Below are 42,579 nucleotides of genomic sequence, written 5' to 3'. Positions count from 1 at the left end.
GCTCTCCCCCGTGGGGGTGGTGTAATTATTAAGGGTGTTTTTTTATCATTTTAAATTCGCTTTTAAATTGTGGGGGGGGGGGGGTGGGGGGGGTGGGGGGGGGGGGGGGGGGGGCCCCCCCCCCGCGACTGCATGCCCTGGAAGAAGAGCTCCTGCTGCGTCAGCAGGACACGCCATTGGTTCTTTCCCAGGTGGACGAGTCGGTGATCGCGGCCATCGTTTCAGATTGGACCGGGATACCCGTGGGTCGAATGGTGCAGGACGAAGTTGCCGCGGTCTTCAGGCTCGAAGCCACGCTCGGAGAGCGTGTGGTCGGCCAGGACCGCGCGCTTGCCGCGATTGCGGAGCGCATCCGTGTGTCGCGGGCGCGTCTGACAGATCCGAACAAGCCGGTTGGCGTCTTCCTGCTGGCCGGTCCTTCGGGCGTCGGCAAAACCGAAACCGCGTTGGCGCTTGCGGAAGCCATGTATGGCGGCGAGCAGAACCTCATCACCATCAACATGAGCGAGTTCCAGGAGCCGCACACCGTCTCGACGCTGAAGGGCTCGCCGCCAGGCTACGTGGGCTACGGAGAAGGCGGTGTTCTGACCGAGGCCGTGCGCCGCAAGCCCTACAGCGTGATCCTGCTCGACGAGGTGGAAAAAGCGCATCCGGACGTCCACGAAATCTTCTACCAGGTCTTCGACAAGGGCTGGATGGAGGATGGCGAAGGCCGCCGCATCGACTTTCGCAACACGACCATCCTGTTGACGAGCAACGCCGGTGCGGAACTCATCGAGAGCCTGTGCGAAGACCCTGCATCGTTGCCCGAGGTCGAAACTCTGCGCGAAGCGCTGCAGCCTGTTCTTCGCCAGATTTTCCCGGCCGCATTCCTGGGGCGCCTGTCCGTTGTGCCTTACCTGCCATTGGGCGTGGAGGCCCTGGGCCGCATCGTCTCGCTGCATCTGGACCATGTGGTCCACCGGATGAGAAAGCAGCATGGCATCGAACTGCACTGCGCCCCGGGTTTGGTGGCCGACATCGTCGATCGATGCGGCACGCATGAAACCGGCGCACGCCGCCTGACGGGCTTCATCGAGCAGAACCTGCTCCCGGTCCTGTCGCGGCAGTGGCTCGCCGCCTTGCAGGAAAAGCGAACGATCGCCCGGATCTCCGTCGACGCAGGACCGCTCGGCAAAGCAGGGCCGCACTTGCAGGAAGGAGATGTCGTCACCTGCCATACCGAATACGTCTGAAGCGTCGAAGCGCAGTGTTTCCAGGGCTCTATTTCTTAGTTTTCATCAGGGAGTTTTCGTGACAAACAACAACAGCAGTCAGAAATTCATCGCCCGCAACAGGGCGCCACGCGTGCAGATCGAATACGACGTGGAGATCTACGGCTCGGAGAAGAAGATCGAGCTGCCTTTCGTCATGGGGGTCCTTGCCGACCTTTCCGGCAAACCCACCCAGGCATTGCCGCCGGTGGCCGACCGCAAGTTTCTCGACATCGACATCGACAACTTCGACGAGCGCATGAAGGCAATCCAGCCGCGCGTGGCCTTCGCCGTACCCAACACGCTGTCGGGCCAGGGCCAGCTCATGGTCGACATCACCTTCGAGAGCATCGATGACTTCTCGCCGGCCGCCGTGGCTCGCAAGGTCGAGCCGTTGAGCCGGCTGCTCGAGGCGCGCACCCAGCTTGCCAATCTCCAGACATACATGGACGGAAAGGCCGGTGCCGAAGGCCTGCTCAACAAGCTGCTGCAAGACCCCGCGCTCATGAAATCACTGGCGCAGGCGCCCAAGCCCCGGACGGCAACAGATCACAACGATGCACCGACTGCCGACTCGGCGGTGTGAATCCGAACCAAGGTACTTCAAATGAACACCACAAGCGAATCCGTGCTCGATGCACCCGTGACGGCGCAGTACGCCAATCCCTCCGACTTTGCGTCCCTGCTGGACAGGGAGTTCAAGCCCAAGACCGAGGAGGCCCGCGGCGCTGTCGAAGCGGCCGTTCGCACTTTGGCCGAGCAGGCGCTCGTCAATGCCGCGACCATGACCGACGATGCCTACAGCAGCATCGAGGCCATCATTGCGGAGATCGATCGAAAGCTTTCGGAGCAGATCAACCTCGTGCTGCACAAGGAAGAGTTCCAGAAGGTCGAGTCAGCCTGGCGCGGCATGCACCATCTGGTCTACAACACCGAGACGGACGAGAAGCTCAAGATCCGCTTCATGGATGTGTCGAAGGACGAAGTGCGTCGCACGCTTCGTCGCCACAAGGGCATTGCCTGGGACCAAAGTCCGATCTTCAAGCGCATCTACGAGGAAGAGTACGGACAGCTCGGCGGCGAGCCCTACGGTTGCCTGGTGGCGGACTACTACTTCGACCACACGCCGCCCGATGTCGAACTGCTCGGCGCCATTGCCAAGATCTCGGCCGCGTCGCATGCGCCGTTCATCGCGGGATCGGCACCTTCGCTGCTCGGCATGGAGTCGTGGCAAGAGCTTGCGAATCCCCGCGACCTGGCGAAGATCACCTCGAACCTCGAACATGCACCCTGGAATTCGTTGCGCAACACCGAGGATTCGCGCTACGTCGGCCTCGCAATGCCGCGTTTTCTCTCCCGCTTGCCTTATGGCGCAAAGATCAACCCGGTCGACGAGTTTGACTTCGAAGAGGAAACCGAGGGCGCTGATCACCGGAACTACGTCTGGAGCAATGCGGCCTATGCCATGGCCGTCAACATCAACCGCAGTTTCAAGCTCTACGGCTGGTGCACGATGATCCGCGGCGTGGAGTCGGGTGGCACGGTGGAAAACCTGCCATGCCACACCTTCCCGACCGACGACGGTGGCTTCGACATGAAGTGCCCGACCGAGATCGCCATCTCGGACCGCCGCGAAGCCGAGCTCGCCAAGGCAGGCCTGATCCCGCTGGTGCACCGCAAGAACACCGATCACGCCGCCTTCATCGGTGCGCAGTCCATGCAGAAGCCGCAGGAGTACATGGACCCGGACGCGACGGCCAATGCCAACCTGTCGGCCCGCCTGCCGTACCTGTTCGCGAGCACCCGTTTCGCGCACTACCTCAAGTGCATCGTTCGCGACAAGATCGGTTCCTTCAAGGAGCGCGAGGACATGCAGCGCTGGCTCAACGAATGGATCATGCATTACGTCGATGCCGATCCCGCGAACTCGTCGCAGGAAACCAAGGCGCGCAGGCCGCTCGCGGCGGCTGAAGTCGTGGTGGAAGACATCGAGGGCAATCCCGGCTACTACAGCGCGAAGTTCTTCCTGCGTCCGCATTTCCAGCTCGAGGGTCTGACCGTTTCACTGCGCCTCGTCGCGAAGCTGCCGTCTCTCAAGGAGGCGGCCTGACCGGCCCGCTTCCAACCGTTCCAAGTCGTTCGATGAAGTGGCGCGAAGACGCCACCCGCGAAGTCGCTCGAAGCGCCGACGGGGCGCTGGAGAGCATCAGTCAGCTATTGAAAAAACAAAGTTCAGGGAGTTTTTATGACGCAAGACATTTTTTTGAAGATCAATGGGATCGAAGGTGAATCCCAGGATTCCGATCACAAGAACGAGATCGAGGTCCTGGCCTTCAACTGGAAGGCCTTCCAGGAATCCACCATGCATGCAGGCTCGGGCGGCGGCGCCGGCAAAGCCACGGTCGAGGACCTGGAGTTCGAGCACTACGTCGATCGATCGAGTCCCAACCTGATGAAGTATTGCCTGACAGGCAAGCACGTCCAGGAGGCGAAGCTCACCGTCCGCAAGGCCGGCGGCAATCCGCTCGAGTACCTCAAGTTCACGTTCTCCGACGTGATCATCACCGCCGTCCAGCCCTTTGGTTCGAACGCCGATGAGTTGCGCGTCAGGGAACGCGTTCGCCTGTCTTTCTCGAAGATCAAGCAGGAGTACTCGGTGCAGAACGCCCAGGGTGGCAGCGGCGGTGCCGTCACGGCCGGCTACGACATCAAGGGCAACAAGGAGTCCTGACGGCAACGGCAGGGCCTGAGTCCGCTCAGGGCTTCTCGACCCCGGACAGCGTGGCGCACGACAGTGCGTTGCGCTGCCGATGGCTGTCCCCGTCTCCGGATCTCATCACGTCCTTTCCAGCATGTCATTCAATGTGCCTTGTCCCCGGCGAACCGCCTCGCGGCAATGGCTTTTCGTGGTGCTCTCGTCGCTCGTCCTGGCGTTCGCGCTGCTCGCGGCGCAGCCCTCGCATGCCCAGTTCTCCTATCCGCGAGAGCAGACAAAGCTCGACATCACGATCACGGCTGAGGCCGGCGTCAATCCCGACGACAAGGGGAGGGCGGCGCCCATCCTGGTGCGCATCTACGAACTCAAGTCGGAAGGCGTCTTCGAAGCAGCCGACTACTTTTCGCTCTCCAGCAATGACAAGGCCCTGATTGGCAGCGAACTGCTCGTTCGAGACGAATTCATCCTGCGGCCAGGCGATGTCAAGACCATCCGCCGCAAGTCGCACCCCGACCTCGCTGCCATCGGTGTCGTCGCCGGTTATCGCGATCTCGCGCAAGCCGATTGGCGAGCGGTGCAAAAGATCGATCCCGCACCGGAAGTCGCCTGGTACCGCTCGGTCCTGCCGGCGAACAAGCTCAGGCTGCAGATCGACCTTCAAGCCAAGGGCATCCAGCTCACCCCCCTCAAATAGGCCTGCGACTTGAACGCACAACGATCGATCCCATGAGTTGGTACAACAAAGTCGCCTGGAGCGAAGGGCTCTTCCTGCGCCCGCAGCTGTTCCAGCAGCAGGAGCGCTATCTCGAACACCTCGCGCACAAGCGCACAGCCTCGCTCAGCCCGTTCTACTGGGGCTTCAATCACTACAGCATCGACGCCGAGTCCCTGTCCCTTGGCAAGCTCGTGCTTGCCAGTGCCGCGGGCATTTTTTCGGACGGCACGCCTTTCGATGCCCCCGGCCAGACGCTGCCGCCCGCACCGCTCACCATCCAGCCGGAGCATCTGGAGCAGGTCATCCATCTGGCCGTGCCCATTCGCACGCCCAACGGCGAGGAAACGACCTTCGACGACGGGGCTGCGGCTGCGGCCTCGCTCGCACGCTTCTCGGTTTTCGACACCGAACTGCGTGACGCGAATTCCATCGGGCAAGGTCCCAAGACGGTGCAGCTTTCGCGCCTTCGCTTGCGCCTGCTTCCGCAAAGAGAGCTGACGGATGCCTGGATCGGTCTTCCGCTCGCCAAGGTGACGGTGCTGCGCTCCGACGGAAGCATCGCCACCGATCCGTATCTGATCCCGCCCGTCGCCGGCTACGGCGCGAGCCCGCTGCTGGCGGACTGGGTGACGAACCTGCACGGCCTGTGTCGTCTTCGCGCGCAAACACTCGCGGCCCGGCTCAGCGGCAATGATGGCAAATCGAGCGAATCGGCCGAAGTGTCCGACTTCCTGCTGCTGCAGATACTCAATCGCTACGAGCCCTTGTTCGAACACTGGCTGCGCGTGCGGGAGACCTCGCCGGAAGTGCTCTACACCGCCTTGTGTTCCCTCAGCGGCGAGCTTGCAACGTTTGTGCGCGCGAGCACGCGGCGCCCCATCGAGCATCCGGCCTACCGGCACATCGATCCCTGCCTGTCTTTCAGAGGACTGATCGCCGATGTGCAGGCGTTGCTCAACGATGTGCTGGTTCGCAGCGCGCAGAGCATTCCCCTCGCCAATCGCGCCAACGGCGTGCGCGTGGCAAGTGTCGAGCCGTCGGAACTGCAAGGCTTCTCCAGCCTCGTGTTCGCCGTGGCCGCTCATACGCCGCCCGATCAGTTGGCCAGCGAGTTTCCGGCGCGCTGCAAGGTCGGGCCGAGCGATCGGCTCGGCGAACTCATCCGCTCTCATTTGCCTGGCATTCCGCTGCAAACGCTGCCGGTGCCGCCGCGCCAGATTCCCTTCAACGCAGGCTTTGTCTATTTCCAGATCGACTCGCGCGGGCCGCTGTGGGAACACATGGTCAAGCATGGCGGACTGGCATTGCACGTGGCGGGCGAGTTCCCCGGTCTGCGTCTTGAACTCTGGGGTGTGCGAGAGAAATGAAGCCCTTCCTCGACGATCCCATGCGCAACAATGAAGAGCTCCACGACGACTCGAGAGGGCTCGATCCGTCTGCCGGCTCTTCACCCGACGATTCCCGGCCGGGCGATCCCGAGAAGGGTGTGCATCTCGCCCCGGAGCCATCGATGCAAGTGCGCCTGGTCGCAGTCACTGCCGCCAGGAATCCCCTGCTCGAGGCGGCGCAGCCGCTGCTGCGCGCACTCGCGGACATGCCGGCGACGCTTGGCAGCGAAGGGGTGACGACCCTGCATCAGTTGCTGGAGCGTGAGGTCGCGAGCTTTCAATCGCTCTGCGGCAGCGCGCAGATCAGGCACGAGCATGTGGTCGCGGCAAGCTATTCGCTGTGTACCGCACTCGACGAGGCGGCCAACAGCACGGAGTGGGGCGGTGGCAAGAATGGCGAGGCCGGCATCTGGGCCGGACAGCAGCTGGCCGCGAAATTCCACGGTGACACGAAGGGCGGCGACAAGTTCTTCCTGCTGGTCGGGCGCCTGGCCGCCAACCCGCAGGAGCACATCGATCTGCTCGAGCTGATGTACCAGGTCCTGGGGCTGGGCTTCGAAGGACGCTTCGGCACGGCGACCAACGGGCGCCGGCAGCTGGAGACGGTTCGCCATCGGCTCTTCACGCTGCTTGGTACGGCGCGCGGTGAAGTTCCGCGCGATCTCTCCCCGCACTGGAAGGGCGTGGGCGCGGGTACGTTCGGCCTGTTGCGCAGCATTCCGGTGTGGGTGACGGTGTCGCTGCTGACACTGGTCTTGTGCGGACTCTTCGCCTGGTACAAGTACCAGCTGTTGCAGACCAGCGCCGACGTGGAGCAACGCATCGCCGCCATCGGCCGGATGCGCCCGCCGCCCGCGCCGCCAGCGCCTGTGGTCAAACCGCTGCGCCTGAAAGAGCTGCTGGCTCCCGAGATCACACGCGGCACCGTGAGCGTGGAAGAGGACGAGCACCGCAGCGCAGTCACGTTCAGGGGCGACGACATGTTCGTCCCGGGTCAGGCGCGCCTGAACGCAAAGATCCTTCCGGTCCTGGACAAGGTGGCGGACGAGATCAACCAGGTCTCGGGTTCCGTCCAGATCACCGGCCACTCCGATAACCGCCCGATCAAGACCCGCGAGTTTCCCAACAACCAGGTATTGAGCGAGAAGCGGGCCGATGCAGTCTCCGCCGTGCTCCTGGGCAAGGGCGTGGTGGCGTCGCGCATTCGTACCGAAGGGCGCGGCGACACGATGCCGCTGGCCGACGGTGCAACCGCCGCCGGGCGCGCCAGGAATCGCCGTGTCGACATCGTCGTCATCCAGGGCGACGGCGGTAGTGCCGCGTCGCCAGCCGCAACGCCGGCGGCGCGCTAGAGGCAGAGCGGGAGTCACTCATGCAATACCTCAAACAGTTCCTGGCATTTCTTTTTTCCCGGCAGATGCTGGCCTTCGTCGTCATGGTGCTGCTGGCAATGGCGATCTGGTTCGTCGGTCCTCTGCTTGCCGTGGATGGACTGCGTCCGCTGGCTTCGGTTGGCGTGCGCGTGGCTTTCATCGTGCTGCTGCTGGTGCTTGGCATCCTCTGGCTCGTTTCGGGGCCGTACAGTCTTGTCGGGGTGGCCGCGCTGTGCCTGCTGCTCTGGCAGGCGGGCCCCTTGCTGGACATAGGTGCGGCCAAGCCGCTCGCGTCGGCCGGCGTGCGCGTGGCGATCATTGGCGCGATCCTGCTGCTGTATGCGCTGTACTGGCTCTATCGTTTCTGGCAGGCCTTGCGCAACAACGAGGACCTGCTCGCAAAGGTGCTGAGCTTCGGAAAGGATGCGGGCAAGGACGAGACGGCCAAGGAAGAGATCAAGACGGTCACCGCCGCAGTCCGTCGCGCCTTGGCGCAACTCAAAGGCCTGCGCGGTCGCGGTGGATTGCGTCGCCTGTTCGAAGGCAATCGCTATCTGTACGAGTTGCCCTGGTACATGGTCATCGGCAGCGCCGGTGCAGGAAAAACCACGGCGCTGCTCAATGCCGGGCTGCAGTTTCCCCTGGCGCGCCAGATGGGCAATGCTTCGAAGCGCGTGGTGTTCAAGTCGGAAGGGGGCACGTTGCATTGCGATTGGTGGTTTGCCAACGAGGCCGTGTTCATCGACACGGCAGGCCGCTACACCACTCAGGAGCGCAATCCCACGACCGATCCGGTCGAGTGGCTCGCTTTCCTCGGTCTGCTGCGCAAGCACCGCACGCGTGCGCCGCTCAACGGCGTGATCGTCGCGCTCGATGCAGCCGAGCTGCTGACCATGACCGAGATGGAGCGTGCAGAGCATGCGAGCCTGGTGCACGACCGCCTGACCGAACTGCGCCAGGAGTTGGGCATTCGCTTTCCCGTGTATGTGGTCGTCACGAAGATGGATCTGCTGCGGGGTTTCAGCGAATACTTTCAAGCGCTCACCAGCGAAGGGCGCATGCAGGCCTGGGGCTTCGCGTTGCCATTTCGCGGCCTGAAGAACGTGCGGCCCGGCGTGCAGGTCAGAGACACCCTGCGCACGCAGGTGGATGCGGAGCTTGCGCTGCTCAACGACCGGCTGGCCGATGGCCTTCGAGCGAGGCTGAACGAGGAGTTCGACGTCGAGCGCCGCAAGCGCCTGTTCGCACTGCCCAAGGAACTGGCCGCATTGGCTGTGCCGCTGGTGCCGATGCTGGACCAGATCTTTCTGGTCTCGCGTTTCGACAGGACCCAGTTGCACGACACGCTGCGCGGCGTGTATTTCACGAGCGGTGCGCAAGCCCATATGGAGGTGCCCGCCGACCCCGGGACGCTGGTCCAGCGCTTGCAGCGCAGCCTCGGCCTGTCGTCATCTTCGAATATGCAGGCCGCGGGCACGTCGTCCGAACAAGGTCAGCAAGGGTTCTTCCTCCAGGAGCTGCTGACCAAGGTCGTCATCCCGGAAGCTCACCTGGTGAGGCCCAATCTGCGCTGGGAATTTCGGTTCCGGCTCTTGCGCCTGCTGGGGCATGCCTTGGCGCTGGTGATCTTCATGTGGCTGGCCGGTGCGCTGGCAGTGAGCTTCGGAAACAACCGCCGATACCTGGACACCGTTGGCCAGCGTACCGACGTGCTCGCGGGACAGGTGAGCGCGCTGTTCGGCAATTTCAAGCCGTCCGGCGTGCCGGATGTGCTGAATGGCGCACGCGAGTTGCCCGGCTACACGGGGTTGGACGTCGACAGCCCGCCGGGCAGCTTTCGCTATGGCCTGTACAGCGTGCCACCGGTGCTTGCAGCGACTGCCGACACCTATGCCCAGCTGCAGGACCACACTTTGCTGCCGACCATCCTGCAGCGCATGGAGGCCGTGCTGACGCAGAGCATGAAGGACGGCGACGCGAAGGCCGCCTATGAAACCCTGCGCGTCTACAAGCTCCTGCACGACAAGCACCGGTACATGAATGGAGGCGCCCAGGACGTCGGCAACTGGGTTCTCAAGGACTGGGAACGCACCGACAGTGCCGCAGCCTTTGGCGGACGTGCTTCGATGACAGGCCATGCCACGACACTCTTTTCCGGTGAGCGTCCGGTGCAGTCGGCGTCGCTGCCCAACGAGGTGCTCGTGCGTGCCGTGCAGGACTTCCTGAACAGCAACACCTCGACGCAACGCGTCTACGAACGCGCCAAGGCGGCAATGCTGCGTGAGGCCCCCCAGGAGTTCACATTGATCCGGGCAGTCGGGCCGCAAGCCGGCACCGTGTTCTCCCGTGCCAGCGGCCTGCCGCTCGAGAAAGGGGTGCCGGGCCTCTTCACCTACGACGGATACCACGATGTGTTCAGCAAGCGCCTGCCGGAATTCGTCGGGCAGGCCATTGACGACGACGCATGGGTGATGGGGCGCAATGCCTCGGCCGTGCTCGACGCCGCTGCCCGCAAGTTGCAGAACGATCCGTTCCTTGATGACATCCGTCGCCAGTATCTGAGCGAATATGCCCAGCACTGGGAAGCCTTTCTCGAATCGATTCGCACGGTCGGGGGCGGCGACACCACCGGCACCAGCCTGGGGTTCGACCTGAGCGTGCTGCGCCAGTTTGCCGCGCCCGACTCGCCGCTGGCGCGGCTGGCGCGTGCGGCGGCGCGCGAAACCACGCTGTCGCGTCCGCTGGTCGTGCGTGCCCAGGAGGAAAAGGGGTTCCTGGACAAGGCCTCCGATGAACTGAGCAAGCAGACCAGCGCCATAGGCAGGAATCTGGGCATTCGCGCGGAGGAACGACTCGAAAAGGAAATCGTCGACAACCGCTTTGCCGCGTTGCGCGAAGTGGTGACGGGCCAGCCGGACATCGGCGCCGGAAACGCCGGAGCCGCCGGCGCCAAGCCGGGGCTCGAAACGATCTCGGGCCTTGTCAACGAGTTCTACACGCTGCTGGTCGTCGCCGATACGGCGCTGACGGCGGGCAGCCTGCCGCCCGGAGGCTCCGAAGTCGGTGCGCGGCTGAAGCTGGAGGCCGGGAAACTCCCGGCACCGTTTCGCGAGGTGCTGACCGCGTTGGCCACGAGCGGCGGTGACAAGGTGGCGCTCGGCTCCACAGGCATCCTGCGCAATCAGGCCCAGCAGCAACTCGACCGCATCATGGGCCTGATGGCGATGCAGGTCAGCGAACCGTGCAAGCGTGGCGTGGAGGGGCGCTATCCGCTGGCTGCGGTAGCGCAGGACGCATCCATCGAAGACTTCACGCAGGTCTTCGCCGTGAGCGGCGCCGCGGACGAGTTCTTCAACAAGTACCTGGCTTCCTATGTCGATACCAGCGTGCGCCCATGGCGCTACAAGGACCCGAACATGGTCCAGGCCTCCGCCGGCGCGGAGGGGGTTGCCGGTGCAGTGGCGCCAATACCCGCGACCACCGGGCCGACATTGCTTGGCGAACTGCTCAAGCTACTGGCGCAGAGCGGGCCGAACCTCGATGCCTTCTACCGCGCCCAGCAGATCCGCGATCTTTTCTTCCGCGATGCGGGCGGCAAGAAGCTGGCCTGGAAGATGGACCTGCGGGTGCTCGAACTGGAACCCAGCATCACCGACCTGATCATCGACATCGACGGGCAGGGCCAGCGCTACATCCATGGCCCGGTGCAGGCGTTCACCGTTCACTGGCCGGGACCGCGTGGCGGTGCAATGGCGGAGATCACGGCCAATCCGCGAATCTCGGGCCCTACCTCGACCTTTCTGGCCAGCGGTCCATGGGCGTTGTTCCGATTGCTCGAAAAGGGGCGCATCGTGAACACAGCGACGCCGGGTCGACTGAGCGTCGAATATTCATTCGACGGTCGCAAGGCGTTGATCGACATCAATTCCGGCAGTCAGCCCAACCCGCTCAGCAGCGATGTGCTCAAGGGCTTCCGCTGCCCAGGTCGAGCGGCCTGAAGTTCTGATCCCATGCTCTCAAGACTGATCGCTCCCTGGCGCACATCTCCGCCCGCTATCTGGGGCAGGCTGCCGGGTTACACGGACATCGTATGCAGCGGCGTGCGGCATGGTGAAGGCCAGGCATGGACGCAATGGTTCGCGGCGCACGGCCTTGACGCGGACATCGAGGCCACCGCGAGGGCCACTTCGGTGCCGGTCGCTTTCGCGCTGCCGCCCGGCACCTTGCCGTTTGCGCGGCGACGGTTTGTGCTTGGCGTGATTGCGCTGTCTGTCGACAGGGACGGGCGGCCTCGTCCCCTGGTGATCTATCAGCAACAGTTGCCACGCCAAGCCATGCGGCATTTCGAGGCGCAGCTTCGTCAGCCGCTCGATTGGCAGTTCTGGCTTGCGCGCGCCGTCGCCCGCCAGGCATGCATGGGCCTTGCCGATATTCAGGCCCTGAAGGCGACGTTGCATGCTTTGCGGGCGGAGAGCCGCGAGTTGGAAAAGAACTTCTCCGTACAGCGCGTTCGCTGGATGCAAGCCCTGCTCGATCAGCGAACGGGCCCGGCCCCTCGCAACGATCCTGCGGCCGAACTGCATGGCGTCCGCTATCTTCCTTGGGCCGATTGGCCGCATCGCCTGCAGGGCGTACGTGCCGAAAGTGCGTTCTGGCAACAGGATGTCAACGGCCGGTTCATCGGTGCGGCCAACAAGCTGATAAGACTGTGGAGCGTCTCGCCGTGAACACCGGCGGTCCTCGCATGGGGAGTACCCACATGGCTTCTTTGGTTCTTCGCCTCACCCACAGCGGCGGCGAGGCGCGAGATGAAACCATGTGGATTCCGCCGGCCGGTGCAGGCATGGCCGACATCCTCCAGCCGGGTGCCGGGCACCGCAGCGTTGGCGCAGGAGGCGTCGCCAATCTGTGCCGCATTGCCTGGTGCGGGGAATCGGAGGGATGGCAATTGCGCAATGGCAGCTACACGCTGATGTGCGCGCGCAACGGCAGGCGAGTCCGGGCAGGCGCGGTGGTGCCTGTCGCCGTGGGGGATACGCTCGAACTGGGGCTGCTGCGCTTCGTGCTGGAGCAGGGGGCGCAAGAGGCCCGAAAGGCGCCCGAACGTATGCCTGTGGCCCTCGAAGCACAAACGGTCCAGTTGGGCGTGCCTGAAGACCGGAACATCGGCTCCGCATCGCCACAAGCCGTCGATCTGCGCGCCCTGGATGACCAGGGCAGCGACGAAGGCCGGCGAATCGATCCTCTTGCTGATCCTTTCGGGGTGCTCGATATCGCGGGTGCAAGGTCTCGCCCCGCCGCGGACACCTTGGCCGCGTTGCTTGACGAAAGACCGCGGCTCGAAGCGCGGACCGCGCCTTCCGCCGGGCCGTCACTCGATGCCGGGCCTGCAGATGTTCTGCTGGACGCGTTGCACGAGGAATTCGTGCGCGTGGTCCAGGATCCCGGCCAGCTCGCCGGCCGCACTCCCTGGGAGGGCTTCGTGGCTTTCGGTACGGAGGCGGCCCCCACGTTGGAAGAGTTGAGCAGGCAGGCCGAGGCGTATCCGTTGCTGCGAGACATTCTTCTGCCGCGCGAAGGCATCGACCAGGTCATCGAGGCGTTCGAACCGTTCGCGAGATCGGGCCTTCTCGATGTGGAGCCCTCGCAGGAGCTGCTGGGCATGTTCGCGCCAGAGCTTGCCCGCGAGACCAGGGTCCCGTTGCCCAGCCTCACGCGGCGCGAGCATCACGAGCTCTCGCCGGACAGCCATGTCCGGATCGGATCGACCGGTGCAGGCGCTCGCCGTGGCGACAGCGATCGCGAAGGCGCTCTGTGAGGCAATCTCCTGCGAGACCTGCGCTGCAGGAAATGTTCGCGCGTTTGCGCGATGCCCCCTGGAAGTTCGGCTTCTTTGCCGTATTGAGGCGCATCGGTGCGGCTTGTTCGGCGCAGCCCCCGATCGGGCTCGCCAGCCGTCCGCAGCAGGAGTCCTTTCGATTGGGACAGGTGGCGGCATTGATATTCGCGCCGCGCGAAATCGCCGGCGCCGCGCTGCCGGGCGAGCAACAACCGGCCTTTCCGGGAGCGGTGCTGCCACGCTCGGGAAACAACCCGAACCTTCCCATGGTGCGCGTGTACGGCCTGGGCCTGCTGGGTCCCAACGGACCACTTCCGTTGCATTACACGGAGCTGATCCGCGACCGCGTCGAGAACCACAACGACAGCACATTGGCGGATTTCCTGGACCTTTTCCACCACCGCTACCTGACGCACATGTACCGCGCGTGGGCGCAGAGCCAGGCTGCGGCGGGGCTGGACCGCGCCGAGGACGAAGCCTTCAGTCGCTACGTGGCTCGCCTCACGGGGCATGACCCGTTGGAGATCCGCGACTCGGCACTGCCCACGCATGCCCGCCTCGCCGCCTCGACGCACCTGACCCGCGAGGCCCGCAACCCCGACGGATTGGCTGCCACGCTCGCCCGCTTCTTTGCCGTACCCGTGCAGCTCCAGGAGTTCGTGCTGCACTGGATTCGCATCGACGACGAAGACGAGTGCCGCCTCGGCCAGGCTCGCGCTTCCAGTGTCATGGCGGTGGGGGCGATTGCGGGGGAGGTCGTGGCCGATCGGCAGAACAAGTTCCGGCTGGTGATCGGGCCATTGACGCTCGACCAGTACCTGCGCTTCACCCCCCACGGGCGAGACCTTCCGTTGCTCGTCGAATGGGTGCGGGGCTTCATCGGCCACGAGTTTGTCTGGGAGGTCGAGCTGCGTCTGCGCAACGACAGCACGCCGCCCGCCCGCCTCGACGATTCGGAAAAGCTCGGATGGTCCACATGGCTGGGAGGTTCGCAGGGCCAAGCCGCGCAAGTTGTCGGCTTCACCGTGGGAATGGTGTTCGAGCCCGAGCAATACATCGGCTCGCGCCATCGCGGCGATACCCAGTCCACTCGGGTCACCCAGGCCGTTCACTGACTCTTCTGACTCTTTCTTTCTCGCGATATCCATGACCTACGTTGCCAGACCTCTCGTACCGGCCGTCGAACTCGAACCCTTGAACGCCAGGGACCCTTGCGGTCCCAGCCTTGAATACGACGCGGAGTACGCCGTGCTGCTCTCGCGCATGTCACCGCGCGGCGATGCGCAATATGGGCAGTTCGTCGGAACGCCGGAAGCGCCGAACTGGGCCGAGATCGAGCGCGATTGCCGCCGCCTGCTGCTGCGGACCCGGGACATCAGCCTGTTCGTCTGGTTGTGCCGGGCGCGCGCAAGGGTGGCGCAGGCCGCGGGGCTCGCGCAGTCGTTGACCGTGCTCTCGGAAGTTCTGGAGCGCTGGCCCGATGAGGTGCATCCGCAGCTCGTTGTCGAGGGGGAGCGTGATCCGGCGGTGCGCGCTAACGCCCTGGCGGCGTTGGCGGATCCCGATGGATTGCTGGGCGATGTGCGGGAGATCGTTGTCGCGGCCAATGCCGCGAGGCACTTGACGGTGCGTGAAATCGAGCGTTCCTGGTCGGTGCCGCGCCTGGCGGACGCGCTGAGTCCTGAATCTGTTGCCCAGCAGCTTGCCCAACTGCGTCTTGCTGCGAAGGGCGATGCCGACGCTCCGGTGAACCTGTTGTCGCAGGCACTGCGGGCAACCCGGCAGATCGCTGGCTGGGCGGCACGCCAGCTGGGTGGGGACGCGCCTTCACTTCAAGCGCTGATCGACCTCCTGAAGCCTTTCGACGAAATCGACGCGATCCACCGCGCCGAGCCTGTCCCATCTCGAGAAGGCGCCGCGCACCCGGGCGTTTCCGGTCTCGCTCCGCGCGACGACGTGCTTCGGGCCATTCGCAACGCACGCGAGTGGTTCGAAAACCACGAACCCAGCAGCCCGGTGGCGGTGTTGCTCAAACAGGCCGAGCGCATGGTCGGCCAGCGTTTTGCGCTGGTGGCCAATGCCATTCCGCTCGACCTTTTGCATAAATGGGATGCAGAGGGGGAACGCGCTTGATGGGGTTTGAGATGCAGATCTGCTTTCTGTTGACCTGCATCGTCCTGGGAGCGCTCGGTGCGGGTCTGGGCGCCTGGGTCTTTTCGCAGACGGCTCGCGCGCAGCTGAAGGCGCAGCGACGGGCTTTCGAACTCGCCAGCGAGCAAGTTCAGCGGGACTTGCAGCAAGCCTTGCTGTGCGTGCCGCAGTGGGTGCAGCAGGCGGCTCGGGTTGAACTTGAGTTTCTGGGGCGGCAGCACAAGGAGCGCCACAAGGAGTTGTTGCGCGAACAGAAGCGCTGGCAGTCGGAGCAGGAAGAACGCAGGCAGGCCGAGTGGCGCGCGTTGCTGCTGGAGCCCGTTGCTTCCAGGCCGAACGCGGCGCAGCCATCGGGTCGTGACCTGGGGAAAAAATCGGCACCTGTGCCGCCTCCGGCTCCTGCGGATATGCATGAAGCAATGAGCGTCCGCGCACCGCAACCAGTGCCTGTCGTCGTGGCAGAGGAGCCCGAAAGGGAGCTCACCGATGAGGAAATCGACGCATTGCCGCCCGATTTGCCGCCTCCGGTCCAGCCGCGCAGCCGGAAAATGTCAGCGCCAAATAAGCCAATCCTGCGCAATATCTGAGCAGGCCGGCAATTCGCCGAGTTATTTCGCGCTTCATGCTGTCGTACGCGGCGCAAGGCTCTTGATTTGTCGAATACGCGCCACCAAGTCTTCTCGCGTCGGCACGGTGCTTGCACGCTCTATAGAATCTTTTTCATGGCAACGAGAATTCCCAAGACTCCCCCCACCCCCCCGGCCCAAAAACCGGCCGGGGATGACGGAGATTCGGTCGTTCTGGAGCGCCGGCCGCAGAAAACTGCGCCGCCCCAGATGTACCAGGTGGTCATGCTGAACGATGACTACACCCCCATGGAGTTCGTGATCGTGGTGCTGCAGGAATACTTCAGCAAAGACCGCGAAACCGCGACGCAGATCATGTTGAAGATCCACCTCGATGGCCGCGGTGTCTGTGGGGTTTATTCCCGCGACATGGCAGCCACTAAAGTGAATCAGGTCATGGAGGCCGCGCAGCAGGCTGGGCACCCGCTGCAATGTGTCAGTGAGCCAGTTGCGTGAACCTGTTGAATTGCGCAAGCTCCAACCCATCTGAGAACTTATTTACAGCAAGGCAAAAGGAAATCACATGATTGCCCAGGAACTGGAAGTCAGCTTGCACATGGCCTTCGTCGAGGCCCGGCAGCAGCGCCACGAGTTCATCACCGTGGAGCATCTGCTGCTCGCTTTGCTGGACAACCCGAGCGCCGCAGAGGTTCTGCGCGCCTGCTCGGCGAACGTCGACGACCTTCGGGCGTCGCTCACCAACTTCATCAAGGACAACACGCCGCAAGTGGCGGGTACCGACGATGTAGACACCCAGCCCACGCTGGGTTTCCAGCGCGTGATCCAGCGCGCCATCATGCATGTGCAGTCCACCGGCAACGGCAAGAAGGAAGTCACCGGCGCCAACGTGCTGGTCGCGATCTTCGGTGAGAAGGACTCGCACGCCGTCTACTACCTCCACCAGCAGGGCGTGACCCGCCTCGACGTGGTGAACTTCATTGCCCACGGCATCAAGAAGAGCGATCCGCCGGAAGCCGTCAAGGGCAGCGGTGAAGCGCCTCAAGGTGAAGGCGAAGAGGGCGGCGGTGAACGCAACGAGAAGGCATCGCCGCTCGAGCAGTTCACCCAAAACCTCAACCAGCTCGCCAAGGACGGCAAGATCGATCCGCTGATCGGCCGCGAATACGAGGTCGAGCGCGTCATCCAGATCCTGTGCCGCCGGCGCAAGAACAATCCGCTGCTCGTGGGCGAGGCCGGTGTGGGCAAGACCGCAATTGCGGAAGGCCTGGCATGGCGCATCACCCAGGGCGACGTGCCCGAGATCCTCGCCGAGGCGCAGGTCTACTCGCTCGACATGGGCGCATTGCTGGCCGGCACCAAGTACCGCGGCGATTTCGAGCAGCGCCTGAAGGGCGTGCTCAAGTCGCTGAAGGACAAGCCGAACGCCGTGCTCTTCATCGACGAAATCCACACGCTGATCGGTGCGGGCGCAGCTTCGGGCGGTACGCTCGACGCGTCGAACCTGCTGAAGCCCGCGCTCTCGAGCGGCCAGCTCAAGTGCATCGGTGCGACCACGTTCACCGAATACCGCGGCATCTTCGAGAAGGATGCGGCCCTGTCGCGTCGTTTCCAGAAGGTCGACGTGGTGGAGCCGTCGGTGCAGGAAACCGTCGACATCCTCAAGGGCCTGAAGTCGCGCTTCGAGGAACACCATGGCGTGAAGTACGCGGTGGCAGCCCTGCAGGCCGCCGCCGAGCTGAGCGCCAAGTATATCAATGACCGTCATCTGCCCGACAAGGCGATCGACGTCATCGACGAAGCCGGTGCCGCGCAGCGCATCCTGCCGCCGAGCAAGCGCAAGAAGACCATCAGCAAGACCGAGGTCGAGGAAATCGTCGCGAAGATCGCGCGCATTCCCCCGGCCAACGTCAGCAACGACGACCGCAGCAAGCTGCAGACGATCGAGCGCGACTTGAAGAGCGTGGTGTTCGGCCAGGACAAGGCACTCGAGGTGCTGGCCTCCGCGGTCAAGATGGCGCGTTCGGGCCTGGGCAAGGGCGACAAGCCGATCGGCTCGTTCCTTTTCTCCGGTCCCACGGGCGTCGGCAAGACCGAAGCGGCCAAGCAACTTGCCTACATCATGGGCATCGAGCTGATCCGCTTCGACATGTCGGAGTACATGGAACGTCACGCGGTGAGCCGCCTGATCGGCGCGCCTCCGGGCTACGTTGGTTTCGACCAGGGCGGTCTGTTGACCGAAGCTGTCACGAAGAAGCCGCATTCGGTGTTGCTGCTCGACGAAATCGAGAAGGCGCATCCGGACATCTTCAACGTGCTGCTGCAGGTCATGGACCATGGCACGCTGACCGACAACAACGGGCGCAAGGCCGACTTCCGCAACGTCATCATCATCATGACGACGAATGCGGGTGCCGAGACCATGAACAAGGCGACCATCGGCTTTACCAACCCGCGTCAGGCGGGCGACGAAATGGGCGACATCAAGCGCCTGTTCTCGCCCGAGTTCCGCAACCGGCTGGACGCCATCGTCAACTTCAAGGCGCTCGACGAGAACATCATCCTGCGCGTGGTCGACAAGTTCCTGCTGCAACTCGAAACGCAGCTGGCCGAGAAGAAGGTGGAAGTCACGTTCAGCGACAAGCTGCGCAAGCACCTGGCGAAGAAGGGCTTCGATCCGCTGATGGGCGCGCGTCCGATGCAGCGTCTGATCCAGGACACGATCCGTCGTGCACTGGCCGACGAACTGCTGTTCGGTCGCCTGACCGACGGCGGTCGCCTCGAAGTCGACCTCGACGACAAGGACGAAGTGTTGCTGGACATCCAGCCGCTGCCGAAGAAGGAAGGCAAGTCCAAGCCCGAGGCTGAAGAAGCCGCCGCAGGCTGAGAAACCGGGCATTCCGTGGCCGATGAGGCCGCGGAACCGCCTCCAAAGGCCGGTAGCATCGCGCTGCCGGCCTTTTTCTTTGGGCGGCCGAAATCCATCCACCCGTCTTCGTTACCTTGATCCTCCCCGAACTCAGCCACGAATGGAAAACCGGCCTCTCCCTCGCGTGGAGCGGCTACATCGCCGTGCTGTCGATCTGGATCGTGATGCAGAAGCGGGCGCCGGTGTCCACGATGAGCTGGATCCTGTCGCTGGCGCTGCTGCCGTTCGCGGGCTTCGTCATCTATTACTTCCTCGGGCCGCAGCGTTTGCGCAAGCAGCGCATCAAGCGGTTGCGCAGCCGCGCCGGGGCTTCCGCGCAGGCTGACCTTGCCCGGTTGCGCGACGCGGCGCAGAACGCGCCTCCGGCGCTGCAGCAGATGGCGCGACTGGGCACCGCGGCCTGCGGGCTGCCTGTGTCGAGCGCGTCCGATGTGGAGCTGCTCTCGGGGGGCGCGCGCACCTTCGATGCGATCTTCGAGGCGGTGCGTGCGGCGAAGAACCACATCCACCTCGAGTACTACATCTTCGAGCCCGACAAGATCGGCACCGCGCTGCGCGACCTTCTGGTCGAGCGCGCGAAAGAGGGGGTCGTCGTCCGCTTGCTGCTCGATGCCCTCGGCTCCAAGCGCATCGGCCGCAAGTTCATGGCGCCGCTGCACGAGGCGGGCGTGAAGGTCGCGCTGTTCCATGACACCAAGATCGGCCGACGCCTGCGCCCGGTGACCAACTACCGGACCCACCGCAAGATCGTGGTGTGCGACGGCCGCGTGGGCTTCACTGGCGGCGTGAACATCACCGACGAGGAAGACAAGCGCACCAACCCCGACGCCTACCACGACGTGCACCTGCGCATCGAGGGTAGCGCGGTGCGCTGGCTGCAGACCACCTTCCTCGAAGACTGGACCTACGCCACCGGCGAAGACCCGCGCGGCATGGACGCCACCATGGCCGTGCTGCTGCCGCAGATCGACGCGGGCGACATCCCCGTGCAGATCGTGACCAGCGGCCCCGACAACGCGCTCGAGCCCATCCACCGCATGCACGTCGAGGCGATCCATTCGGCCACGCACCGCGCCTGGCTCACCACGCCTTACTTCGTGCCCGGCGAGCCCGCGCTGATGGCGCTGACGAGCGCCGCACTGCGCGGCGTCGACGTGCGCCTGCTCGTGCCGCGCCGCAGCGACTCGGCCATCGTGAGCGCCGCCGCGCGCTCGTACTTCGACGAGCTGATCGCCGCGGGCGTCAAGGTCTGGGAGTACAAGGCACGCATGCTGCACTCCAAGACCTTGGTGGTCGACGACCATTGCGCGATGATCGGCACCGCGAATTTCGACAATCGCAGCTTCCGGCTCAACTTCGAGGTCTGCGCGGTGGTCTACGGCCCCGAACTGGCCCGGCCGCTGGCAGCGCAGTTCGAGACCGACCTGCACAGTTCCGGCGCGGTGCGCGCCAACCGGCCACAGAATTTCTGGCGTCGTCTCGGCGATGCCATTGCGCGCTTGTTTTCACCCTTGCTCTGAATGAACCACACCTTTCTCTGGCACGACTACGAAACCTTCGGCGCCGTGCCGCGTCGCGATCGCCCCTCGCAGTTCGCCGCCATCCGCACCGATGCCGAGTTGAACGAAGTCGGGGAGCCGCTGATGATCTATTGCAAGCCCGCGCCGGACTACCTGCCCAGCCCCGAGGCTTGCCTCATCACCGGCATCACGCCGCAGGTGTGCCTGGAGCGCGGCATTCCCGAGCACGACTTCGCCGCGCAGATCGAACGCGCGTTCTCGCAGCCCGGCACCATCGGCGTGGGCTACAACACCATCCGCTTCGACGACGAGGTGACGCGCTTCCTGTTCTGGCGCAACCTGATCGACCCGTACGCGCGCGAGTGGCAGAACGACTGTGGCCGGTGGGACCTGCTCGACGTGGTGCGCCTCACCTACGCGTTGCGCCCCGAGGGCATCGAGTGGCCGAAGAAGGAAGACGGCAAGCCCAGCTTCAAGCTCGAAGACCTCGCGCGCGCCAACGGCCTGCTGCACGAGTCGGCGCACGATGCGCTCTCGGACGTGCGCGCGACCATCGCGCTGGCGCGGCTCATCCGGGACAGACAGCCCAAGCTGTTCGATTTCGCTTTTGGCTTGCACAAGAAAGATCGCGTCGCGAGCGAGCTCGGCCTGCCCGCGATGCGCGAAACCGCCAAGCCCTTCCTGCACGTCTCGGGCATGTTCCCGGTGGAGCGCGGCTGCCTCGCCGTGATGTGGCCACTGGCGAGCCACCCGACCAACAAGAACGAGCTGCTTGCCTGGGACCTCGCCCACGACCCGAGCGAGCTGCGCGACCTCGATGTCGAAACGCTGCGCCTGCGGCTCTTCACCCGCACCGCCGATCTGCCCGAAGGCGTGGTGCGCCTGCCGGTCAAGGGCATCCACCTCAACAAATCGCCGATGGTGGTGGGCAACCTGCGCACGCTCGCGCCGCCGATGGCCGAGCGCTGGGGCGTCGACCTCGACACCGCGATGCGCCACGCCGCCATCGCGCGCGACCTGCCCGACATGAGCGCGATCTGGTCGCAGGTGTACGCGCGGCCGAAGGAGGCTACGCCGGATGTCGATGAAGACCTCTACGGCGGCTTCGTCGGCAATGCCGACCGCCGGCGCCTGAACCAGCTGCGCGGCCTTTCCGCCGGCGAACTCGCCAAGGACCGCACCGGTTTTGACGACGGCCGCCTGGAGGAAATCGTGTTCCGCTACCGCGCGCGCAACTGGCCTGAATCGCTTGCCCCCGAAGAGGCCGAACGCTGGGAGGCGCTGCGCGTGGCGCGCCTGTTTCATGGCGAGGGCGGGGCGCGCACCATCGAGCAGCTGTTCAGCGAGGTCGATGCGCTCTCTGAAACCGCGGACGAGCGCGGCGAAGAGATCCTCGGTGCGCTCTACGAATACGCCGAGGCGATCGCCCCCGAGGCCTGAGAAGGTCTGAATGTTCATGGCGCACGCTGCTCCCCGCACCCGCCTGGCGCTGATCGCGCTCATGGTGACCGCGCTCGCGGGTTGCGGCATGTTGCCCTCCGCGTCGACGGCGGGCAGAACCTGCGACGCCGGCTTTGACGCCTTCGAGCGCGACACGCTCTTCTTCGGCCGAGCCATACCGGCCGGCGGTCAGGTGTCGGATGCGCAGTGGGCCGGTTTTCTCGACAGCGCCGTGACCCCCGCATTCCCGCAGGGCCTGACCGTTCTCGATGCGGTCGGCCAATGGCGCGGCGCCTCGGGCGGCGTGGTGCGCGAGCCCTCCAAGCTCGTGGTGCTGCTGCATCCACGCAGTGCAAAGGACGATGCGGCCATTGCCGGCATCATCGACACGTACCGCAAGAAGTTCGGCCAGGAGGCGGTGCTGCAGGAAAGGCAATCCGTCTGTGTCCGCTTCTGAAGAAATCACGCGGAAGGATCGCAACGTCGTTCGCCGGCTGACCGCCGCGGACGCTGCGGCCTACCGCGCCGTGATGCTCGATGCCTACGCGACGCATCCCAGTGCCTTCACTTCCACCGTCGGCGAGCGCCAGGACCTGCCGCTCGGCTGGTGGGAGAAGCGCCTGGGCGCTGAGGCGGATGCGGCGAGCGTGGTCTACGGCGCGTTCGACGATACGGGCGTGCTCGTGGGCGCCGCCGGCCTGAGCTTCGAAGACCGCGAGCGTGCGCGCCACAAGGGCACGCTGTTCGGCATGTCGGTGATGGCCTCGGCACGCCGCGCTGGCTTCGGCCGCCGGCTGGTGCAGGCCGTGCTCGACCATGCGCGCGCGCATGGCGGGCTGCGGCTGGTGCAGCTCACGGTGACCGAAGGCAACGCGGCTGCGCAGACGCTGTACGAGCGCTGCGGCTTCGAAGTCTTCGGCATCGAGCCGCTGGCCATCGCGGTCGACGGCGCCTTGCTCGCGAAGGTGCACATGTGGTGCGACCTCGAACGGGCTGGCCGGGGATGAGCCCTATTGGGTCGGCTTGTCCGGCAGGCCGCTGATGTCCTGCGACCAGCCGAGTGCCGACCTGCACCACTGCTGCCTGCGCGGCGGCAGCCGATCCCGTTCCGCGATGCTGCCGATGCGCAGCGAGTCGCTGGCGGGCGGATCGGCGTGTCCGGGCTCGACGCAATCGGCGATCGTTGTTCAGCGGGTTCGCACCATCAGCAGGGCGGGGCCGTCCGGTGTGATCACTTGGCCCTGTTCATGGAAACCGGCGCGCAGGTAGCTGCGGATCGCGCGGTGATTGCTCGGGGACGGATCGGTCTGCACCTTCGTCACGGCCGCATCGAGGAACAGGAGATCGACGAATGCGCGGACCATCGTGCTGCCCAGCCCGCGATTCAACTGTTCGGCATCGGCGAGAAACTGATCGATGCCGCGTGCGCCCGGATCGCGCTCGTCCTCCCACCAGCCGTTGCCCGAGCCCATGACAACGTAGGACTGGATATACCCGATGGACACCTCGCCGAGCAGGGCGATGTATGCGCGGTCGGTCGATGCGGGCGACAGCATCGGTGCGTAGTCTTCATCGACTTCGGCCTGCGACGGCGCGGGGCCCCACCACTCGGTCACATGTGGTCGGCCGAGCCATTCGCGCAGCAGGGGCAGGTCCGAGGCCTGCATCGGACGGAACGAGAGGCCCTGCATGGGCTCAGCCCCTGGAGATCATCCAGCTGCTCGACGCTGCCCGGCCTGGGAGATGCAGTGTGGCCGTGGCCGCCGGCGTTTCCGCCAGCAGCTTTCCCTTGCGGAACACCTTGAGCCGCGTCGCGCGCAGCCGGATCGCCTCGACCGCATCGCGCGCCTGCAGCAGCACGAAGCTCGCGTCGCAGCCTGCCGCGATGCCGTAGTCCTGCAGGTGCATCACACGCGCGGCGTTCGTGGTCACCGCCTCGAAGCACTGGCGGATGCCCGCCTGGCTCGTCATCTGCGCCACGTGCAGGCCCATGTGCGCCACTTCGAGCATGTCGCCTGAGCCCATGCCGTACCAGGGGTCCATCACGCAGTCATGGCCGAAGGCGACGTTCACGCCAGCGGCCATCAGCTCGGGCACGCGCGTCATGCCGCGGCGCTTCGGGTAGGTGTCGTGGCGGCCTTGCAGCGTGATGTTGATGAGCGGGTTGGCGATGACGGCCACGCCGCTCTGCGCAATGAGCGGCAGCAGCTTGCTCACGTAGTAGTTGTCCATCGAGTGCATCGATGTGCAGTGCGAGCCGGTCACGCGGCCCTGCAGGCCCAGGCGTTGCGCCTCGAAGGCCAGCGTCTCGATGTGCCGCGAGAGCGGATCGTCCGATTCGTCGCAGTGCATGTCCACCAGCTTGCCGCGCTCCGCGGCCAGCTCGCACAGCAGCTTCACGCTGGCGGCGCCGTCGGCCATGGTGCGCTCGAAATGCGGAATGCCACCGACCACGTCCACGCCCTTGTCGAGCGCGCGCGTGAGGTTCTCGACGCCGCCCGGCGAGCGCAGCACGCCGTCCTGCGGAAAGGCGACCAGCTGCAAGTCGATGCAGGGGGCGACCTGGCGCTTGACTTCCAGCAGTGCATCGACGGCGAGCAGGCTCGCATCGCTCGTGTCCACATGCGTGCGGATGGCCAGCAGGCCCTTGGCCACGGCCCAGTCGCAGTAGGCGAGCGCGCGTTCGATCAACGCATCGGCGGTGAGCAGCGGCTTGAGCTCGCCCCACAGCGCGATGCCCTCGAGCAGCGTTCCGCTCTCGTTGACGCGCGGCAGGCCGTAGCTCAGCGTGGCGTCCATGTGGAAATGCGGGTCGACGAAGTGAGGCGCGAGGAGCATGCCTTGCGCATCGAGCTTTTCGTGCGCCGGGGCGTCCAGGCCTTCGGTGACCTCGGCGATGCGGCCGTTTTGCACGGCGATCGACATGCCGGCGCGGCCGTCGGGGAGGGTGGCGTTGGTGATGAGGAGGTCGAGCATCGTGGGAGTTCCTGGGACTGTCGTTCAGCGCGTGCGCTGCGCCCGATACCGGTATTGGCCCGCCGCGGGCCCGACCTCGATCGTCACGCGGCGCAGCTTGTCGTCATGCCCGGACGAGGCCTTCGCCGTCACCACGATGCCGCGCGGCGTGGCGCGGCAGGTGATGTCGGTGAGGGCGATCTCGGCGTGGTCGTTGTCGAGTTCGGCGATGGCGACGGTGTGCTCGGCATGCAGGCCGCCGTTGGCGTCGCGCGTCATCCACTGCACGTAAAGGAACGACTGCGCGTACTGGTCTGCATGGACCACGCGGTAGGTGCCCTGGTGGTTCTTGCCCCAGGTGCCGCACAGCTGCACCCAGCTCACGGAATCGGGCGTCTTGAAGGTGTCGTAGCTGTAGTCGCTGCCCAGCGCCTGCGCGCCGGTACCGGCGAGCGAGAGCAGCGCGGCGAGCAGGGTTGCAGCGGTCGTCTTCATCATCTCAACGTTCCCCTTTGCGGTACGGCTTCATGAGCGCCTGCGGGTAGCTGGCCTTGCGCGCCACCAGCACCAGCGCGAGGATCGACAGCAGGTACGGCAGCATCAGGTAGAGCTGGTAGGGCAGCACGGCGTCGCCCGATTGTTGCAGCCGCAGTTGCAGCGCATCGAAGAACGCGAACAGCAGCGCACCGAGCAGGGCCTTGCCGGGCCGCCACGAGGCGAACACCACCAGTGCCACGCAGATCCAGCCACGGCCGTTCACCATGTTGAAGAAGAAGGCGTTGAAGGCCGAGAGCGTGAGGAACGAGCCCGCCATGCCCATCAGCGCCGAGCCCGCGACGATGGCGCCCGTTCGCGTGGCCGCGACCGACACGCCCTGGCTCTCGGCCGCCTGCGGGTTCTCGCCGACCATGCGCAGCGCCAGGCCGAGCGGTGTGCGGTACAGCACCCAGCCGACCGCCGGAACCAGCAGCAACGCGAACAGCGTGAGCGCGGTCTGCGCATTGAGGATGGGCACGGGCAGCCAGTCCATCGGCGCGAAGGGCGTGATGGTCGGCGGCGTGTTCACCTTCGGAAAGCTCACGCGGTAGCCGAAGTAGCTGAGCGCGGTCGCGAGCAGCGTGATGCCGAGGCCCGAGACGTGCTGCGAGAGCGCGAGGCCCACCGTGAGAAAGGCGTGCAGCAGTCCAAACACCATGCCCGTGAGCGCGGCCACGCCGACGCCGACCCACAGCGGTGCGCCGGCATACACCGCGAGCCATCCGGTGAAGGCGCCCGCGACCATGATCCCTTCGATGCCGAGGTTGAGCACGCCCGCGCGTTCGCACAGCAGCACACCCAGCGTGCCGAGGATGAGCGGCGTGGCGATGCGCAGCACCGCGACCCAGAAGGCAGGGTTGGCGAGGATGTCGAGCAGGTCGGTCATTTCGTCATCCGCACGCGGTATTGCGTGAGCAGCGTCGCCACCAGCACCGCGATCAGCGAGGCCGCGACGATCACGTCGGCGATGTAGGTCGGCACGCCCACCGCGCGGCTCATGGTGTCGGCGCCGACCAGCACGCCGGCCACGAACACGCCGGCCGCAATCACACCGAGCGGGTGCAGGCCTGCAAGCATGGCGATCACGATGCCGGTGTAGCCGTAGCCCGGCGACATGTCGAGCGTGACGTAGCTCGTGCGGCCCGCCACCTCGATGGCACCGGCCAACCCGGCCAGCGCGCCCGAGAGCAGCGCGACCATCACCACGGTGCGCGTGACCGGCACGCCGGCGAACGCGGCGGCGCGCGCATTCGCGCCGACCGCGCGGATGTCGAAACCCAGCACCGTGTACTTGAAGATCGCCCACACGATCACCGCGAGCGACACCGCCCAGATGAGCCCGGTGTGCACGCGCGTCTGGGCGATGAGCTTGCCCAGTTCGAGGTCGGACTGCAGCGACACGCTCTGCGGCCAGCCCATGGCGGTCGGGTCCTTCATCGGCCCGTCGAGCAGCGCCGAGACGCCGAGCAGCACGATGAAGTTGATCAGCAGCGTGGTCACCACCTCGTCGACACCGAGCTTGTTCTTCATGAGCGCCGGGCCCAGCAACAGCAGGGCGCCCGCCACCGCGGCGGCCAGCATCATCAGCGGGAACAGCACCCAGGGCGACAGCTCGAAACCCGTGCCGCCGTGCATGCCGCCCACGGCCACGGCTGCGAGGGCACCGGCGAAGAGCTGTCCCTCCGCGCCGATGTTGAAGAGCCGTGCCTTGAATGCGACCGTCGCGGCGAGGCCGGTGAGGATCAGCGGGATCGCGCGCGTGAGCGTCTCGCTCCACGCGAACACCGAGCCGAAGCCGCCCTGCAGCAGCAGCGCATAGGTGCGGCCGACCGGTGCGCCGGCCCAGAGCACGAGCAGCGCGCTCACCACCATGGTGAAGACGACAGCGCCGATGGGCGCCAGCACCAGCGCGGCGCGGGAGGTTTCGTGGCGTCGTTCGAGCCGCATCATGGCGCGCCTTTCGTGGCGCCGGCCATCGCCAGCCCGATGGCTTCGCGGGTCCACGCCGCGGCCGGGCGCGCTTCGCCGAGATGGCCGCCGTGCATCACCGCGACGCGGTCGCCGAGCGTGAGCACTTCGTCGAGGTCGTCGGAAATCACCAGCACCGCTGCGCCGGCATCGCGCGCGGCGATGAGCTGCTGTTGCACGTAGGCGACGGCGCCGATGTCCAGGCCCCAGGTCGGCTGGTGCGCGACGATGAGGCGCGGGGCGCGGTTCGGGTATTTCTTGTTGTCAGCGTCTTCCACCTGCTCGGGCGCGAGCAATGCGCGTCCCAGGATCAGCTTCTGCATGTTCCCGCCAGAGAGCGAGCGGGCCGGCGCCATGAGCCCGGCGCCGCGCACGTCGAATGCCTTTTCAATGCGCCGGGCATGCAGCCGTGCAGCCGCACGCCGAACGAACACAGACCAGCGAGAGAAGACGGGACTGCGCAATCGCTCGGACACCGCGTTCTCCCACACCGGCAGATCGCCCACCACGCCGACCGCATGCCGGTCTTCGGGGATGCGCGCCACGCCGCGCTGCACCAGCCGGGCGGGCGAGGGCGGCAGTGCGCGGCCCATCAACTGGGCGGAGCCGGAGACGGCGCGGCGTGTGCCGCAGAGCAGTTCGGCCAGTGCCACCTGCCCGTTGCCCGAGACGCCCGCGATGGCGGTGATCTCGCCCGCGCGCAGCGTCAGCGACACCTCGCGCAGCCGGTCCTGCCCGCCGTCCTTGGCGGACGCGGTGCTCACATGGTCGAGCACGCAGACGGCATCGCCCACGGTCTTTGCCGGCCGCCGCTGCGGCGCCTCGACCGCATGCCCGACCATCCACAGCGCAAGCTGCGCCTGCGTGGTGTCGGCCGTGCGCGCCTCGGCCACGAGCTTGCCGCCGCGCAGCACGGCGATGCGGTGCGACACGCGCAGCACCTCACCCAGCTTGTGGCTGATGAAGATCACCGACAGGCCCTGCGCCACCATCTGCGCGAGCGTGGCGAACAGTGCTTCGCTCTCCTGCGGCGTGAGCACGGCCGTCGGCTCGTCGAGGATCAGGATGCGTGCGCCGCGGTACAGCGCCTTGAGGATTTCCACGCGCTGCCGCTCGCCGACCGAGAGGCTGCCGATCTTCGCGTCGGGCTGCACCGGCAGGCCGAAGCGCTGCGCCACGTCGAGCAGCCGGGCGCGGGCCGCGGCACGGCGCGACACCGGGCGCCACAGCGGCTCGGTGCCCATCATCACGTTGTCGAGCACGCTCAGGTTGTCGGCCAGCGTGAAGTGCTGGTGCACCATGCCTACGCCCGCGGCGAGCGCGGCCTTGGGGTTGCCCGGCGGCAGCGGCGCACCGAACACTTCGATGCTGCCTTCGTCGGCGACGTAGTGGCCGAACAGGATCGACATCAGCGTCGACTTGCCCGCGCCGTTCTCGCCGAGCAGCGCGAGCACTTCGCCGGCTTGCAGGTCGAGGGAGATGGCGTCGTTCGCGACGAGGGTGCCGAAGCGCTTGGTGATGCCTTGAAGGCGAAGAATGGTGGTGCTGTTCATGAAGTCCTTGCCCCTTCCCCTGGAGGGGAAGGGAGCGGAAGCGCGGTTACTTCCAGGCAGCCAGGAACGCCAGCATCACCTTGGCCGAGTTGTCGGCCGCGATGCCCATGAAAGTGCCCATCTCGTTCTCGCCGTCGCCGCCGCCCGCGAGGTCGCTGAGCGAGCGGAAGGCGATGTACGGCACGCCGTTACTGTAGGCCACCATGCCCACGGCCGCGGTTTCCATGTCGAGCACATTGGCCTGGAAGGTCTTGAAGGTGTATTCGCGGAAGGCCTTGTTGTCCATGAAGGCCTGGCCCGAGACGCCGTTGCCGCCGATCACCAGCTGGGGCTTGCGCGCGAGGCACTTGCCGGCGCTGCAGTTCGCGAGGTCGACAGTGCGGATGCTGCGGGCCACCTCGAGCATCTTCGGATCGACCTCGAACCAGAACTTGCGCTCGATTTCGGGCTTGGTCGCCGAGCGGACCTCGACCGGCCGCGGATGCACCATGCCGAAGTTCGGGAACGTGGCGTCCTTGATGAAGGGCGGCGCGGTGTACTTGCCGGGTGCGGTTTCGCGTGCCATCAGCACCTCGAGGTACTGGCCCCATTGCGCGGGCACCGTCACGTCGCCGACGTGCAGCGACGGATTCACGCCGCCCGCGATGCCGCTGAACACGATGCTCGTCACGCGAAAACGGTTGAGCACGAGCTGCGTGTTCATCGTCGCGTTCGTCATGCTGATGCCCGAGAGGAACAGCACGACCGGCTTGCCCTCGAGCGTGCCGGTGGTGAACTCGACGCCGTTCACGCGGTGCTTCGAAGGCCCCTGCAGGCGCGCGAGCAGCAGCTTGAGCTCGGGCTCGAAGGCCGAGATGACCGCGATGCGCGGCGTGTCGTCCAGCCGCGTGCTGCTGTTGATGCTGACGCCTGTGCCCTTGTAGACACCGACGCAGCCCGTGAGACCGAGGGCCAGCACACCGGCCGAAAGAAGAGTGCGCCAGCGCATCGTCGTCATCTGCTGGCTCACTTTGCGGTCGACTTGGGTTGGGAGTCATCCACCTTCACGGTGAACTTGCCCGAGAGGATGTCGGCCTGCCTGGCCTTCACCTTGGCGACGATGTCGGCCGGCACCTTCTTCTCGAACGTGCCGAGCGGCGCGAGCTCCGAGCCCTTGTGCTTCATCTGCGAGTAGACGCCGTAGTCTTCCGCCGCGAACTTGCCTTCCTTCACCAGCTTGATCGCGCGATCGGCCGAAGGCTCGAAGTTCCACAGGGCCGAGGCGACCACCGTCTCGGGATACTGGCTCTGCGTGTCGATCACGTTGCCGATGGCGAGCTTGCCCTTTTCCTTGGCGGCATCGGACACGCCGAAGCGCTCGGCGTACATGATGTCGGCGCCCTTGTCGATCATCGCGAAGGCCGCTTCCTTGGCCTTGGGCGGGTCGAACCAGCTGTTGATGAAGCTCACGCTGAACTCGACCTTGGGGTTCGTTTCCTTCGCGCCCGCCATGAAGGCGTTCATCAGACGGTTGACTTCGGGAATCGGAAAGCCGCCGACCATGCCGATGCGGTTGCTCTTGGTCATGCCGCCGGCCACCATGCCGCTCAGGTACGCCGGCTCCTGGATGTAGTTGTCGAACACGCTGAAATTGGGTGCCTGCGGCTTGAGCGACGAGCCCATGAGGAAGGCGACCTTCGGAAAGTCCTTCGCGACCTTGCGCGCTGCCGCTTCCACGCCGAACACCTCGCCCAGGATCAGCTGGTTGCCGCCGGTCGCGTACTCGCGCATCACGCGCTCGTAGTCGGCGTTGCTGACGTTCTCTGTGGCCTTGTATTCGATTTCCCCGCGCGCCTCGGCCGCCTTCAGCGCCTTGTGGATGCGGCCCACCCATTGCTGCTCGAAGGGCACGGTGTACACCGCCGCCACCTTGAGCTTGGCCTGCGCAAGCGCGATGCCCGGCGCACCCGCCGCAAGCGCTGCGGCGATGGCGACGGAACGAATGATCAACTGACGGCGTGCTGTCACGGTCTTCTCCTCGATTGAAATGAAAGAACCAGCCCTGCAATCCCCATGCCCGCCAACCAGCCTCCGTAGCGGACGGGCCCCTTCCAGTAAACACCGAGGAACCGGCTTTGCCGGGCCTCAGGTGTTGCCCCCGGTAGGGGTTGGCGCAGCGACACGAAGTGCGCGCAGCCTGGGGGCGAGCCCTATTACTCTGGGGGCGAGCGTTACTTCGTGCCGAAGATGCGGTCGCCCGCGTCGCCGAGGCCAGGAAGGATGTATCCGTGGCTGTTCAGCTCGCGGTCGATCGCCGCGGTGTAGATCGGCACGTCCGGGTGCGCCTTCTGCATCGTCGCCACGCCTTCGGGGCAGGTCAGGAGACACACGAACTTGATCGACTTCGGATTCAGCTCCTTCAGCCGCTCGACCGCAGCCACCGCCGAGTTGCCGGTGGCCAGCATCGGGTCGACCACGATCACGTCGCGGTTCTCCATCTCGCCGGGCATCTTGAAGTAGTACTCGACGGCCGTGAGCGTCTTGGGGTCGCGGTACAGGCCGATGTGGCCGACGCGGGCGCCCGGCACCACGGTCAGCATGCCGTCCAGGATGCCGGTGCCGGCACGCAGGATCGACACCAGCACCAGCTTCTTGCCGTCGATCACCTTGGCCTGCATGGTCTCCAGCGGGGTCTCGACCTCGATGTCCTGCATCGGCATGTCGCGCGTGACCTCGTAGGCCATGAGCATGCTGATTTCATTGAGGAGCCTGCGGAAGCTGTTGGTGGACGCGTCCTTGCGGCGCATCAGCGTGAGCTTGTGCTGGACGAGGGGGTGGTCGACGAGGTGGACGTTGCTCATTGGAATTTTTTCTGGCGTTGCTGCTGAAGTGAACCCGCGAGTCTAAAAGACGGTGCCGTCGCTCTCGATCAGGAGCGGTGGCGCTCCGTCTCGCAAGCGCTGTGCCAGTGCCCGGCCCGCCGCCCAGGTGCCGCCTTCGAGCACGCAGGCGAGCGGCAGCTCTTCCTCGGTACGGTCGAGCACCTTGCGCACGCGCGGCGCCAGCTCGTCGAGCAGCGCCACGGTGAGGGCGCGCCATTCGACGATGAATTCGTCGCCCGCCTTCCAGCGGCGGGTGAGAAAGGCCGGGTCCTTCGGCACGATCACGCCGCTGTCGATCAAGAGGCCGCCATTGCGGTACTCGGGCAGGGCGGTGAGCGCATCGAGGTGGCGTACCTTCACGCCGGCCCATTCGAAGGGTTCGAGCAGCGAATAGGTGAGCCACTGCGAGAGCTTGTGAAAGGGCATCCAGCCGTTGGTGAGCCCTGGGCCGCGCACCGCGCTGTGGCGCCAGCAGTCGCCGAGCGCCAGCGCCGGATCGCCCGAGCCGATGCCGCCTGCGTTGTCGCTGCCGTCGATGGCAATGCTGTCCACCGCATTGGCCGAGGGCCAGATGCGCGAGAGCGATTCGAGCAGCAGCGACAGGATCTGGTGCGCGGTGATCTCGGCCGTGGGCGGCGCGGCCGGGCCGTAGGGGCCGACCAGCGCATCGAACAGGCGGCCGGGCCGGCCGTCGTCGCCGAAGGTCTCGGGCTGCTCGCTCATCGCCTCGCCGAGCCGGCGCAGCAGCGTGGCGCGGCCCGAGAGGCCCACCAGCGGATTGACGTCGCTCACCTGGAAGGCATCGCCCAGCCGGTCGGTCACCAGGCCCTTGAGACCGGCTGCGTCGGCCTGCAGCGGATGCTCGGGGTCGGACGAAAAGAGCCCGCTCGTGAACGCATGGAAGCTCGCGACGCCCAGTCCCTCGGAGCGGGTATAGCGCTCGCCGGTGGCTGGTTCGGTGTAGCGCCAGTCGGGGCCGGCGCCGGCGTCGAGCAGCACGCTCACCAGCACGAGGTCGATGTGGGCGCGGGCGCGCTGACGGGCGTCGATGCCCTTGCCAAGCAACTGGTCGAGCTGCTTGAGCCGGTCGACGCCGCCGGCTTCGAAGTGGCGCCAGCGGCTGTGGTACGGGATGGTGTCCCACGGATAGCGCTCGCGCGTGACCTCGGCCACGGTGCGCGCCGCGTCTTCGAGCGCGTCGTCGCTGCCGATGCGGAACCACTGCGATTCGCCGCGGCGCGCGCGCGCCAGCAGGGCGCCCGCGCGCTGGCGGATGGCCGCGGTGGTGCGCAGCAGCGAGGCCGCGCCGGCCGGATGGGCGGTGTCTGCCGTGAATTCGATCGATGGATCGACCTTGCCCGCGCCGCCGGGCGGCAGGCTGCCGGAGCCGTCCACGGGCATGTTTGGGTCGGTGTTGTGGCTGGTCGTCATTCGGTGAGTCCGCGGCCCTTGGCCTTTTTCAGTTCTTCGGCGTCCGGCACCGGACCGGGCGTGAAGTAGCCGGCGGCCATCTTGGCGTCCATCTCGACGCGGGCGTCGGCCGGGATCAGTTCGTCGGGGATGTTCACGCGCTCGCCGATCTCGATGCCCGAGCCGGTGATCGCGTCGAACTTCATGTTGCTCATCGACACGAGCCGATGGATCTTCTTGATGCCCAGCCAGTGAAAGACGTCGGGCATGAGTTCCTGGAAGCGCATGTCCTGCACGCCCGCCACGCATTCGGTGCGCGCGAAGTACTGGTCGGCCGTGTCGCCGCCCACCTGGCGCTTGCGGGCGTTGTAGACCAGGAACTTGGTCACTTCGCCGAGCGCCCGGCCTTCCTTGCGCGAGTAGGCGATGAGCCCCACGCCGCCGCGCTGCGCGCCCTGGATGCATTCCTCGATCGCGTGCGTGAGGTAGGGGCGGCAGGTGCAGATGTCGGAGCCGAATACGTCCGAGCCGTTGCACTCGTCGTGGATGCGTGCGGTGAGCTCCACCTCGGGGTTGGCCAGGTCGCGCGGGTTGCCGAAGATGTAGATGGTCTGCCCGCCGATGGGCGGCAGGAAGACCTCGAGGTCGGAGCGCGTGACGAGTTCGGGGTACATGCCGCCGGTTTCCTCGAAGAGCGTGCGGCGCAGGTCGGTTTCGGAGCAGCCGAAGCGGCGTGCCACCTCGGGGAGGTACCACACGGGTTCGATGGCCGCCTTGGTCACCATCGCAGCGCCGCCCGTCGTGAGGAAGTGGCCGTCGGCCTTCAGGCGCCCGCTTTGCAGCGCCTCGATCACCTCGGGCAGGATCACATGCGCCTTGGTGATCGCGATGGTCGGGCGGATGTCGTAGCCCGCGGCCAGTTCGGTGGAGAACGCATCGGCCACCAACGCTCCCCAGGGGTCGAGCGAGACGATGCGGCCCGGCTCGCCCCATTGCGGATAGGGCCCGATCACGTCGGTGGGCGCGGTGTTGGTGAGGTCGGCCTTGTGCTCGCGCTTCAAGGCGCCGGACGCCACCGCGAGCGCGCGGTACACGCTGTAGGAGCCGCTGTGCGTGCCGATGACGTTGCGGTGCGCGCGCTTGGTGGTCGTGCCGACGACAGGGCCGCGCTCGGTGGCGGTGGCCGCGCCCCACTGGATGGGCAACGCGCCGAAACCGCCGGCATGCGAGGTGAGGCGGATGTGGCCAGTCGACGAGGAGGGGCGCAGCGGCGAGAGCGGCGGTACAGGAGAAAGCGGCGGGAGGGGCGTGGTGCCGGCCGGGAGTGGGGAAGGGATCTGGGTGCTATCTACAGACATTGCAGGCCTTCAAAAAATGCAATGTACCGATCGCGCGTGCTGCTGGCAAGCCGGGGCGGACCATGCCCCGGCGGCGGCATTCAGGCCGGCGAAGACCGCAGGCCGTAGGCCTTGCCGTCGACGAACAGGTATTCGGCGCGCAGCACCGCATCGCCTTTCTCGCCGGTGAAGGTGAAGCCGAGCACACCCACCTGGGTGCCGGGCTTGATCTCTTCCACGCCCCAGGCCTGCAGGCGCGTGAGGGGCGCCAGCTCGACCTGCCATTTGCGATCGCGCCGCGTCGGCAATTGCGCCTTTGCCAGCAGCCCGGGGCCGTCGACCGCCGTCGTCTGCTTGGGCAAGGCGCGTTGCTTCAGGTCGGCGGGGAGCGTGGGGTTGTCGGGCAGCTCGAGCTCCAGTTCGCCATGCGGATTGCGCCACATGACCTTGGTCGCGCGGCCTTCCAGGTACAGCGGTCGCTCCTGGTCGAAGCTGCTCCATCCGTGGTGGGCCCAGGCGGGGAGGGCAAGGCCCATCGAGGCGGCAATGAAGAGGCGTCTTTGCATCATCTCGGTCTCCTTCGGTTCAGGCGGTTCAGAGGTAGGCAATCCAGCGCCCGCAGATGATGACAGCGAGCCAAAACCCCAAGGACAGAAGGCATTGCACCTTGCCGAAGCGGTCGATGGCCGCGACACCGCTGCGGAAATGAAAGAGCGCGGCATTGGCGCCAGCCAGGGCGATCAGGAGCATCTTGATGCGAAAGGCGTTGTTCGCGAGCAGTTCGTCGGGCTGGCCCGAGAACATGGTGAGCCCGGTGGCCGCGCACAGCCCGAAGCCGACGAGGGCAGGGCGCAGCGTGAGACGTGCCAGCAGCGGCGCGGGCAGCTCGCGGCCCATGCCGAGCGCGCGCAGCTCGAACACCAGCAGCCCGCCGAACAGCAGCGCGATGCCGACGATGTGCACCACCTCCAGCGCCGGGTAGGCCCAGGGATGCGAGACGAGTCCGCGGAACATCGGCGCAGCTTAGCCCAAGGTGCGTGCGAAGGGCCTCCGGGCGCCGGCACCTTGCATGTCACGGCACAATCCAACGCACTATTTTTCGACCCGGCTGTAACCAGCCAGCCCGATGGCACGAACCCCTATGAGCAGCAGGATGCAGATGGGCGACGCGGAAGCGGCGCTGCGGAGCCTGTTCCTTCGGGGCCTCGATGGCGATGCGAACGCCTACCGCGAATTCCTGCAGAAACTCAGCGCGCACCTGCGCGCCTTTCTGGGCAAGCGCCTCTTTGGCTGGCCCGATGAAGTGGAAGACCTTGTCCAGGAATGCCTGCTCGCCATGCACAACCAGCGCCACACCTACCAGAGCGACCAGCCGCTGACGGCCTGGGTGCATGCCATTGCGCGCTACAAGATGATCGACCTGCTGCGTGCCAAGTCGGTCCGCGAAGACCTGCATGACCCGCTGGACGACGATCTCGCGGTGTTCGCCGATTCGGCCACCGAAGCAAGCGATGCGAGGCGCGACCTGGGTGGCCTGCTCGAGACGCTGCCCGAACGCCAGCGCCTGCCGATCGTGCACGTGAAGATCGAGGGCCTCTCGGTCGCCGAGACCGCGAGCCTCACGGGCATGTCGGAGTCGGCGGTGAAGGTCGGCATCCACCGCGGGCTCAAGGCGCTGGCCGCGCGCTTCGGCCATGACTGGAGGGCAGCCGCATGAAGACCGACGACCTGGTCGCGATGCTGGCGAACGGCCCCGTCGCGGTGCCGCGCCACGCCACGAACCGGCGGCTCAGGCTGGCGCTGGTGGTCGGCGTGCCGTTGTCTTTGATCATCCTGTTCGCCGCGTACGGCGTGCGGCGCGACCTGGTGCAGGCCATGTTCTGGCCGATGTTCTGGGTCAAGGTGCTGTTTCCGCTGTGCATCGCGGCAGCCGGCTTCGTGATGGTGCAGCGGCTCGCACGGCCGGGTGTTGCCGTGCGGCATGCCTGGGCCGGCGCGGCGCTGCCCGTGCTGGGCATCTGGGCGCTGGCCGTGGCCGCGTGGTTCGCCCTGCCGGCCGATGACCGGATGCCGTCGCTCATGGGGCAGTCGTGGCGCATCTGCGCGGCGAGCATCGGGCTGATGGCACTGCCGGTTTTCGCGGCCACGATGGTGGCGCTCAAGGGGCTGGCGCCCACGCAGCCCGCGCTGGCGGGCGCCGCTGCGGGGGCGCTCGCGGGTGGTGTCGGCGCCGCGGTCTATGCGCTGCACTGCATGGAGCTCACCGCGCCGTTCCTGGCGGTCTGGTATGTGAGCGGCATTGCCGTGCCGGTGCTGGTGGGCGCTGCGCTGGGCTCGCGCCTGCTGCGCTGGTAAGCGCTGCCGGCGCCTGGCGCTCAGCGCTTCTTGCTGCCGAAGATTCCGCCGAGCACGCCGCGCAGGATTTCCTTGCCCACCGAGGTGCCCATGGTGCGCACCGCCGACTTGGCCATGGTCTGCACCAGGCCGTCGCGCTTGCCGCCGCGCGGGCCGGTGCTGCCGAAGATCATGTCGTTGAGCATGCCGCCCATGCCGGAGCCGGCTTCCTCGGTGCCGGCCTTGCCGGCCGGCGTTTTGGCAGCGGGCGCATCGGGTGCGGACTCGGCGCGGCCCTTGAGCTTTTCGTAGGCCGACTCGCGGTCCACTGTTTTCTCGTAGACGCCGGCGACGAGCGAGTTGGCGACCAATGCCTTGCGCTGGTCGGGCGTGATCGGGCCGAGCTGGCTGCCGGGCGGCAGCACGAACACGCGCTCGGTCACGCTCGGGCGGCCCTTGGCATCGAGGAAGCTCACCAGCGCCTCGCCGACGGCGAGTTCGGTGATGGCGGTCTCGATGTCCAGGCCCGGCTTCTGGCGCATCGTGCTGGCGGCGGCCTTCACGGCCTTCTGGTCGCGCGGGGTGAAGGCGCGCAGCGCATGCTGCACGCGGTTGCCGAGCTGCGCCAGCACCGTGTCGGGAATGTCCAGCGGGTTCTGGGTGACGAAATACACGCCCACGCCCTTGGAGCGCACAAGCCGTACGACGAGCTCGATGCGTTCCACCAGCGCCTTGGGGGCCTCGTTGAAGAGCAGGTGGGCCTCGTCGAAGAAGAAAGCCAGCTTGGGCTGGTCGGGGTCGCCGATTTCGGGCAGTTGCTCGAACAACTCCGACAGCATCCACAAGAGGAAGGTCGCGTACAGGCGCGGCGAGTTCATCAGCTTGTCGGCGGCCAGCACGTTGACCACGCCCTTGCCGCCCACGGTCTGCATGAAATCGGCGATGTTGAGCATCGGCTCGCCGAAGAACTTGTCGCCGCCCTGGGTCTCGATCTGCAGCAGGCCGCGCTGGATGGCGCCCACGCTGGCGGCGCTGATGTTGCCGTACTGGGTGGTGAACTGGCTGGAGTTCTCGCCTACGTACTGCAGCATCGCGCGCAGGTCCTTCAGGTCGAGCAGCAGCATGCCGTTGTCGTCGGCGATCTTGAACACCAGGTTCAGCACGCCGGCCTGGGTTTCGTTCACGTCGAGCATGCGGCCGAGCAGCAGCGGGCCCATGTCGGAGACGGTGGCGCGCACCGGGTGGCCCTGCTCGCCGAAAACGTCCCACAGCGTGACGGGGCAGGCGGAGGGTTCGGGCACGTCGATGCCGCGTTCCTTCAGCGTGGCGGCCAGCTTGTCGCCGATGGTGCCTTTCTGGCTGATGCCCGTCAGGTCGCCCTTGACGTCGGCCATGAACACCGGCACGCCGATGCTGGAGAGCTTCTCGGCGATGGTCTGGAGGGTGACGGTCTTGCCCGTGCCGGTGGCGCCGGTGATCAGGCCGTGGCGGTTGGCAAGACTGGGGAGGAGGGCGCACTCGATGCTGTCGTGGCGGGCGATCAGAAGGGGGTCTGCCATGGAGGGCTCCGGGTCGTATCGAAGCGGTCAGTCTAATCAAGCGGCACTCCTATAATCCACGGCCGCACGATAGGTTCAGGAAAAAGTTTTCAGGAGGTTTTTTTGTCATCGACTGCTCAGCCCCCCATTCCCGCCACTGGCGATGCGTCCGAACAGTCGCCGATCGAAAAAGAACTCGCCGTGCTGCTCGTGAACGCCCTCAATCTCGAGGTTGCGCCCGAGGACATCGTTCCCACCGAGCCGCTGTACGGCGAAGGCCTGGGCCTGGACTCCATCGACATCCTCGAAGTTGCGCTCGAAGTCTCGCGGCGCTACGGTTTCCAGCTGCGTTCGGATGACGAACGCAACCAGCAGATCTTCCAGTCGCTGCGCACGCTCGCGACCCACGTCGCCCAGCACCGCAGCGCTTCCTGATCCATGTCACGATGGCGACTGGCGCTCCTGCTGCTGGTGGGAGTGGGCTATGCCGGCCTCTCTCACTGGATGACCCTGTTCCACGCCACCGAGCCGTGGGCGGTGGTGGTGCTTCTGGGGCCGCTCTGGATCGCCGCCATGGGCATGGCGGCCAGCTGGTTCGGCCGCTGGGGCTTTGCCGCGGCGCTGGCACTGGGCATCGGCGGCTTCTCGCTGGTCTTCCTGGGTGAAGCGGGCGATCCGAACCGTCTCTATGTGCTGCAGCACGTGGGCATCAACGGCGCGCTGTGCGGCTGGTTCGGCTCCACGCTGCGCGGCCGCGGGCTGCCGCTGATCACGCAGTTCGCGCAGCGCGTGCATCCGCTCAAGGGGCACATGCTGTCCTACACGACGCATCTCACGCAGGTCTGGACCGTGTATTTCGCGGTGGTGGTCGTGTCGTCGATCGTGGTCTACCTGACCCTGCCGTTCTCGGCCTGGTCGCTGCTGGCCAATGTGCTGTCGCCGTTGACGGTGGCGCTGCTTTTTGTCGGCGAGCACCTGGTGCGCTACAGGCTGCACCCGGAGTTCGAGCGCACCCGGCTCGTCGACGCGGTGCGCGCCTTCTACGGCACCTCCACGATCGACAACGGCGCCGGCCCCCGATGACACAGGCGCAGCCCGCGTGACGACAGACCCCCACTTCCTGCCCCTGCTCGCGGACCGCGACCCCGACGCCCCATTGGCCTGGCGCGCGGGCGTGCCCGTGAGCACCCGCCAGTTCCTGGCCGACGTGGCCCGCTTCGCGCCGGTGCTGCCGGCCGAAGGCCCCGCGGTCAACCTGTGCGTCGACCGCTACGCCTTCGCGGTGAGCCTCGGCGCCGCGCTGATGCGCGGCCATGCGAGCCTGTTGCCGCCCGACGCGCGGCCCGACACGCTGGCGCGCCTGGTCGAGAGCCACGGCACCCGCCTTTTCGCGCTCACCGACGACACGAAGCTCCAGACGCCCGGCATGCAGCGCGTGCTGATCGAAGACCGCTCCAGCCTAGAAGGCGACGCGAGCGCGACCGTGCCCGCGTTCGATGGTGCGATGCACGCGGCCAGCCTGCTCACCTCGGGCTCCACCGGCGCGCCGCAGCCCCACGCCAAGACCTGGCGCACGCTGGTGGGCGACGTGGCTGTCGCGGTCGAGCGGCTCAGCCGCGTACTCGGTCGTCCGTCGCTCGAGGGCCTCACGCTGGTCGCGACCGTGCCCGTGCAGCACAGCTACGGACTCGAATCGTCGGTGCTGCTGGCGATGCTGGGCGGCGCCATTTTCGAAAGCGGGCGGCCTTTCTTTCCGGCCGACGTGGCGCAGACGCTGGCCTCGGTGCCGCGTCCGCGCGCGCTGGTGACCACGCCGTTCCATCTGAAGACGCTGCTGCTCTCGGGCATCGAGCTGCCGCCGGTGGACCTGATCCTTTCGGCCACCGCGCCGCTGTCGCCGCAGCTCGCGCTCCAGGCCGAGCAGGCCACGGGCGGCGTGCTGCTCGAGATCTACGGAAGCACCGAGTCGGGCCAGGTCGCCACGCGACGCACCACCGAGAGCGAGATCTGGGAAAACTTTGGCCAGATCCGCGTGCGTGCGGAGCCGGGCGAGGGCGATGGCCCCGAGCGCTTCATCTTCGAAGGCGATTTCCTGCCCGAGCCGACGCCGCTGGCCGACGTGCTCGAGTTGCTGGACCACCGGCGCTTTCGCCTGTTCGGCCGCGCAAACGACCTGATCCACGTGGCTGGCCGGCGCAGTTCGCTCGCGCACCTGAACTACCACCTGAACAGCATTCCCGGCGTCGACGACGGTGCGTTCTGGCTGCCTGACGAAGTGGCCGACGGCGTGGTGCGGCCGGTGGCCTTCGTGGTCGCGCCGACGTTGACTTCGGGCGCGATCATCGCGGCGCTGCGGCAGCGCCTGGAGGCGGTGTTCGTGCCGCGGCGCGTGGTGCAGGTGAAGTCCTTTCCGCGCGAAGGCACCGGCAAGCTCACGGTGCGGGCGCTGCGCGAGTTCGCGCTGGCGCAACTCGCGGAAGACGACACGCCGGTGAAGATCGTCCACACCGTGCCCACTGACCATCCCTCTTTCGCCGGCCATTTCCCCGGCCAGCCGCTGCTGCCCGGTGCGCTGGTGCTGGCCGAGGTCATGGAGGCCATCCGGCGTGTGCCGGCGCTGGTCGCGCGGCTCGGAGCGAGCCCGACGCTCGCTGCGGCGAAGTTCCTGGCCCCGGTGCGGCCCGGCAGCACGCTTTCCATCGAGCTGCACCCGGAAGCCGGTGCCGGCCGCGGCGTGCGTTTCGACGTGCGTTGCGACGGCGTGGTGGCTGTCACCGGCCGCTGGACCGCCGTGCAAGAGTCTGCGTGATGAAGCACACCGATGCCGAAACGCGCGCCGTCAACGAGGCCGCCCGGACTGCCCAGACCCCGCCGCAGAAGAGCGGCTGGACGCAGGCGCCCGAGCGCAGCAACATGCTCGCGCTGCGCTTCATCTGCTTCATGGCCCTGGTGTGCGGGCGCCACATCACGCGGCTGCTGCTGCCGCCGATCAGCCTTTACTTCCTGCTGTTCGCACCGTCGCCGCGCCGGCAGATCAAGCGCTACCTGTTTCGCGCCATCGGCCCGCACGCGGGCTGGATCGACGGCTACCGGCTGCTGCACGCGTTCTCCTCGACGGTGCTCGACCGGGTGTATTTCCTCCGCGGGCGCATGGACCTCTTCAAGCTGACGATCGAGGGCAACGTGCCGCTCGAGACCGAGGCCGCCGAAGGGCGGGGCGCCTTTCTGCTCGGTGCGCACGTGGGCAGCTTCGAGGTGATGGGTGCCTGCAAGCACCGCACGCAGCAGCAGAGCCTGCGCCTCGCGATGCTGATGTACCCCGACAACGCGCAGCGCATCACGGCCATCCTCAACCACATCGCGGTGCCCGAGATGCGGCCGCACGTGATCGCGCTCGGCCGGCCGAATTCGATGCTCGCGCTGCGCGACTGGCTCGACGACGGCGGCCTGGGCGGCATGCTGGCCGACCGCACCCTGCCGGGCAGCGAAGACCAGCCCTCGCACCACCGCGGCAACAACATCGTGCTGCCGTTCCTTGGCCAGCCGGCCTCCTTCAACGACGGGCCGTTCCGTCTTGCGGCGCTGCTGCGCCGCAAGGTGTTCTTCATGGCCGGCCTTTATGGCGGCGGCGCTCGCTACGATGTCCGATTCGATCCGCTGGCCGACTTTGCCGAGCCGGCGGTCGACGCCGCAGACCGCGAGCGGCGCATCCGCGCCGCGGTCGAGGCCTACGTCGCTCGCCTGGAGGCGCTGTGCCGCGCTTATCCGTACAACTGGTTCAACTTTCATGATTTCTGGCTCGAAGATGCGGCTTGACCGACTTTGCAAGGTGTTGGTGCTTGCGGTGGCTTTTTGTGCCGCGCCGGCGTGGGCGTTCGACCTGCCCGAGTTGATGGGCCTCCTGGCCAGGCAGAAGAGCGGCGAGGCCCGCTTCACCGAACAACGCTTCGTGCACGGCCTGGAAGGCCCGCTCGATGCGAGCGGCACGTTGAGCTTCGATGCGCCTGACAAGCTCGTGCGCCGCACCTTGTCCCCGCGCACCGAGACCATGGCCGTCGATGGCAACACGCTCACGCTCTCGCGCGGCGGCCGCAACCGCACGCTGGCACTGGACAGCATGCCCGAGCTGCTCGGCCTGGTCGAAGCCATGCGCGGCACGCTGAGCGGCGATGGCGTCA

At 66.4% G+C, this 42,579-nt stretch carries 39 protein-coding genes and 1 pseudogene (1 of these 40 only partly in view); 26 read left to right on the top strand and 14 right to left on the bottom strand.

Annotated elements, in window-relative coordinates; all coding sequences use genetic code 11:
• Nucleotides 1-113: 113 nt before the first annotated feature.
• The 19 genes and pseudogenes from J2W23_RS20710 to J2W23_RS20620 form a co-directional block, all read left to right on the top strand.
• A pseudogene (locus tag J2W23_RS20710) lies at nucleotides 114-1,235 on the top strand (AAA family ATPase); the annotation flags it as partial.
• A 58-nt stretch (nucleotides 1,236-1,293) separates the two neighbouring features.
• Nucleotides 1,294-1,839: a type VI secretion system contractile sheath small subunit gene (tssB, locus tag J2W23_RS20705; protein ID WP_176657605.1), complete on the top strand. Its 546-nt coding sequence runs from the start codon at nucleotides 1,294-1,296 to the stop codon at nucleotides 1,837-1,839.
• A gap of 21 nt (nucleotides 1,840-1,860) precedes the next feature.
• Nucleotides 1,861-3,363: a type VI secretion system contractile sheath large subunit gene (gene tssC, locus J2W23_RS20700; protein WP_176657604.1), complete on the top strand. Its 1,503-nt coding sequence runs from the start codon at nucleotides 1,861-1,863 to the stop codon at nucleotides 3,361-3,363.
• Between the two features lie 135 nt (nucleotides 3,364-3,498).
• Nucleotides 3,499-3,984: an Hcp family type VI secretion system effector gene (locus tag J2W23_RS20695; RefSeq protein WP_176657603.1), complete on the top strand. Its 486-nt coding sequence runs from the start codon at nucleotides 3,499-3,501 to the stop codon at nucleotides 3,982-3,984.
• Between the two features lie 178 nt (nucleotides 3,985-4,162).
• Nucleotides 4,163-4,663: a type VI secretion system lipoprotein TssJ gene (tssJ, locus tag J2W23_RS20690; protein ID WP_307650068.1), complete on the top strand. Its 501-nt coding sequence runs from the start codon at nucleotides 4,163-4,165 to the stop codon at nucleotides 4,661-4,663.
• A gap of 32 nt (nucleotides 4,664-4,695) precedes the next feature.
• Nucleotides 4,696-6,051 (top strand): type VI secretion system baseplate subunit TssK, encoded by a 1,356-nt coding sequence (gene tssK / locus J2W23_RS20685; RefSeq protein ID WP_307650067.1) that lies wholly within the window; start codon nucleotides 4,696-4,698, stop codon nucleotides 6,049-6,051.
• Nucleotides 6,048-7,424 carry a type VI secretion system protein TssL, long form gene (gene tssL / locus J2W23_RS20680; protein ID WP_307650066.1) on the top strand — a complete coding sequence of 459 codons (1,377 nt, stop codon included), beginning with the start codon at nucleotides 6,048-6,050 and terminating at the stop codon, nucleotides 7,422-7,424. The genes tssK and tssL overlap by 4 nt, the downstream gene beginning before the upstream one ends.
• A 20-nt stretch (nucleotides 7,425-7,444) precedes the next feature.
• A complete protein-coding gene (gene tssM, locus J2W23_RS20675) occupies nucleotides 7,445-11,443 on the top strand; it encodes a type VI secretion system membrane subunit TssM (RefSeq protein ID WP_307650065.1) in 3,999 nt (1,332 codons plus the stop codon).
• A gap of 12 nt (nucleotides 11,444-11,455) precedes the next feature.
• Nucleotides 11,456-12,172 (top strand): TagF domain-containing protein, encoded by a 717-nt coding sequence (locus J2W23_RS20670; RefSeq protein WP_307650064.1) that lies wholly within the window; start codon nucleotides 11,456-11,458, stop codon nucleotides 12,170-12,172.
• A 32-nt stretch (nucleotides 12,173-12,204) separates the two neighbouring features.
• Nucleotides 12,205-13,263: a TagK domain-containing protein gene (locus tag J2W23_RS20665; protein WP_307650063.1), complete on the top strand. Its 1,059-nt coding sequence runs from the start codon at nucleotides 12,205-12,207 to the stop codon at nucleotides 13,261-13,263.
• 32 nt (nucleotides 13,264-13,295) lie between these two features.
• The gene (gene tssG / locus J2W23_RS20660; protein ID WP_307650062.1) at nucleotides 13,296-14,399 is read left to right on the top strand and encodes a type VI secretion system baseplate subunit TssG; all 1,104 of its coding nucleotides are present in this window, start codon (nucleotides 13,296-13,298) and stop codon (nucleotides 14,397-14,399) included.
• Nucleotides 14,400-14,430: 31 nt separating this feature from the next.
• Nucleotides 14,431-15,417: a type VI secretion system protein TssA gene (locus tag J2W23_RS20655; RefSeq protein ID WP_307650061.1), complete on the top strand. Its 987-nt coding sequence runs from the start codon at nucleotides 14,431-14,433 to the stop codon at nucleotides 15,415-15,417.
• Nucleotides 15,417-16,022, top strand: coding sequence for a hypothetical protein (locus J2W23_RS20650; protein WP_307650060.1), 606 nt, complete (start codon nucleotides 15,417-15,419; stop codon nucleotides 16,020-16,022). The genes J2W23_RS20655 and J2W23_RS20650 overlap by 1 nt, the downstream gene beginning before the upstream one ends.
• Before the next feature lie 135 nt (nucleotides 16,023-16,157).
• Nucleotides 16,158-16,517, top strand: coding sequence for an ATP-dependent Clp protease adapter ClpS (gene clpS / locus J2W23_RS20645; protein WP_013541678.1), 360 nt, complete (start codon nucleotides 16,158-16,160; stop codon nucleotides 16,515-16,517).
• Nucleotides 16,518-16,584: 67 nt separating this feature from the next.
• A complete protein-coding gene (gene clpA / locus J2W23_RS20640) occupies nucleotides 16,585-18,906 on the top strand; it encodes an ATP-dependent Clp protease ATP-binding subunit ClpA (protein ID WP_042578228.1) in 2,322 nt (773 codons plus the stop codon).
• 116 nt (nucleotides 18,907-19,022) lie between these two features.
• The gene (gene cls / locus J2W23_RS20635; protein ID WP_307650059.1) at nucleotides 19,023-20,468 is read left to right on the top strand and encodes a cardiolipin synthase; all 1,446 of its coding nucleotides are present in this window, start codon (nucleotides 19,023-19,025) and stop codon (nucleotides 20,466-20,468) included.
• Nucleotides 20,469-21,908, top strand: a complete 1,440-nt coding sequence (gene sbcB / locus J2W23_RS20630) for an exodeoxyribonuclease I (protein WP_307650058.1) — start codon at nucleotides 20,469-20,471, stop codon at nucleotides 21,906-21,908.
• A 10-nt stretch (nucleotides 21,909-21,918) separates the two neighbouring features.
• Entirely contained in the window at nucleotides 21,919-22,365 is a 447-nt protein-coding gene (locus J2W23_RS20625) for a DUF3574 domain-containing protein (protein ID WP_307650057.1), read from the top strand.
• Nucleotides 22,352-22,915, top strand: coding sequence for a GNAT family N-acetyltransferase (locus tag J2W23_RS20620; protein WP_307650056.1), 564 nt, complete (start codon nucleotides 22,352-22,354; stop codon nucleotides 22,913-22,915). Before J2W23_RS20625 ends, J2W23_RS20620 begins: the two co-directional genes overlap by 14 nt.
• A 180-nt stretch (nucleotides 22,916-23,095) precedes the next feature.
• Here the strand turns inward: J2W23_RS20620 and J2W23_RS20615 are convergent, their stop codons facing one another.
• The 13 genes from J2W23_RS20615 to J2W23_RS20555 form a co-directional block, all read right to left on the bottom strand.
• Nucleotides 23,096-23,599, bottom strand: coding sequence for a GNAT family N-acetyltransferase (locus J2W23_RS20615; protein ID WP_307650055.1), 504 nt, complete (start codon nucleotides 23,597-23,599; stop codon nucleotides 23,096-23,098).
• Nucleotides 23,600-23,603: 4 nt separating this feature from the next.
• Nucleotides 23,604-24,884, bottom strand: a complete 1,281-nt coding sequence (locus tag J2W23_RS20610) for an amidohydrolase family protein (protein ID WP_307650054.1) — start codon at nucleotides 24,882-24,884, stop codon at nucleotides 23,604-23,606.
• A 24-nt stretch (nucleotides 24,885-24,908) separates the two neighbouring features.
• Nucleotides 24,909-25,361, bottom strand: coding sequence for a hypothetical protein (locus tag J2W23_RS20605; RefSeq protein WP_176657590.1), 453 nt, complete (start codon nucleotides 25,359-25,361; stop codon nucleotides 24,909-24,911).
• A gap of 1 nt (nucleotide 25,362) precedes the next feature.
• A complete protein-coding gene (locus J2W23_RS20600; RefSeq protein ID WP_013541667.1) occupies nucleotides 25,363-26,286 on the bottom strand; it encodes an ABC transporter permease in 924 nt (307 codons plus the stop codon).
• Complete coding sequence (locus tag J2W23_RS20595) at nucleotides 26,283-27,347, bottom strand: ABC transporter permease (RefSeq protein WP_307650078.1); 1,065 nt, start codon at nucleotides 27,345-27,347, stop codon at nucleotides 26,283-26,285. Before J2W23_RS20595 ends, J2W23_RS20600 begins: the two co-directional genes overlap by 4 nt.
• Complete coding sequence (locus J2W23_RS20590; RefSeq protein ID WP_307650053.1) at nucleotides 27,347-28,921, bottom strand: ABC transporter ATP-binding protein; 1,575 nt, start codon at nucleotides 28,919-28,921, stop codon at nucleotides 27,347-27,349. Before J2W23_RS20590 ends, J2W23_RS20595 begins: the two co-directional genes overlap by 1 nt.
• Nucleotides 28,922-28,967: 46 nt before the next feature.
• Entirely contained in the window at nucleotides 28,968-29,918 is a 951-nt protein-coding gene (locus tag J2W23_RS20585; RefSeq protein ID WP_307650077.1) for a 5'-methylthioadenosine/S-adenosylhomocysteine nucleosidase, read from the bottom strand.
• 8 nt (nucleotides 29,919-29,926) lie between these two features.
• A complete protein-coding gene (locus J2W23_RS20580; protein ID WP_307650052.1) occupies nucleotides 29,927-30,928 on the bottom strand; it encodes a BMP family protein in 1,002 nt (333 codons plus the stop codon).
• A gap of 203 nt (nucleotides 30,929-31,131) precedes the next feature.
• Nucleotides 31,132-31,761, bottom strand: a complete 630-nt coding sequence (upp, locus tag J2W23_RS20575; RefSeq protein WP_013541661.1) for a uracil phosphoribosyltransferase — start codon at nucleotides 31,759-31,761, stop codon at nucleotides 31,132-31,134.
• Nucleotides 31,762-31,803: 42 nt separating this feature from the next.
• Nucleotides 31,804-33,213, bottom strand: coding sequence for a URC4/urg3 family protein (locus tag J2W23_RS20570; protein WP_307650051.1), 1,410 nt, complete (start codon nucleotides 33,211-33,213; stop codon nucleotides 31,804-31,806).
• Complete coding sequence (locus J2W23_RS20565; protein ID WP_307650050.1) at nucleotides 33,210-34,550, bottom strand: GTP cyclohydrolase II; 1,341 nt, start codon at nucleotides 34,548-34,550, stop codon at nucleotides 33,210-33,212. Before J2W23_RS20565 ends, J2W23_RS20570 begins: the two co-directional genes overlap by 4 nt.
• Nucleotides 34,551-34,630: 80 nt before the next feature.
• Nucleotides 34,631-35,098 carry a DUF6152 family protein gene (locus J2W23_RS20560; protein WP_307650049.1) on the bottom strand — a complete coding sequence of 156 codons (468 nt, stop codon included), beginning with the start codon at nucleotides 35,096-35,098 and terminating at the stop codon, nucleotides 34,631-34,633.
• Nucleotides 35,099-35,123: 25 nt separating this feature from the next.
• The gene (locus tag J2W23_RS20555) at nucleotides 35,124-35,543 is read right to left on the bottom strand and encodes a hypothetical protein (protein ID WP_013541657.1); all 420 of its coding nucleotides are present in this window, start codon (nucleotides 35,541-35,543) and stop codon (nucleotides 35,124-35,126) included.
• A 127-nt stretch (nucleotides 35,544-35,670) separates the two neighbouring features.
• Between J2W23_RS20555 and J2W23_RS20550 the strand changes: the two genes are divergently transcribed.
• Nucleotides 35,671-36,246, top strand: a complete 576-nt coding sequence (locus J2W23_RS20550; protein ID WP_307650048.1) for a sigma-70 family RNA polymerase sigma factor — start codon at nucleotides 35,671-35,673, stop codon at nucleotides 36,244-36,246.
• Complete coding sequence (locus tag J2W23_RS20545; RefSeq protein ID WP_307650047.1) at nucleotides 36,243-36,884, top strand: DUF1109 domain-containing protein; 642 nt, start codon at nucleotides 36,243-36,245, stop codon at nucleotides 36,882-36,884. The genes J2W23_RS20550 and J2W23_RS20545 overlap by 4 nt, the downstream gene beginning before the upstream one ends.
• A 20-nt stretch (nucleotides 36,885-36,904) precedes the next feature.
• On the opposite strand, the gene J2W23_RS20540 is transcribed toward J2W23_RS20545, so the two are convergent.
• On the bottom strand, nucleotides 36,905-38,422 hold the full coding sequence (locus J2W23_RS20540; RefSeq protein WP_307650046.1) for a helicase HerA-like C-terminal domain-containing protein: 1,518 nt from the start codon (nucleotides 38,420-38,422) through the stop codon (nucleotides 36,905-36,907).
• A gap of 102 nt (nucleotides 38,423-38,524) precedes the next feature.
• Here J2W23_RS20540 and J2W23_RS20535 point away from each other — a divergent pair, with 102 nt between their 5' ends.
• The 5 genes in view from J2W23_RS20535 to J2W23_RS20515 are tightly spaced (at most 28 nt apart) and all read left to right on the top strand, a layout consistent with a single transcriptional unit that may run on beyond the window.
• Nucleotides 38,525-38,836 (top strand): phosphopantetheine-binding protein, encoded by a 312-nt coding sequence (locus J2W23_RS20535; RefSeq protein ID WP_176657581.1) that lies wholly within the window; start codon nucleotides 38,525-38,527, stop codon nucleotides 38,834-38,836.
• Between the two features lie 3 nt (nucleotides 38,837-38,839).
• Complete coding sequence (locus J2W23_RS20530; RefSeq protein WP_176657580.1) at nucleotides 38,840-39,484, top strand: hypothetical protein; 645 nt, start codon at nucleotides 38,840-38,842, stop codon at nucleotides 39,482-39,484.
• Nucleotides 39,485-39,500: 16 nt separating this feature from the next.
• Entirely contained in the window at nucleotides 39,501-41,210 is a 1,710-nt protein-coding gene (locus tag J2W23_RS20525) for an AMP-binding protein (RefSeq protein WP_307650045.1), read from the top strand.
• Nucleotides 41,210-42,217, top strand: coding sequence for an acyl-CoA synthetase (locus J2W23_RS20520; RefSeq protein ID WP_307650044.1), 1,008 nt, complete (start codon nucleotides 41,210-41,212; stop codon nucleotides 42,215-42,217). The genes J2W23_RS20525 and J2W23_RS20520 overlap by 1 nt, the downstream gene beginning before the upstream one ends.
• A 28-nt stretch (nucleotides 42,218-42,245) precedes the next feature.
• Nucleotides 42,246-42,579, top strand: partial view of a LolA-related protein gene (locus J2W23_RS20515; protein WP_307650043.1) — the 5' portion only. 254 nt of this gene lie beyond the right edge of the window; only the first 334 of its 588 coding nucleotides appear in the window; the start codon lies at nucleotides 42,246-42,248; its stop codon lies beyond the right edge, outside the window.

Origin of the sequence: Variovorax boronicumulans, assembly GCF_030812215.1 — a bacterium.
In the GTDB taxonomy this organism is placed as follows: Bacteria; Pseudomonadota; Gammaproteobacteria; order Burkholderiales; family Burkholderiaceae_C; genus Variovorax; species Variovorax boronicumulans_C.
The sequence above is the reverse complement of the archived record's forward strand: the minus strand, read 5'-3'. Positions and strand labels throughout refer to the sequence as shown.

Bases quoted from the DNA above. Each gene is read 5' to 3' on its own strand.
- tssC (WP_176657604.1), top strand. From the start codon at position 1,861: ATGAACACCACAAGCGAATCCGTGCTCGATGCACCCGTGACGGCGCAG.
- J2W23_RS20695 (WP_176657603.1), top strand. From the start codon at position 3,499: ATGACGCAAGACATTTTTTTGAAGATCAATGGGATCGAAGGTGAATCC.
- tssK (WP_307650067.1), top strand. From the start codon at position 4,696: ATGAGTTGGTACAACAAAGTCGCCTGGAGCGAAGGGCTCTTCCTGCGC.
- tssL (WP_307650066.1), top strand. From the start codon at position 6,048: ATGAAGCCCTTCCTCGACGATCCCATGCGCAACAATGAAGAGCTCCAC.
- tssM (WP_307650065.1), top strand. From the start codon at position 7,445: ATGCAATACCTCAAACAGTTCCTGGCATTTCTTTTTTCCCGGCAGATG.
- J2W23_RS20670 (WP_307650064.1), top strand. From the start codon at position 11,456: ATGCTCTCAAGACTGATCGCTCCCTGGCGCACATCTCCGCCCGCTATC.
- J2W23_RS20665 (WP_307650063.1), top strand. From the start codon at position 12,205: ATGGCTTCTTTGGTTCTTCGCCTCACCCACAGCGGCGGCGAGGCGCGA.
- tssG (WP_307650062.1), top strand. From the start codon at position 13,296: ATGTTCGCGCGTTTGCGCGATGCCCCCTGGAAGTTCGGCTTCTTTGCC.
- J2W23_RS20655 (WP_307650061.1), top strand. From the start codon at position 14,431: ATGACCTACGTTGCCAGACCTCTCGTACCGGCCGTCGAACTCGAACCC.
- J2W23_RS20650 (WP_307650060.1), top strand. From the start codon at position 15,417: ATGGGGTTTGAGATGCAGATCTGCTTTCTGTTGACCTGCATCGTCCTG.
- clpS (WP_013541678.1), top strand. From the start codon at position 16,158: ATGGCAACGAGAATTCCCAAGACTCCCCCCACCCCCCCGGCCCAAAAA.
- clpA (WP_042578228.1), top strand. From the start codon at position 16,585: ATGATTGCCCAGGAACTGGAAGTCAGCTTGCACATGGCCTTCGTCGAG.
- sbcB (WP_307650058.1), top strand. From the start codon at position 20,469: ATGAACCACACCTTTCTCTGGCACGACTACGAAACCTTCGGCGCCGTG.
- J2W23_RS20625 (WP_307650057.1), top strand. From the start codon at position 21,919: ATGTTCATGGCGCACGCTGCTCCCCGCACCCGCCTGGCGCTGATCGCG.
- J2W23_RS20615 (WP_307650055.1), bottom strand. From the start codon at position 23,599: ATGCAGGGCCTCTCGTTCCGTCCGATGCAGGCCTCGGACCTGCCCCTG.
- J2W23_RS20610 (WP_307650054.1), bottom strand. From the start codon at position 24,884: ATGCTCGACCTCCTCATCACCAACGCCACCCTCCCCGACGGCCGCGCC.
- J2W23_RS20605 (WP_176657590.1), bottom strand. From the start codon at position 25,361: ATGATGAAGACGACCGCTGCAACCCTGCTCGCCGCGCTGCTCTCGCTC.
- J2W23_RS20600 (WP_013541667.1), bottom strand. From the start codon at position 26,286: ATGACCGACCTGCTCGACATCCTCGCCAACCCTGCCTTCTGGGTCGCG.
- J2W23_RS20595 (WP_307650078.1), bottom strand. From the start codon at position 27,347: ATGCGGCTCGAACGACGCCACGAAACCTCCCGCGCCGCGCTGGTGCTG.
- J2W23_RS20590 (WP_307650053.1), bottom strand. From the start codon at position 28,921: ATGAACAGCACCACCATTCTTCGCCTTCAAGGCATCACCAAGCGCTTC.
- J2W23_RS20585 (WP_307650077.1), bottom strand. From the start codon at position 29,918: ATGACGACGATGCGCTGGCGCACTCTTCTTTCGGCCGGTGTGCTGGCC.
- upp (WP_013541661.1), bottom strand. From the start codon at position 31,761: ATGAGCAACGTCCACCTCGTCGACCACCCCCTCGTCCAGCACAAGCTC.
- J2W23_RS20570 (WP_307650051.1), bottom strand. From the start codon at position 33,213: ATGACGACCAGCCACAACACCGACCCAAACATGCCCGTGGACGGCTCC.
- J2W23_RS20565 (WP_307650050.1), bottom strand. From the start codon at position 34,550: ATGTCTGTAGATAGCACCCAGATCCCTTCCCCACTCCCGGCCGGCACC.
- J2W23_RS20560 (WP_307650049.1), bottom strand. From the start codon at position 35,098: ATGATGCAAAGACGCCTCTTCATTGCCGCCTCGATGGGCCTTGCCCTC.
- J2W23_RS20555 (WP_013541657.1), bottom strand. From the start codon at position 35,543: ATGTTCCGCGGACTCGTCTCGCATCCCTGGGCCTACCCGGCGCTGGAG.
- J2W23_RS20550 (WP_307650048.1), top strand. From the start codon at position 35,671: ATGAGCAGCAGGATGCAGATGGGCGACGCGGAAGCGGCGCTGCGGAGC.
- J2W23_RS20545 (WP_307650047.1), top strand. From the start codon at position 36,243: ATGAAGACCGACGACCTGGTCGCGATGCTGGCGAACGGCCCCGTCGCG.
- J2W23_RS20540 (WP_307650046.1), bottom strand. From the start codon at position 38,422: ATGGCAGACCCCCTTCTGATCGCCCGCCACGACAGCATCGAGTGCGCC.
- J2W23_RS20530 (WP_176657580.1), top strand. From the start codon at position 38,840: ATGTCACGATGGCGACTGGCGCTCCTGCTGCTGGTGGGAGTGGGCTAT.
- J2W23_RS20520 (WP_307650044.1), top strand. From the start codon at position 41,210: ATGAAGCACACCGATGCCGAAACGCGCGCCGTCAACGAGGCCGCCCGG.